The 44,125-nt window shown below is 70.6% G+C and carries 39 protein-coding genes and 5 tRNA genes; 32 read left to right on the forward strand and 12 right to left on the reverse strand.

The genetic code is table 11. From position 1 onward, the window contains the following. From AB0I18_RS37205 to AB0I18_RS37230, 6 genes are all read left to right on the forward strand, one after another. Positions 1-732 (forward strand): HAD family hydrolase (locus AB0I18_RS37205; protein ID WP_363110121.1); only part of this gene is annotated, 732 nt, incomplete at its 5' end. Positions 733-823: 91 nt separating this feature from the next. Next, positions 824-895: transfer RNA gene (locus AB0I18_RS37210), tRNA-Gln, on the forward strand. Positions 896-937: 42 nt separating this feature from the next. Beyond that, positions 938-1,010 (forward strand) — tRNA-Glu (locus AB0I18_RS37215). 62 nt (positions 1,011-1,072) lie between these two features. Then, a tRNA-Glu gene (locus tag AB0I18_RS37220) sits at positions 1,073-1,145 on the forward strand. Between the two features lie 23 nt (positions 1,146-1,168). After that, positions 1,169-1,240: transfer RNA gene (locus AB0I18_RS37225), tRNA-Gln, on the forward strand. A gap of 20 nt (positions 1,241-1,260) precedes the next feature. Further along, a tRNA-Glu gene (locus tag AB0I18_RS37230) sits at positions 1,261-1,333 on the forward strand. A 123-nt stretch (positions 1,334-1,456) separates the two neighbouring features. Here AB0I18_RS37230 and ndgR read toward each other — a convergent pair. Next, on the reverse strand, positions 1,457-2,173 hold the full coding sequence (ndgR, locus tag AB0I18_RS37235; RefSeq protein ID WP_363110122.1) for an IclR family transcriptional regulator NdgR: 717 nt from the start codon (positions 2,171-2,173) through the stop codon (positions 1,457-1,459). Positions 2,174-2,362: 189 nt separating this feature from the next. Here ndgR and leuC point away from each other — a divergent pair, with 189 nt between their 5' ends. The 4 genes from leuC (at position 2,363) to AB0I18_RS37255 (ending at position 5,687) form a co-directional block, all read left to right on the forward strand. Beyond that, a complete protein-coding gene (gene leuC / locus AB0I18_RS37240) occupies positions 2,363-3,793 on the forward strand; it encodes a 3-isopropylmalate dehydratase large subunit (RefSeq protein ID WP_363110123.1) in 1,431 nt (476 codons plus the stop codon). Positions 3,794-3,799: 6 nt separating this feature from the next. Further along, on the forward strand, positions 3,800-4,393 hold the full coding sequence (gene leuD / locus AB0I18_RS37245) for a 3-isopropylmalate dehydratase small subunit (protein WP_363110124.1): 594 nt from the start codon (positions 3,800-3,802) through the stop codon (positions 4,391-4,393). A 268-nt stretch (positions 4,394-4,661) separates the two neighbouring features. Continuing rightward, positions 4,662-4,892 (forward strand): hypothetical protein, encoded by a 231-nt coding sequence (locus AB0I18_RS37250; RefSeq protein WP_363110125.1) that lies wholly within the window; start codon positions 4,662-4,664, stop codon positions 4,890-4,892. A gap of 138 nt (positions 4,893-5,030) precedes the next feature. Further along, positions 5,031-5,687, forward strand: coding sequence for an HU family DNA-binding protein (locus AB0I18_RS37255; protein WP_363110126.1), 657 nt, complete (start codon positions 5,031-5,033; stop codon positions 5,685-5,687). Positions 5,688-5,837: 150 nt separating this feature from the next. Here the strand turns inward: AB0I18_RS37255 and AB0I18_RS37260 are convergent, their stop codons facing one another. Both AB0I18_RS37260 and cofC read right to left on the reverse strand, forming a co-directional pair. After that, positions 5,838-6,071, reverse strand: coding sequence for a hypothetical protein (locus AB0I18_RS37260; protein WP_363110127.1), 234 nt, complete (start codon positions 6,069-6,071; stop codon positions 5,838-5,840). Between the two features lie 149 nt (positions 6,072-6,220). After that, positions 6,221-6,853 carry a 2-phospho-L-lactate guanylyltransferase gene (gene cofC, locus AB0I18_RS37265; RefSeq protein ID WP_363110128.1) on the reverse strand — a complete coding sequence of 211 codons (633 nt, stop codon included), beginning with the start codon at positions 6,851-6,853 and terminating at the stop codon, positions 6,221-6,223. Positions 6,854-6,997: 144 nt separating this feature from the next. Between cofC and AB0I18_RS37270 the strand changes: the two genes are divergently transcribed. Genes AB0I18_RS37270 through AB0I18_RS37280 form a run of 3 tightly spaced genes read left to right on the forward strand, consistent with a single transcriptional unit; the run spans position 6,998 to position 10,099 of the window. After that, complete coding sequence (locus AB0I18_RS37270; protein WP_363110129.1) at positions 6,998-7,867, forward strand: lysophospholipid acyltransferase family protein; 870 nt, start codon at positions 6,998-7,000, stop codon at positions 7,865-7,867. Next, entirely contained in the window at positions 7,864-8,883 is a 1,020-nt protein-coding gene (locus AB0I18_RS37275) for an NAD(P)H-dependent glycerol-3-phosphate dehydrogenase (RefSeq protein ID WP_363110130.1), read from the forward strand. The genes AB0I18_RS37270 and AB0I18_RS37275 overlap by 4 nt, the downstream gene beginning before the upstream one ends. 58 nt (positions 8,884-8,941) lie before the next feature. Continuing rightward, positions 8,942-10,099 carry a D-alanine--D-alanine ligase family protein gene (locus tag AB0I18_RS37280; protein ID WP_363110131.1) on the forward strand — a complete coding sequence of 386 codons (1,158 nt, stop codon included), beginning with the start codon at positions 8,942-8,944 and terminating at the stop codon, positions 10,097-10,099. A 91-nt stretch (positions 10,100-10,190) separates the two neighbouring features. Here AB0I18_RS37280 and AB0I18_RS37285 read toward each other — a convergent pair whose 3' ends face one another. Next, positions 10,191-10,700 carry a DUF3515 domain-containing protein gene (locus AB0I18_RS37285; RefSeq protein ID WP_363110132.1) on the reverse strand — a complete coding sequence of 170 codons (510 nt, stop codon included), beginning with the start codon at positions 10,698-10,700 and terminating at the stop codon, positions 10,191-10,193. A 20-nt stretch (positions 10,701-10,720) separates the two neighbouring features. Beyond that, complete coding sequence (locus AB0I18_RS37290; RefSeq protein WP_363110133.1) at positions 10,721-10,954, reverse strand: Lrp/AsnC ligand binding domain-containing protein; 234 nt, start codon at positions 10,952-10,954, stop codon at positions 10,721-10,723. Between the two features lie 206 nt (positions 10,955-11,160). Between AB0I18_RS37290 and AB0I18_RS37295 the strand changes: the two genes are divergently transcribed. Both AB0I18_RS37295 and thiD read left to right on the forward strand, forming a co-directional pair. Then, positions 11,161-12,126, forward strand: a complete 966-nt coding sequence (locus AB0I18_RS37295; RefSeq protein ID WP_363110134.1) for a thiamine-phosphate kinase — start codon at positions 11,161-11,163, stop codon at positions 12,124-12,126. Then, positions 12,123-12,950 carry a bifunctional hydroxymethylpyrimidine kinase/phosphomethylpyrimidine kinase gene (gene thiD / locus AB0I18_RS37300; protein WP_363110135.1) on the forward strand — a complete coding sequence of 276 codons (828 nt, stop codon included), beginning with the start codon at positions 12,123-12,125 and terminating at the stop codon, positions 12,948-12,950. Before AB0I18_RS37295 ends, thiD begins: the two co-directional genes overlap by 4 nt. Positions 12,951-13,115: 165 nt before the next feature. Here thiD and rpmB read toward each other — a convergent pair whose 3' ends face one another. Further along, a complete protein-coding gene (gene rpmB / locus AB0I18_RS37305; protein WP_363110136.1) occupies positions 13,116-13,301 on the reverse strand; it encodes a 50S ribosomal protein L28 in 186 nt (61 codons plus the stop codon). A gap of 249 nt (positions 13,302-13,550) precedes the next feature. Between rpmB and AB0I18_RS37310 the strand changes: the two genes are divergently transcribed. Continuing rightward, positions 13,551-15,380, forward strand: a complete 1,830-nt coding sequence (locus AB0I18_RS37310) for a DAK2 domain-containing protein (protein ID WP_363110137.1) — start codon at positions 13,551-13,553, stop codon at positions 15,378-15,380. 46 nt (positions 15,381-15,426) lie between these two features. Here AB0I18_RS37310 and AB0I18_RS37315 read toward each other — a convergent pair whose 3' ends face one another. Both AB0I18_RS37315 and AB0I18_RS37320 read right to left on the reverse strand, forming a co-directional pair. Continuing rightward, positions 15,427-18,402: a tetratricopeptide repeat protein gene (locus tag AB0I18_RS37315; protein ID WP_363110138.1), complete on the reverse strand. Its 2,976-nt coding sequence runs from the start codon at positions 18,400-18,402 to the stop codon at positions 15,427-15,429. Positions 18,403-18,425: 23 nt separating this feature from the next. Beyond that, a complete protein-coding gene (locus tag AB0I18_RS37320) occupies positions 18,426-20,264 on the reverse strand; it encodes an HSP90 family protein (protein ID WP_363110139.1) in 1,839 nt (612 codons plus the stop codon). A gap of 162 nt (positions 20,265-20,426) precedes the next feature. On the opposite strand from AB0I18_RS37320, the gene recG reads away from it, so the two are divergent. The 8 genes from recG (at position 20,427) to mutM (ending at position 28,219) form a co-directional block, all read left to right on the forward strand. Further along, complete coding sequence (gene recG / locus AB0I18_RS37325; RefSeq protein ID WP_363110140.1) at positions 20,427-22,673, forward strand: ATP-dependent DNA helicase RecG; 2,247 nt, start codon at positions 20,427-20,429, stop codon at positions 22,671-22,673. A 105-nt stretch (positions 22,674-22,778) separates the two neighbouring features. Further along, on the forward strand, positions 22,779-23,399 hold the full coding sequence (gene rsmD, locus AB0I18_RS37330) for a 16S rRNA (guanine(966)-N(2))-methyltransferase RsmD (protein ID WP_363110157.1): 621 nt from the start codon (positions 22,779-22,781) through the stop codon (positions 23,397-23,399). Positions 23,400-23,425: 26 nt separating this feature from the next. Then, positions 23,426-23,905, forward strand: coding sequence for a pantetheine-phosphate adenylyltransferase (coaD, locus tag AB0I18_RS37335; protein WP_363110158.1), 480 nt, complete (start codon positions 23,426-23,428; stop codon positions 23,903-23,905). Positions 23,906-24,015: 110 nt separating this feature from the next. After that, positions 24,016-25,125 carry an ATP synthase F0 subunit B gene (locus tag AB0I18_RS37340; RefSeq protein WP_363110141.1) on the forward strand — a complete coding sequence of 370 codons (1,110 nt, stop codon included), beginning with the start codon at positions 24,016-24,018 and terminating at the stop codon, positions 25,123-25,125. A 141-nt stretch (positions 25,126-25,266) separates the two neighbouring features. Then, on the forward strand, positions 25,267-25,911 hold the full coding sequence (locus AB0I18_RS37345) for a YceD family protein (protein WP_363110142.1): 645 nt from the start codon (positions 25,267-25,269) through the stop codon (positions 25,909-25,911). A gap of 2 nt (positions 25,912-25,913) precedes the next feature. Next, positions 25,914-26,087: a 50S ribosomal protein L32 gene (gene rpmF / locus AB0I18_RS37350; protein ID WP_033321093.1), complete on the forward strand. Its 174-nt coding sequence runs from the start codon at positions 25,914-25,916 to the stop codon at positions 26,085-26,087. Positions 26,088-26,106: 19 nt separating this feature from the next. Next, positions 26,107-27,009, forward strand: a complete 903-nt coding sequence (gene rnc, locus AB0I18_RS37355; RefSeq protein ID WP_363110143.1) for a ribonuclease III — start codon at positions 26,107-26,109, stop codon at positions 27,007-27,009. Between the two features lie 187 nt (positions 27,010-27,196). Beyond that, positions 27,197-28,219 carry a bifunctional DNA-formamidopyrimidine glycosylase/DNA-(apurinic or apyrimidinic site) lyase gene (gene mutM, locus AB0I18_RS37360; protein ID WP_363110144.1) on the forward strand — a complete coding sequence of 341 codons (1,023 nt, stop codon included), beginning with the start codon at positions 27,197-27,199 and terminating at the stop codon, positions 28,217-28,219. Between the two features lie 20 nt (positions 28,220-28,239). Here mutM and AB0I18_RS37365 read toward each other — a convergent pair whose 3' ends face one another. After that, complete coding sequence (locus AB0I18_RS37365; RefSeq protein WP_363110145.1) at positions 28,240-28,626, reverse strand: helix-turn-helix domain-containing protein; 387 nt, start codon at positions 28,624-28,626, stop codon at positions 28,240-28,242. 83 nt (positions 28,627-28,709) lie between these two features. Next, positions 28,710-29,771 (reverse strand): CAP domain-containing protein, encoded by a 1,062-nt coding sequence (locus AB0I18_RS37370; protein ID WP_363110146.1) that lies wholly within the window; start codon positions 29,769-29,771, stop codon positions 28,710-28,712. Between the two features lie 131 nt (positions 29,772-29,902). Here AB0I18_RS37370 and AB0I18_RS37375 point away from each other — a divergent pair, with 131 nt between their 5' ends. From AB0I18_RS37375 to AB0I18_RS37390, 4 genes are all read left to right on the forward strand, one after another. Beyond that, positions 29,903-30,184, forward strand: coding sequence for an acylphosphatase (locus tag AB0I18_RS37375; protein WP_363110147.1), 282 nt, complete (start codon positions 29,903-29,905; stop codon positions 30,182-30,184). Between the two features lie 391 nt (positions 30,185-30,575). Then, positions 30,576-30,779: a hypothetical protein gene (locus AB0I18_RS37380; RefSeq protein WP_363110148.1), complete on the forward strand. Its 204-nt coding sequence runs from the start codon at positions 30,576-30,578 to the stop codon at positions 30,777-30,779. A 232-nt stretch (positions 30,780-31,011) separates the two neighbouring features. Then, entirely contained in the window at positions 31,012-35,157 is a 4,146-nt protein-coding gene (locus AB0I18_RS37385; protein ID WP_363110149.1) for an AAA family ATPase, read from the forward strand. Positions 35,158-35,397: 240 nt separating this feature from the next. Continuing rightward, the gene (locus AB0I18_RS37390; RefSeq protein ID WP_363110150.1) at positions 35,398-36,819 is read left to right on the forward strand and encodes a sugar porter family MFS transporter; all 1,422 of its coding nucleotides are present in this window, start codon (positions 35,398-35,400) and stop codon (positions 36,817-36,819) included. A 103-nt stretch (positions 36,820-36,922) separates the two neighbouring features. Here the strand turns inward: AB0I18_RS37390 and AB0I18_RS37395 are convergent, their stop codons facing one another. Continuing rightward, on the reverse strand, positions 36,923-37,897 hold the full coding sequence (locus AB0I18_RS37395) for an LLM class flavin-dependent oxidoreductase (RefSeq protein WP_363110151.1): 975 nt from the start codon (positions 37,895-37,897) through the stop codon (positions 36,923-36,925). Positions 37,898-38,118: 221 nt separating this feature from the next. Between AB0I18_RS37395 and ftsY the strand changes: the two genes are divergently transcribed. Beyond that, entirely contained in the window at positions 38,119-39,327 is a 1,209-nt protein-coding gene (ftsY, locus tag AB0I18_RS37400; RefSeq protein WP_363110152.1) for a signal recognition particle-docking protein FtsY, read from the forward strand. A gap of 93 nt (positions 39,328-39,420) precedes the next feature. Here ftsY and AB0I18_RS37405 read toward each other — a convergent pair whose 3' ends face one another. After that, positions 39,421-40,074, reverse strand: coding sequence for a bifunctional DNA primase/polymerase (locus AB0I18_RS37405; RefSeq protein WP_363110153.1), 654 nt, complete (start codon positions 40,072-40,074; stop codon positions 39,421-39,423). A gap of 438 nt (positions 40,075-40,512) precedes the next feature. Between AB0I18_RS37405 and AB0I18_RS37410 the strand changes: the two genes are divergently transcribed. From AB0I18_RS37410 to AB0I18_RS37420, 3 genes are all read left to right on the forward strand, one after another. Further along, the gene (locus AB0I18_RS37410) at positions 40,513-41,997 is read left to right on the forward strand and encodes a hypothetical protein (RefSeq protein WP_363110154.1); all 1,485 of its coding nucleotides are present in this window, start codon (positions 40,513-40,515) and stop codon (positions 41,995-41,997) included. 338 nt (positions 41,998-42,335) lie between these two features. Next, positions 42,336-43,676 carry an ammonium transporter gene (locus tag AB0I18_RS37415; protein ID WP_363110155.1) on the forward strand — a complete coding sequence of 447 codons (1,341 nt, stop codon included), beginning with the start codon at positions 42,336-42,338 and terminating at the stop codon, positions 43,674-43,676. Beyond that, complete coding sequence (locus AB0I18_RS37420) at positions 43,673-44,011, forward strand: P-II family nitrogen regulator (protein WP_363110156.1); 339 nt, start codon at positions 43,673-43,675, stop codon at positions 44,009-44,011. Before AB0I18_RS37415 ends, AB0I18_RS37420 begins: the two co-directional genes overlap by 4 nt. Positions 44,012-44,125 lie beyond the last annotated feature (114 nt).

Raw genomic sequence — 44,125 nt, forward strand, 5'->3', positions numbered from 1 at the left:
GGGCGCCGGCACGCGCCCCGACGCAGGGCCTTCGCCCTTCCCCGTCACCCCCGGCCAGCGCGGCTTCCTGCTCGCCGAAGCGCCGTCGAGCAGGCCCTCGCCCGCTGGCGGGAGATCACCGACCAGCAGTGGGCCAGATTCGCCGCGGGCGAGACGGACTGGATCGGGCAGCGCCGGGACCGGGTCAGGGTCTTCCTGGGGGAGACGCTGACGGACGCCGAGTCCGACGCCTGGTTCCACCGGTACATCGCCCACTACGAGACGGCCTGGGCGCTGTTCCCGGACGTGCTGCCCGCCCTGGACACGCTCGCGGCCAGCCACCGGCACGCCGTGCTGTCCAACTCCAGCCTCCAGGTCCAGGACCGCAAGCTCCGCGTCCTCGGCGTGCACGACCGCTTCGAGTCGGTGCTCTGCGCGGCCGAACTGGGCGTCTCCAAGCCCGCGGCCGAGGCGTTCCACGCGGCCTGCGAAGCGCTGGAACTGCCGCCCCACGAGGTCGCGTACGTAGGGGACCACCCGGAGATCGACGGGCAGGGCGCTGCCGACGCCGGGCTCTTCTCGGTCTGGATCGACCGCACGGGCGTGAGCGCGGTCACGGCCGAGGCCGGGGACACCGCGCCGGACCGGCCGACGGATCGGTTCGTCGGCCTGCGCCGCATCGTCTCGCTGGGCGAACTTCCCGCGATCCTCCGGCCCGATACCCGTTTTGGAGCGCCGTCCACCTTCAGGTAATGTTCTTCCTGCGCCGCCGGACAGCGGGCCGAAAGGCCGGACATCGGAGGCGCACACTAAAACAAGATCCCCGACGGGGGTTGTGTTTCAGTGGCCTATGGTGTAATTGGCAGCACGACGGTTTCTGGTTCCGTTAGTCTAGGTTCGAGTCCTGGTAGGCCAGCTCGCAGAGCTCATCTGCACATGCGGAGACCAGCTCCGTGAGGCCCCCGTTGTGTAGCGGCCTAGCACGCCGCCCTCTCAAGGCGGTAGCGCCGGTTCGAATCCGGTCGGGGGTACAGATCCTTCCCAGGGGGACAGTTCGGGTCGCACCCGCTGACCCTCATGCAGGATCGCTAGGGCCCCCGTTGTGTAGCGGCCTAGCACGCCGCCCTCTCAAGGCGGTAGCGCCGGTTCGAATCCGGTCGGGGGTACTCACGGTGGTATAGACCACCTTTGGGCTATGGTGTAATTGGCAACACGACGGTTTCTGGTTCCGTTGTTCTAGGTTCGAGTCCTGGTAGCCCAGCTGGACCACTTGTGGTCCGCGCCCCCGTTGTGTAGCGGCCTAGCACGCCGCCCTCTCAAGGCGGTAGCGCCGGTTCGAATCCGGTCGGGGGTACATGAACGAAGAAGCCCTCCCCAACAGGGGAGGGCTTTTCTGTGTCGAGCTGCGGGACAACGTCAACTGCCGCCGGTCGCTGCGGCGTTGAAGCGACCGGCAGGGTGAAGTCGGTGCCGCTGGTCAGCCCGTGCGGCGCAGCGCCTCCGAGAGGCGCGCGGCCGCGTCGATGACCGCCTGGGCGTGCATCCGGCCCGGGTGGCGGGAGAGGCGTTCGATCGGTCCGGAGACCGAGACGGCGGCCACCACGCGGTTCGAGGGTCCGCGCACCGGCGCGGAGACGGACGCGACACCCGGCTCGCGCTCGCCGATGGACTGGGCCCAGCCCCTGCGTCGTACGCCCGACAGGGCCGTCGCGGTGAAGCGGGCGCCCTGGAGTCCGCGGTGCAGGCGCTCCGGCTCCTCCCAGGCCATCAGGATCTGGGCCGAGGAGCCGGCTTTCATGGTGAGCGTCGAGCCGACCGGGACCGTGTCCCGCAGGCCGGACAGGCGCTCGGCCGCGGCGACGCAGATACGCATGTCGCCCTGGCGGCGGTAGAGCTGCGCGCTCTCGCCGGTGAGATCGCGGAGGTGGGTGAGCACCGGGCCCGCCGTCGCCAGCAGGCGGTCCTCGCCCGCGGCCGCGGCCAGCTCGGCCAGCCGAGGGCCGAGAATGAAACGGCCCTGCATGTCACGCGCCACCATCCGGTGGTGTTCAAGTGCCACGGCGAGGCGATGTGCCGTGGGCCGTGCCAGTCCGGTCGCCGCGACCAGGCCCGCGAGGGTGGCCGGACCGGACTCCAGAGCGCTCAGGACAAGGGCTGCCTTGTCCAGAACGCCGACGCCGCTACTGTTGTCCATGAAACGATACTCGCGTCTCACTCTGTGAAACGCAAGTTCAATTTTCGGTGGAACGCGCCACCCTGGTATACACAGCGGCCCGCGGACCAACGGGCCCGGCGGAAGGCGTCCGGTACATGGGGTATGGACGTGCCGCCTCGGAAATCTCTAGTTGGGCCGGCGCCACACAGGCCGGCCGGAGGGAAAGCGATGGGTAGGACACTCGCGGAGAAGGTCTGGGACGACCATGTCGTCCGGCGCGCGGAGGGCGAGCCCGACCTTCTCTTCATCGATCTGCACCTGCTGCACGAGGTGACCAGCCCCCAGGCCTTCGACGGCCTCCGCAAGGCGGGGCGCCCCGTGCGCCGTCTCGACCTCACCATCGCGACCGAGGATCACAACACCCCGACCCTCGACATCGACAAGCCCATCGCGGACCCGGTCTCCCGGGTCCAGCTGGAGACGCTGCGCAAGAACTGCGCCGACTTCGGCGTGCGCCTGCACTCGCTGGGCGATGTCGAGCAGGGCGTCGTCCACGTCGTGGGGCCGCAGCTGGGCCTGACCCAGCCCGGCGCCACCGTCGTGTGCGGTGACTCCCACACCTCCACGCACGGCGCCTTCGGCGCGCTGGCGTTCGGCATCGGCACCTCGCAGGTCGAGCACGTGCTGGCCACCCAGACGCTGCCGCTGGCCCGCCCCAAGACCATGGCCATCACCATCGACGGCGAACTTCCCGACGATGTCACGGCCAAGGACCTGATCCTCGCCATCATCACGAAGATCGGCACCGGCGGCGGCCAGGGCTACATCCTGGAGTACCGCGGCTCGGCCATCGAGAAACTCTCGATGGAGGCCCGGATGACCATCTGCAACATGTCCATCGAGGCCGGCGCCCGTGCGGGCATGATCGCCCCCGACGAGACCACCTTCGCCTACCTCAAGGGCCGCGCCCACGCCCCCGAGGGCGAGGACTGGGACGCCGCCGTCGCGTACTGGAAGACCCTGAAGTCGGACGAGGACGCGGAATTCGACGAGGAGGTCGTCATCGACGCCGCCTCCCTCGCGCCGTTCGTCACCTGGGGCACCAACCCCGGCCAGGGAGCGCCGCTTTCGGCGGCCGTCCCCGATCCTGCTTCGTACGAGGACGCTTCGGAGCGCCACGCCGCCGAAAAGGCCCTGGAATACATGGGGTTGACCGCCGGACAGCCGCTGCGCGACATCAAGGTCGACACCGTCTTCGTAGGTTCGTGCACCAACGGCCGTATCGAGGACCTGCGTGCCGCGGCCGCGATCGTCGGGGGCCGCAAAGTCGCCGACGGCGTACGGATGCTGGTGGTCCCCGGCTCCGCGCGGGTCGGTCTGCAGGCCGTCTCCGAGGGCCTGGACCTGGTCTTCAAGGAGGCCGGCGCCGAATGGCGGCACGCGGGCTGCTCGATGTGTCTGGGCATGAACCCCGACCAGCTGGCCCCCGGTGAGCGCTCCGCGTCCACCTCCAACCGCAACTTCGAGGGCAGGCAGGGCAAGGGCGGCCGTACGCACCTGGTCTCGCCGCAGGTCGCCGCCGCCACCGCCGTGCTGGGCCATCTGGCCTCCCCGGCGGACCTGTCCGACGCCGACGCCCGTACGCCCGCTGGAGTCTGATCAGTCATGGAAGCATTCACCACGCACACCGGCCGGGCCGTCCCGCTGCGCCGCAGCAACGTCGACACGGACCAGATCATCCCCGCCCACTGGCTCAAGAAGGTGACCAGGGACGGCTTCGAGGACGGGCTGTTCGAGGCCTGGCGCAAGGACCCCTCCTTCGTCCTCAACCGGCCCGAGCGCGAGGGCGCCACGGTCCTGGTCGCCGGTCCCGACTTCGGTACGGGCTCCTCTCGCGAGCACGCCGTGTGGGCCCTGCAGAACTACGGCTTCAAGGCCGTCATCTCGTCCCGCTTCGCCGACATCTTCCGCGGCAACTCGCTCAAGAACGGCCTGCTCACGGTGATTGTGGAGCAGAAGATCGTGGACGCGCTGTGGGAGCTCACCGAGAAGGACCCGGGGGCCGAGATCACGGTCGACCTGGAGGCCCGTGAGCTGCGCGCCGAGGGCATCACGGCCGCCTTCGAGCTCGACGAGAACGCCCGCTGGCGGCTGCTGAACGGGCTGGACGACATCTCCATCACCCTCCAGAACGAGGCGGACATCTCGGCGTACGAGGCCAAGCGGCCCTCGCACAAGCCGCGGACCGTCCAGGTCTGATCCGGCCCGCAGTCCGCAAGGCTGATTCCAGCCATCGCAACAGGCCTCTGTACCCCCAATCGTGGACGGTTGGGGGTACATCTGTGTGCGCCTTCGGAAGACCTGTTCAGGCCCTCGTGATTGGCCTCAACTGCCCTTGTTTCAAGGGGGCTTGATGGGGTAGCCGAGCAGCGGCAGAGCCTTGTGGGAAGGTGCGCGGGAGGCCCTCGGGAGGCGGTAGTTACCCCCTGCGCAGGCGACAACTCGCCCCAGATGGCACAATCTGTGCATGGAACACGACGGCCAACTCGAGCTCTATACGGCAGTCGCGTCCCAACTCAAGGAAGCGCACGCAAGGGTGCGCGCACTGCAAGTCCCGGAGGGCGTACGGATGGCGCTGACCCGGAAGCTGCTGGTCATTACGGCCGTGGCCAAACACGATCTCGCCGATGCGACAAGGCGTCTGGAGCGGTTCACCACGGACCTCGACGAGGGCCGATTCCCCGAAGAGGACCGCTGAGGAACTCAACACCAGCCCGAGTTCGTTGCGGCACAAGGGTGATTAGCCCGTTTCGTGTTTGATTTGCGGTATATATCTGCCTAACGTGCGAAAAAGCTTGAACACTTTCGTTCTGGCAATGTCTCCGAAGGGGAAGACGTGAACAAGGCGCAGCTCGTAGAAGCGATTGCGGACAAGGTCGGCGGGCGTCAGCAGGCCGCCGACGCGGTCGACGCAGTACTGGACGCCATCGTCCGTGCAACTGTGGCCGGAGAGCGAGTCTCGGTCACCGGCTTCGGTTCCTTCGAAAAGGTGGACCGTCCGGCCCGCTACGCGCGCAACCCGCAGACCGGGGAGCGCGTCCGGGTCAAGAAGACCTCCGTGCCGCGTTTCCGCGCGGGCCAGGGTTTCAAGGACCTGGTGAGCGGCTCGAAGAAGCTCCCGAAGAACGACGTCGCGGTCAAGAAGGCGCCCAAGGGCAGCCTGTCCGGCGGTGCTTCCGCCACGGTCAGGAAGGCCGCGGCCAAGAAGGTGACCACCGCCAAGAGGGCGACGGCGGCGAAGAAGGCCACGCCGGCGAAGAAGGCGCCCGCGAAGAAGACCACGGCGACCGCCAAGAAGACCACCGCCACGGCCAAGAAGACGACCGCCAAGAAGACCACGGCGACCGCCAAGAAGACCACGGCCAAGAAGACCACCGCCAAGAAGGCGGCGGCCAAGAAGACGCCGGCGAACAAGGCGGTGGCCAAGAAGGCCCCGGCCAAGAAGTCGACGGCTCGCAAGACCACCGCCAAGAAGACCACCGCCCGCCGGTAGTCACGGGCGCTGGGACACTCACGCGCCGGGCCGGGCTCCCTCTGGGGAGCCCGGCCCGCGGCGCGTTCGGAGGGGTCCGCGGCTTCGGAGGGCGCGCGACAGGGCTTACGGCAGAGGGCTGGCTGCGGCAGGGCCGCGGCAGCTTCGGCCTCAGAAGGTCTGCAGCGTGATGAGCGTGATGCGCCGGGCTTCGTTCCCGCCCTTGCTCTCGCCCTCGGCCTCACCTTCGCCCTCGACCTCGATCCGCACCCGCTGCCCCGGGCGCAGCAGCCGGAGCCCGCCCTTGTCGAACGCCGGGGCGTCGAAGGGCACCGGGGTGCCGTCGTCGAGCAGCACCTGGCCGCTGCGGGTCTCGGGGTCGTACGTGTACGCGGTCGCCTGCATGGCGCAAGCGTAGGCGCTCCGCTCGGGGCGGTACGGACTCAGGGGTGCCCCGTAAGGGGCGCGGGGAACTGCGCGACCAGCCCCCACCGGGCCGCGCCCGCGGCGGAGCCGCACGTAGATACAGCAGCAGCGTCCTTCCAGCGGAGCGCTCAGGCCGCCTTCAGGCGCTCCACCGCCGCCGCCGTACGCGGGCCCACGCCCAGGGAGAGGGCCGCTCGCAGGTCGGCGCCGGTGTCCACGTCCTGGCGTACGGAATCCACCGAGGCCAAGAGGAGTTCGGTGGCTCCGGACGCGCGATGGCGGGCTCGGGAACCGGTGCCGAATGCGGGGAGCAATTCACGGTCGGCGGAGGCGGCCAGAAGAGTTGTGCCGATTCCGGCGGCGTCCGGGAGGAAAGCGCGGGGGAATTCGGCGGCCGTGTCGAGGACGCGGGCCAATTCCAGGGGGCGCAGCGCGGGCAGATCGGCGTTCAGGGCCGCCAGCGGGCTTTGGGGGCTTCTGGCGCGTACCACCGTCGCCGCATGCGCCAGAGCGGCGTTCAGGCCGCCTTCCGGCTCGTCCGGGACGATCCGGGCGCCCAGCGCGGCCAGCTCCCGCCCGGCCAGTACGTCGCCCGTGACGACCGCCACATCCCCGACCGCGGGGCAGGCCAGCGCGGCGGCCACGGTGTCCTGCGCGAAGGCGAGGGCGAGGCCGGGGCGCAGACCGTCGGCCGCCGTGTCCGCGAGCCTGCTCTTCGCCCGCGACAGGGCTTTCAGGGGTATGACCAAGGTCCACTGCACGAGCGCTCCGTCCCTCCCTTGTCGCGCCCATTGTGACCTGGGCACCGGAGTGGGCATGTCGTCGGGGCGTACGGTGTTCTCGACAGACAGTCGGCCCGGGGCGACACTTGTGCGGCACCCCAGGCCCTGGAGGAAGGTGTCCGCGTGTCCCGCCGCAGAATCGGCTTCTGGTACCGCTTCTCAGCGGTCCTGTGCAAACCGCCGCTGGTGGTTCTGATCAAGCGGGACTGGCGTGGAATGGAGAACATTCCGGCCGAGGGCGGATTTATCACCGCGGTGAACCACAATTCTCACGTGGACCCGTTCGCGTACGGACACTTTCAGTACAACACCGGCCGGGTTCCGCGATTCCTCGCCAAGAGCGGGCTTTTCAGCAAGGGTTTCGTGGGGGCGGCGATGCGTGGGACCGGCCAGATCCCGGTGTACCGCGAGAGCACCGACGCCCTGAGCGCCTACCGGGCGGCGATCGACGCCGTGGAGCGCGGGGAATGCGTCGCGTTCTATCCCGAGGCCACCCTCACCCGCGATCCCGACCAGTGGCCGATGACCGGCAAGACGGGTGCCGCACGGGTCGCCCTGCAGACCAAGTGCCCGGTGATTCCGGTGGCTCAGTGGGGCGCCAACCTGCTGCTGCCCCCGTACGCCACGAAGCCCGACATCTTTCCGCGCAAGACGCACCACGTGCTCGCGGGCCCGCCCGTGGACCTCTCGCGCTTCTACGACAAGGAGATGACCCCCGAACTCCTGAAGGAGGCCACCGAGGTCATCATGGCCGCGATCACCGAGCAGCTGGAGGTGATCCGCGGCGAGAAGGCGCCCACGACGCGGTACGACCCGCGCCAGGTACGCGTCGAACAGCGGCGCATGACGCGGTCCCAGGAAAAGCGGGCGAGGGCGGAGCGGGAGAACGCGGCGCGGGAAATCGCGACGCGGGAGAAAGTGGCGCGGGAAACGGTGGCGCGGGAAACAGTGGCACTGGAAAAGGCAGAGCAGGAAGAGGGGCACGGCAAGTGACGACATCCGGCAAGCCTGTCAAGGCGGCCGTCTTCGGGACCGGGTCGTGGGGCACGGCCTTCGGCATGGTGCTCGCCGACGCCGGGTGCGACGTGACGCTGTGGGGACGGCGGGCCGAACTCGCCGAAGCGGTCAACTCGACGCGTACCAACCCCGATTACCTGCCGGGCATCGAGCTGCCGGTGAACGTACGGGCCACCACGGACGCCGCCGAGGCCGCGCGCGACGCCGACTTCACGGTGCTCGCCGTGCCCTCGCAGACCCTGCGCGGCAACCTCGCCGAATGGACCCCGCTGCTCGCCCCGGACACCGTTCTCGTCTCCCTCATGAAGGGCGTCGAGCTCGGCTCCGCGATGCGGATGAGCGAGGTCGTCGAGGACGTCGCGAAGGTCGGTGCCGACCGGATCGCCGTGGTCACAGGACCCAACCTGGCCCGTGAGATCGCGGCCCGGATGCCGGCCGCCGCCGTGGTCGCGTGCAGCGACGAAGCGGTGGCCCGGCGCCTCCAGGCCGCCTGCCACACGCCGTACTTCCGCCCGTACACCAACACCGACGTGGTGGGCTGCGAACTCGGCGGCGCCGTCAAGAACGTCATCGGTCTCGCCGTCGGCATCGCGGACGGCATGGGACTCGGCGACAACGCCAAGGGGTCCCTGATCACACGGGGGTTGGCGGAGACGACCCGGCTCGGGCTCGTGATGGGCGCCGACCCGCTGACCTTCGCCGGGCTCGCGGGCCTGGGCGACCTGGTGGCGACCTGCTCCTCGCCGCTCTCCCGCAACCACACCTTCGGCACCAACCTGGGCAAGGGCATGACCCTCCAGGAGACCATCGCGGTCACCAGGCAGACCGCCGAGGGCGTCAAGTCCTGTGAGTCCGTACTGGACTTGGCGCGCCGGCACGGTGTCGACATGCCCATCACCGAGACGGTCGTCGGCATCGTCCACGAGGGCAAGCCGCCGGTCGTCGCCCTCAAGGAGCTGATGTCGCGCAGCGCCAAGCCCGAACGGCACTGAGTGACCCCGCCGGGGGCCGCTGTATCAGGGCACTACCAACGGGTACTCTCAACGCGATATGAGCACTGAGAACCTTCCCCAGAGCCCTGAGCAGCCGCCTCGCAAGCCGCGCGTGGCCGTCGTCTTCGGCGGGCGCAGCTCCGAACACGGGATCTCCATGGTCACCGCCGGAGCGGTCCTGCGGGCCATCGACCGGACCAAGTACGACGTCCTGCCGATCGGAATCACCCGGGAAGGCCGCTGGGTGCTCACCGCCGACGACCCGGAGCGGATGGCGATCACCGAGCGCCGTACGCCCGATGTCGAGGAACTCGTGGAGTCGGACGCGGGCGGCGTGATCATGTCCGTCGACCCCGCCAACCGCGAAGTCGTCTACAGCGAGCCCGGTTCGGTCCCCAAGGCGCTCGGCGAGGTCGACGTCGTCTTCCCGATGCTGCACGGCCCGTACGGCGAGGACGGCACCCTCCAGGGCCTCTTGGAGCTCTCCGGTGTCCCGTACGTCGGTTCCGGTGTGCTCGCCTCGGCCGTCGGCCAGGACAAGGAGTACATGAAGCGGGTGTTCACCTCCTTCGGGCTGCCCGTCGGCCCGTACGTGGTGATCCGCCCCCGCGAATGGGAGCTCGACGAGTCCGCGGCCCGCAAGAAGATCATCGACTTCGCGGGCGAGCACGGCTGGCCGCTCTTCGTGAAGCCCGCGCGCGCGGGGTCGTCGATCGGCATCACCAAGGTCGACGACCTGGGCGGCCTCGACGAGGCGATCGCGGCGGCCCAGCACCACGACCCGAAGATCCTCGTGGAGGCGCTGCTGCGGGGCCGCGAGATCGAGTGCGGGGTCCTGGAGTTCGAGGACGGGCCGCGGGCCTCCGTGCCGGCCGAGATCCCGCCGGTGCAGTCGCACGCGTACTACGACTTCGAGGCGAAGTACATCGACTCGACCCCCGGCCTCGTCCCCGCCCCGCTGACGCCCGAGCAGACCGCCGAGGTCCGGCGGCTCGCCGTCGAGGCCTTCGACGCCGCGTCCTGCGAGGGTCTGGTCCGCGCGGACTTCTTCCTCACCGAGGACGGCGAGTTCGTGATCAACGAGATCAACACGATGCCCGGCTTCACCCCCATCTCCATGTACCCGAAGATGTGGGAGGCGACCGGCGTCCCGTACCCGGAACTGGTCGACCGCCTGATCCAGGCGGCACTGCGCAGGCCGACGGGGTTGCGCTAAAACGCGCCCTTGTGGGGGCGCCCCGTAGGGGCGCGAGGAACTGCGCGACCAGCCACAACGAACCCGCAGCCAACGACCAACCGCAGTCTTCTCAGTCGGCGATCCCCTCGGGGATCGCCGACTTGATGGCCCCGGCCAGGTCGACCAGAACGGTGGACGTGTCCGGCCCCTTGTCCACGGTCACCTCGACGTACGCAAGACGCGACGCACTGGTGAACCGATACGCCCCACCGCCCCGCTCCTCCATCAGCCAGTCGACACCGTTCACCCCACCGGCGACCGCATCCGCGTCACCGCCCTCGGCGACCTTCGGGTCGATCATCTTCGGCGGCCGCTCGACACCGCAGCGCAGTATGATCGCCGGGCTTCCCCAGCCCGCGGTCAGTGTCGACCGGGGCTCGGGATCCTTCCGGTCGAGGCCGTCCACTTCTCGCGGCAGCCGCTTGTCCAGGTTCTGGCACAGCTCGGTGACCTTCGTGTCCGGACTGGGAACCGCGGTCGATGTGGTGTCGTCTGCCGAGGAGCAGCCCGTGGCCGCGATCAGTAGGACGAGGGCGGGCAGCCCGACGTAGGAGGAGTGCCGGTGACGGGAGAAGTTCACCGGCCAAGGGTAGACGGGGGCTACAGGTGCACGACCGGGCAGGTCAGGGTACGCGTGATGCCGTCCACTTGCTGGACCTTCGCGACCACCATGCGGCCGAGGTCGTCCACCGTGTCGGCTTGGGCCCGCACGATCACGTCGTATGGTCCTGTCACGTCCTCGGCCTGGATCACCCCAGCAATCTTGCTGATCGTCTCGGCGACGGTCGACGCTTTGCCGACCTCCGTCTGGATCAGGATGTACGCCTGTACCACGGAACCTCCAGGTCGGCCACGAGGATCATGTGGGGAAAAGGAACGCCACGGTATCGCGTCGCCGCTCGCCGCGGGGAGACCCGGGGGGCCTGGGGCTTGCGCGCCGGGGTGCATGGACCGCACAAGTTGACGGTCGACTCGACCGTACCCAGGTCGGGGGCGGCTCGCGACCGGGCAGATGTAGGAACAGAAGGGGACGTACGACGATGAAGGGCACCGTGGGCGAGTTGGGGGAGTTCGGGCTCATCAAGGAGCTCACCTCACGGCTCACCACCACCCCGGCGGTTCGCGTCGGGCCGGGCGACGACGCCGCCGTGGTGGCCGCGCCCGACCGCAGGGTCGTGGCGAGCACCGACATCCTCCTGGAGGGGCGGCACTTCCGCCGGGACTGGTCCACGGCGTACGACGTGGGGCGCAAGGCGGCCGCGCAGAACCTCGCGGACATCGCCGCCATGGGCGCCGTACCGACCGCGTTGCTGCTCGGCCTGGTCGTGCCGGCCGAGCTGCCCGCGACCTGGCCGTCCGAGCTGATGGACGGCATCCGGGACGAGTGCCAGGTCGCCGGCGCGGCCGTGGTGGGCGGCGATGTCGTACGCGGCGACACGATCACCGTGGCGATCACCGCGCTCGGCGATCTGCGCAACCACGAGCCGGTGGTCAGGTCCGGTGCCCAGCCCGGCGATGTCGTCGCCGTGACGGGCTGGCTGGGCTGGTCCGCGGCAGGGCACGCCGTGCTCTCCCGCGGCTTCCGCTCGCCGCGCGCCTTCGTCGAGGCCCACCGGCGCCCGGAACCGCCGTACCACGCGGGCCCCGCGGCCGCCGGGCTCGGCGCGACCTCGATGACGGACGTCAGCGACGGACTGATCGCCGACCTCGGGCACATCGCCGAGGCCAGCAAGGTGCGGATCGACATCCGCTCCGGCGCCGTCGACATCCCCACGCAGATGAACGACATCGGGCAGGCCGTCGGCGTCGACCCGATCCAGTGGGTGCTCACCGGCGGCGAGGACCACGCGATCGTCGCGACCTTCCCGCCGGACGTGAAGCTGCCCGCCCGCTGGAAGGTGATCGGAGAGGTCCTCAACCCGTCGGCGCTGCCGCAGGTCACGGTCGACGGGGCGCCGTGGACCAGCAAGGGCGGCTGGGACCACTTCGCGGACATCGAGTCATGAGTGGCGGGAGCGGCAGGAGCGCCGGGAGTGCTCCGCCCCGGGTGCTGACGGTGGCCGGCTCCGACTCCGGGGGCGGTGCCGGTGTCCAGGCCGATCTGAAGACGATGCTCGCGCTCGGTGTGCACGGCATGAGCGTGCTCACCGCCGTCACCGCGCAGAACTCCCTGGGCGTGCAAGGCGCCTGGGAACTGCCGGTGGAGGCGGTGCGCGCCCAGTACCGCAGCGTGGTCGACGACATCGGAGTGGACGCGGTCAAGACCGGCATGCTCGCCTCGGCCGAACTCGTCGAGGCCGTCGCCGAGTTGATCGGCGCCACGGACGCGCCCGCCGTCGTCGACCCGGTCGGCGTCTCGAAGCACGGCGACTCGCTGCTGGCCGCGTCCGCGCTGGATTCCGTACGGACGAAACTGCTGCCCGTCGCGACCGTGGCCACCCCGAACCTGGACGAGGTCGCCCAGCTCACGGGGGTGCGCGTCGAGTCCGAGGACGGGATGCGGCGGGCGGCGGCGGCCATGCTGGCGTACGGCCCGACGTGGGTGCTGATCAAGGGCGGCCATCTCCGTGGTGACGCCGTCGACTACCTGACGGACGGCTCCGCCGAGCACTGGCTGCGCGCACCCCGGCTCGACAACCGGCACACGCACGGCACGGGGTGCACCCTCGCGAGCGCGATCGCCTCGGGACTCGCGCGGGGGGCGACGGTGCCGGACGCGACCGCGGCGGCGAAGGAGTACGTCACCGGGGCGATCGCGGGCGGCTTCGCGCTCGGGGGCGGGATCGGGCCGGTGGATCACGGGTGGCGCTTCGGGACGAGTGACGCGTAAGCGATTGCGTAAGCGCTTACGCATGACATGCGTGCCCTGTATCCAGTGCCCTACGTCCAGTGCTCTACATACCGTGCCCCGCGCCCGCGCACAGCAAAAAGCCGGTCCACCGAGGTGGACCGGCTTTGAGCAGCGAACCAGCAGTGGCCGCGCGTCGGCTGAGCGTCAGCGCGAAACCTTGCCGGCCTTGATGCACGAGGTGCAAGCGTTCACGCGCTTCGGTGTCCCGCCCATCACGGTACGGACGCGCTGGATGTTCGGGTTCCAGCGACGGGACGTACGGCGGTGAGAGTGCGAGATGCTGTTGCCGAAGCTCGGCCCCTTGCCACAGACGTCGCAGTTGGCAGCCACGGGTCACTCCAAAGACTTCAGATGCTCTTACGGTGGATCCCGGCATGCCGGGATCAAGATCTAGGATCTGAGTGGCGGTGCCAGGGAGAAGGCCCGATCGGATCGGGCAACCGGAGCAGCATACAACGACTGCGTCCGTACAACGAAACTACCATGGTCGGCCGGGGTCCCCGCCCCGGCCCTCTTCCGGCGGGAACCCGACCGGGGTCTACGCTGCGTCCCACGTTCCGGCTGCTCAAGGAGGCGCAGGTGCCGCAGGTGCCGCACACGTTGGACGCTCTCGCGGTGCGCGCCTGGTGCGAACTCGCGCTGGAGGCCCTCGGCCGTGCGCGCGAGGAGATCGACGCGATCAACGTCTATCCCGTGGCGGACGGCGACACCGGCACCAATCTGTACCTGACCGTGGAGTCGGCGGCCGCGGCGGTCGAGGCGGTCTTCGCGGGGCATGCCGCCGTCTCCGGTGGGTCGACAGCCGTCAGCGGGCCGACGGCATCTGTCGGGCAGGGAGCTTCCGGTGGGCAGGCGGCCGAGCGGCCCGTGCTCGCCGACGCGATGCGCGCGATGGCGCACGGCGCGCTCATCGGGGCCCGTGGGAACTCCGGGACGATCCTGGCGCAGCTCCTGAGGGGCATGGCCCAGGTGCTCGCCGCCGACAGCGACACCACGCACGCCGACGGGCAGGGCCTGCGGCTCGCCCTGCGGCACGCCGCGGACGCGGCCCGGCAGGCCGTCGCGCACCCGGTCGAAGGCACGGTCCTCACGGTGGCCTCGGCCGCCGCCGACGCGGCCTCCGGCGCCGAGGGCGACTGCGGGGTGGTCGCGCGGGCGGCGTACGAGGGGGCGCGGGCGGCGCTCGCGGCGACTCCGGGGCAGCTGGCGGTCCTGGAGCGGGCCGGTGTGGTCGACGCGGGCGGACGCGGACTCGTGGCCGTACTGGCGGCGCTGGTGGAGACGTTCACGGGCGAGGCACCCGCCGCCGGGGCGGTGCCGGTTCTCGCGGGGCACGCGCGCGTGGGGGCGTATTCGGACGCCAAGGCACCGCACGCGCGCGTGGACGCCGGTGTGACGGAGTTGCCCGGTGACCTGAGTGGCACAGGCGGTTCGGCGGACGTGGGGGAGTGTGCGGACGATGTCCCGGCTCCGGAAGAGGGTGGGCCCGCCTTCGAGGTGATCTACCTCCTGGAGGCGCCGGACGCGGCCGTGGCGCGGCTGCGGGACCGGCTCGACGCGCTCGGTGACTCGCTCGTCGTGGTCGGCGGGGACGGGCTGTGGAACGTCCATGTGCACGTCGACGACGCCGGCGCCGCCGTGGAGGCGGGTGTCGAGGCCGGGCGGCCGTACCGGATCCGGATCACGCACTTCGGGCTGGGCGACGCACACACGGCGGGCGCCGCCGGACGCCAGGTCCGGGAGCGGGTGGAGCGCGCGGTCGTGGCCGTGGTCCCCGGAGAGGGCCTGGCGGGCCTGTACGCCGAGGCCGGGGCCACCATCGTCCTCGCACGTCCCGGGGAGCCGCCCGCGAGCGGAGAGCTCGTCGAGGCGGTCCGGCGTGCGCACGCGCGCGAGGTGGTGCTGCTGCCCAACGACGCCGAGCTGCGCCACACCGCGGCCGCGGCGGCCGAGCAGGCCCGCGTCGAGGGGGTCAGGGTCGCGCTGATCCCCACGCGCTCCGCGGTCCAGGGGATCGCCGCGCTCGCCGTGCACGAACCCGACCGGCGTTTCGACGAGGACGTCGTCGCGATGACCTCGGCCGCCGGAGCGACCCGGTACGCCGAACTCGTGGTCGCGGAACGCCAGTCCTGGACCATGGCCGGCATCTGCCAGGCCGGCGACATCCTCGGTCTCATCGAGGGCGACGTGGCCGTGATCGGCTCCGATGTCACGGCCACGGCCGAAACGGTTCTGAATCGCATGCTCGCGGCGGGCGGCGAGATGGTCACCCTGGTCCTGGGCGACGACGCCCCCGACACGATCGCCGGCCACCTGGAATCCCGGGTCCGCGAGTCGTACCTGGCCGTGGACACGGTGGTGTACCGGGGCGGACGCCAGGGGGCTCTGCTGCTGATCGGCGTGGAGTGAGGTGGAGTGAGCGGGACAGGAGCCGCCTCCCATCCCGCCCGGGGCGCTACTCCCCGCCTCCGGTGACCCGCGCCAGCCGCTCCGCCTCCGCCCGCCGAGCCACCACCGTCTCGTCGGTCTCGTTGGCGTCCTCGGGCTCGGCGTAGGCGGCGAGCACCACGCGCGCGCGTGCCGCGGCCGCCTCGGGTCGCTCCAGGTCCGCTTCCAGCCAGCCGGCGGCGAGCTCGGCGCCCGTACGGCTGTGGAGACCGCTCCCGCCGAGGGACGCGAAGACCGCGGCGGCCTGTGCGATCTGGGCGAGCGCCTCCTCGAAGACGGCGCGTATCGAGGCGTCGTCGGCGTCGTCGGCCACGGAGCGGGCGATCAGATCACCGAACTGCCGGTGCGTCTGGCCGAGTTCGGAGACGAGCTGCTCCCGTTCGTCGTCGTCCTCCGGCATCGCGGTCTCGCACTCGTGAAGCGCCGCCGCCATCAACTCCCGGGCCGCGTCGAGCCCGGCGCCCTCGTCGCGCACCGCGACCCACGCACGGGCCCGTAGAGCGCGGATCAGCCCATGGGCGTTGCCGAGGGAGCGCCACAGGTCACCGGCGCGCTCGTAGGCCTGCTCCGCCTCGGCGAGCAGTCCCGCGTTGCCGAGGGCCTCCGCGGCGAGATGGGCGAGCATCGCGTGGTCGCGCTGGTCGGGCCAGTGCCGGGCGATCTCGGCGGCCTGGAGCCAGCGTCCGGCGGCCTCCCGGTGCTCCCCGAGCTCGGTGAGGCAGTCGCCGAGCCACCACTGGGTCTGCACGAGCGCACCGTCGCCGTGCGTCTGTGCGCTCAGCTCCGGCAGGGCCGATTCCAGGACCTCCGCGGCCTCCGCCCAGCGCCCCTGACGCAGCAGGAAGCCGCCGAGCTGATGCCGTGCCCAGGCACCGAGCGTGGGCCCCTCGCCACCTTCGTCGGCCCAGTGGGCCGCCTCCAGGGCGTGGTCCGCCGCGGGCCCGAACCGCCCAGTGGCGCCCAGGATTTCGGCCAGCTGAAGGTGCAGCTGGGCATGGCCGGCCGCCTCCAGGAAGGGTGCGCCGTGCTCCAGCGCGGCCCGGGCCGCCCGCTCGGCCGCCTCGGCGTCGCCCAGGTGGCGTGCGATCCCGGTGAGCCGGGCCTCGTACTCCACCGCGAACCACGGCAGCCCGGCCGCGACGAACGCCTCCGCGGCCCGGGCGAGCAGCCCCGCGGCCGTCTCCGCGTCTCCGGAGTGTGCCGCGACCTCCCCGAGCATGGCCTGCGCCTCCGCGGCCCTGGAGGCCACCAGGAGGTCGTCCGAGGCGTCCGGCGCGGTGCGGGGCGCAGTGAGGGCCAGCAGCTCCCGCGCGGCGCTCTCCGCGGCGGCGAGGGCCTCGGAGCCGGTTCCCGCCCCGCCTCCTGAAGAGTCGGCTTGGCCCTCCGCCGCCTCACGCACCCGCTGCAACAGAATCCGTGCCCGTCCCACCAGCACGGAAGCCGTCTGCTGAACCCCGGTCCCGCCTTCGGCGAAGAGGGCGAGCACCTGGTCGTACGGCTCCGCGACCGCGGCGAGCGCCTCGTCGGTCCGGCCGGAGAGGGCCAGTACGTACGCTCCACGCGCGCGTGCCGCCAGGGCTTCTCCCGGGTCGCCCGCCTCGGCGTACAACTCGGCGGCGCGCGCGAACAGTTCCACGCCCTCCGGTCCGCGGCCCATCGCCTCGTGGTCGGCCATCTCCGCGCGGTCGCGCACGGCCAGTTCCCCGTCCCCGGCCGCCCGGGCGACCGCGGCCCACGCCGCCACGGACTCCGGATGCAGGGAGTCCGAGAGCCGGTGCGCCTCGGCGAGCAGCGCGGCCAGGTCCGGCTCGGCGGCGGCAGACGCCGCGGAGGCGGGTGGCGTGGGCGGGGGCTTCACGGGAGCGGTCACGGTCCGTGCGGCCCGTACGCCCAGCGGCAGCCGCTCCACCAGGGGCCGCTGGTCCATGCGCTGCCGGACGCGCCCGCTCACGTACGCCGTGCCGTTGCGCTCGTCGAAGCGCGCGGCCAGCGAAAGGGCCTCCACGCGCGCGTGGGCGGCGAGTCCGTCCGCCGTCCAGGTGCCGCCGGCCGGTCCTGGCACCGGCTGCGAGCCGAGGCCGAGCGTGGTCAGCCGGTCCATCAGCAGGGCGACCACGGCCAGGAAGTCCATCCGGCTGCGCGGCTCCCCGGCGTCCGTGAAGTACGCGGGGCGCTCCGCCAGCAGCTCGAGGGCGCGCGCCTCGTTGCCGGTGAGCGCGCAGAACTCCACGTGGTCCGCGTACGCGCCGCGCATGCTCTCCATGGGGCGTACGAGCCGGAAACCGCGCAGATGGTGGGCGCGGGCCTCGTCCAGGCGCCCGAGGCGCAACAAGGGCAGCAGCGAGGACGCGAGGGCCGCGTGCGGCTCGTGGGCGCACGTGTACTCGCCCTCCAGGACGGGCCGCCACACCTCCAGCGCCTCGGTGTCCGCCCGCCGCTCGGCCTGCCACCAGCCCTGGTCGTGCAGCTCGCAGGCGTGGCAGTCGGCCATGCTGTCCCGGTCCGCGGCGAGCCACGCGGCGTACGCGCGCTCGGCCCGCTCCAGGTCCCCGATGTGCCGGGCCACGGTGAACTCGGCGCTGCGCACGGCCCGTTCGGAGTGCCCGGCGAGCCGGTAGCGGTGCTCCATCTCGCCGAGCCACTTCTCGATGGAGGCGAGCGGGATGTGCGGCTGGCCGAGCATGCCCGAGGACATCCACTTGAAGACCCAGTGCAGGGAATGGGTCTCGTACTCGTCGAAGTCCTCGGGGCGTTCGTCCCACATGCGCAGCAGGCGCGCGAAGGGGACGAACATCTTGTCCTTCTCGGAGCTGTAGTTGTAGACCTTCAGCTGGTGGCCGAGAGCTTCGATCACGGCGAGTGGGATGTTCAGCTTTTCGGCCTCGGCGAGCAGCTGCTCCGCGCGCGCGTTGCGGGCGGGGCCCTCCGGCTGCTCGTAGTTCTCCTGCATCGCCCGGCGCAGCGCCTCGAAGTCCATGTCCATATCCCTATCCATGGGGGAGGGGCTCATCGGTGGCCCTCCCCCGGGGAGTCGCTGTGGGTGGCCCACTCCAGGAGGCCGATGAACGCGCGGTTCAGGAGCGCCGAGTCCGCGGGCCGCAGCGGCCGCTGCGCCATCAGCAGGGCCTGCCCGTAGAGGGACTCCGTGGCCGTCCCGATCAGCTCCCGGTCGTCGAGTGAACTGATCCTGCGGATCAGCGGGTTGAGGTGGTTGAGCACCAGCCGCGCGCGGGGGGCGCTGCCGCGCAGCGAGCCGAGGATGCCCGCCCACAGGTCGTCGGCCTGCTCTTCGGCGTCCGCACGGGCCTGCTCGTGGCGTGCCGACCGGTCGTCCAGGTGCAGCGCCGGCACGGAGAGGGGATGGAAGGCGCGCAGGACGACATCGCATCCCAGGGGGTCGAGTTTGGCCCGAGCCGCTCCCAGGAAGGCCGACAGCGCCAGCTCCTCCGCCGGGTCGACGGAGTCCAGGTGCGCGGTCACGGTGTCGGCGTCCAGCTCCGCCACGACCGTACCCGGCCGTACCGAGGGCAGCGCCTCGACCAGCTCGCTGTCGTACGTGTAACCGCCGTTGATCACGCCGACGCCCTGCGCGGACGCGATCGGCGCGACCTGCCGGTACTCCTCCACGGTCCGCGTGAAGTGCACCACCGGGTGCCGCTGGGCGAACTCCTCCAGGGACAGCCGCCCGTCGGTCGTCTCGAAGGGCAGCCACGGCAGCATCGTGCGCAGCATCTCGCTGTCGTGCCGTGCGAGGGACTTCACCCCCAGGTGGTGCACCGACAGGAAGGCGGCCAGCCGCTCGGGATCACCGGCCGCGAGTCCGGTCAGCCAGGCCCGGATCCGCTCGCCCAGCGCCTCCCGTACGCCTGCCAGGGTCTCGTCCTCGTACAGCGACTCCCGTGACGCGGTGGGCCGCAGGCTGTCGGTGTCGAGGACACAGCGGACGAAGAACGCCCAGTCCGGCAGCAGCTGTTCGGCCCGCTCGGTGAGCAGCATGCCCTTCAGGTGCACACGATGACCGGCACGCTGGGCGGGGCTGACCGCGGACGGCAGCACGTACGCCACACCACGGATGCCGGCGAGCGGCACGTCCAGCTCGATCGAGTCCAGCGGCGTGAAGCCGAACAGGTCGTGGCAGTGCCGCGCCAGGGCCACCCTCCGGGTGCCCGGACTCGGGTACGAGCGGTCCCAGGGCGCCGGGAGGTCCGTGACCGCCTCGTCGCCCACCCGTACGTCGTACGGCAGCAGCGATCCGAAGTCCCGGGCCAGCGACAGCACCCGGTCCGCGGCCAGCCAGTCGGCGGCGCCCGCGCGGGCCACCAGGTGCACGGTCGTGCCCGGCTCGGTACGGGCCTCATGAGGCAGCGTCCGCACGGTGTACGAGCCGTCGTCCGTCGCCGTCCACTCCACGGGCGCCGCGTCGGGCGTACGCGCGCTGCGGCTGACGACCCGGATGCGCTCGGCGACGACGAAACACGCCAGCAACCCGATGCCGAACTGCCCGAGGAAGTCCGAACGCGCCGATTCCAGACCCTCGTCCCGCTTGGAACTGCGGCCGATGGTCGCCAGGAGGCTGTGCACGTCCGTCTCGGTGAGCCCGATCCCGGAGTCCTCCACGCGCAGGGTGCCGCCCTCCGCGAACAGCCGCACCAGGGCAGGCGCGTCGGGCTGCTCGGCGCGCCGGGCGGTGATCGCGTCCACGGCGTTCTGCAGCAGCTCGCGCAGATAGACCTTGGGACTGGAGTAGAGGTGATGGGAGAGCAGGTCCACCAGACCGCGCAGGTCGACCTGGAACGTATGGGGTGACTGGGATGCCTGTGCTGGCTGTGAGGTCTGGGAGTCCATCGTCGCAGCGCCGGTGGGGGGACGGACGACGGCGCGGGGTCGGGCGGTCCCGCGAGAGGGTGACCGCGAAGAGGGCCGGGCGCGCCATCCTAGGCCCCGAACGAGCCGCCTGACCAGCGGATTTCCGAGACGTATACGGCATTGTCAGTGCTGTGGTGTGCAATGGATCTCGTGCCCGCGCTCGAAGAACCACTGAAGAAGGTGCTCGGACCCGCCACCGCGAAGGTGATGGCCGAGCACCTCGGCCTGCACACGGTCGGCGATCTGCTGCACCACTATCCGCGCAGGTACGAGGAGCGTGGGCAGCTCACCCACCTCGCCGACCTGCCCATGGACGAGCACGTCACGGTGGTCGCCCAGGTCGCCGACGCCCGCCTGCTCACGTTCGCCTCGTCCAAGGCGCCCCGCGGCAAGGGCCAGCGCCTCGAAGTGACCATCACGGACGGCAGCGGCCAGCTCAAGCTGGTCTTCTTCGGCAACGGCGTGCACAAACCCCACAAGGAGCTCCTGCCCGGCACGCGCGCGCTGTTCGCCGGCAAGGTCTCCGTCTTCAACCGCCGCCTCCAGCTGGCCCATCCGGCGTACGAGCTGCTGCGCGGCGACGCGGAGGAGGCCTCCGAGGAGACCATCGACACCTGGGCGGGGGCCCTCATCCCGCTCTACCCCGCCACCGCCAAGCTGGAGTCCTGGAAGATCGCCAAAGCGGTCCAGACGGTACTGCCGAGCGCCCAGGAGGCCGCGGATCCGCTGCCGGACTCCCTCCGGGCCGGCCGCGGCCTGGTCCCCCTCCCCGAGGCCCTGCTGAAGATCCACCGCCCGCACACCAAGGCGGACATCGAGGACGCCCGCTCCCGCCTCAAATGGGACGAGGCATTCGTCCTCCAGGTCGCTCTGGCCCGCCGCCGTCACGCGGACGCCCAACTCCCGGCCGTGGCCCGCAGACCGACCCCGGACGGCCTGCTCACCGCCTTCGACGCCAAGCTGCCCTTCACCCTCACCGACGGCCAGCTGAAGGTCACCAAGGAGATCTTCGACGACCTCGCCACGGAGCATCCGATGCACCGGCTGCTGCAGGGGGAGGTGGGCAGCGGCAAGACGATGGTGGCCCTGCGCGCCATGCTCGCCGTCGTCGACGCCGGCGGGCAGGCCGCCATGCTCGCGCCCACCGAAGTGCTCGCCCAGCAGCACCACCGGTCGATCACGGAAATGATGGGGGAGCTGGCCGAGGGCGGCATGCTCGGCGGGGCCGAGCACTCCACCAAGGTGGTGCTGCTCACCGGCTCCATGGGCGCGGCCGGCCGCCGCCAGGCGCTGCTCGACCTCGTCACGGGCGAGGCGGGGATCGTCATCGGCACGCATGCGCTGATCGAGGACAAGGTGCAGTTCCACGACCTGGGTCTGGTCGTGGTGGACGAGCAGCACCGGTTCGGGGTCGAGCAGCGCGACGCCCTGCGCGGCAAGGGCAAGCAGCCGCCGCACCTCCTCGTGATGACCGCCACGCCGATTCCCCGCACCGTCGCCATGACCGTCTTCGGCGACCTGGAGACGTCCGTCCTGGACCAGCTCCCGGCCGGCCGCTCACCCATCGCCAGCCACGTCGTCCCGGCCGCCGACAAACCCCACTTCCTCTCGCGCGCGTGGGAGCGCGTGCGAGAGGAAGTGTCCAACGGACATCAGGCGTACGTCGTCTGCCCCCGTATCGGAGACGACGTCGACGAGGGGGACGACCCCAAGAAGTCCAAGAAGAAGTCGTCACCCGAAGACGGGGCCGGGGTCGGGCCCGAGGCCGAGAAGCGCCCGCCCCTCGCCGTCCTCGACATCGCCGACCAGCTCGCGAACGGCCCGCTCCAGGGCCTCAGGGTCGAAGTCCTGCACGGCCGGATGGCGCCGGACGACAAGGACACCGTGATGCGCCGCTTCGCCGCCGGCGACACGGACGTCCTGGTCGCCACGACGGTCATCGAGGTCGGTGTGAACGTGCCGAACGCCACGGCGATGGTGATCATGGACGCCGACCGGTTCGGCGTCTCACAGCTCCACCAGCTGCGCGGTCGCGTCGGCCGGGGCTCCGCCGCCGGCCTCTGCCTCCTGGTCAGCGAGATGCCGGAGGCGAGCGCGGCCCGCCAGCGCCTGAACGCGGTGGCGTCCACCCTCGACGGCTTCAAGCTCTCCCGCATCGACCTCGAACAACGCCGCGAGGGCGACGTCCTGGGCCAGGCCCAGTCGGGCGTGCGCTCCTCGCTGCGCGTGCTCACGGTCATCGACGACGAGGAGATCATCGCCGAGGCCAGGGAGGAGGCGACCACGGTGGTCGCGACCGACCCGGACCTCACCGGCCTCCCGGGCCTGCGCACAGCTCTCCAGGCCCTGCTGGACGAGGAGAGAGAGCAGTACCTGGAAAAGGGCTGAACACCGGGCGCCCCGATAGGGGCGCGGGGAACTGCGCGACCAGCCCCCACGAACCCGCAGCCGCCCACAACGCAAAGCACCCCCCACCCCCGCCTGCCAAACTGAATACGTGACCACCCCCTCGAACAAGGACCCGAGATGACCCGCGTGATCGCCGGCCAGGCCGGCGGACGCCGCCTGGCCGTCCCGCCGGGCACCGGCACCCGCCCCACCTCCGACCGCGCACGCGAGGGCCTCTTCTCGACCTGGCGATCCCTCCTCGGCGGCCCCCTGGAAGGCGACCGCGTCCTCGACCTGTACGCGGGCTCGGGCGCCGTGGGCCTGGAGGCCCTGAGCCGCGGCGCCGGACACGCCCTGCTCGTCGAGGCCGACGCCCGCGCGGCCCGCACCATCCGGGAGAACGTGAAGGCGCTCGGCCTCCCCGGCGCCGAGGTCAGAGCGGGCAAAGCGGAGCAGATCGTCCGCACCGGGGCGCCGGAAGCCCCGTACGACCTCGTGTTCCTGGACCCGCCGTACGCCGTCACGGACGACGATCTTCGCGAGATCCTGCTCACACTCCGCGTCCAGGGGTGGCTCACGGGCGAAGCGCTCGTCACCGTTGAGCGCAGTACAAGAGGTGGCGAATTCCGGTGGCCCGACGGCTTCGAAGCACTGCGCTCCCGTCGCTACGGCGAGGGAACGTTTTGGTACGGTCGCGCCGCCTCAACGTGCGAAGACGCACGATGACCGGACCGGAGAGCGAGGGATCTCAGTTGCGCCGCGCCGTCTGTCCCGGGTCGTTCGACCCGATCACCAACGGACACCTAGACATCATCGCCCGAGCCTCCAAGCTCTACGACGTCGTGCACGTCGCGGTGATGATCAACAAGTCCAAGAAGGGCCTCTTCGAGATCGACGAGCGGATCGAGCTGATCCGCCAGGTCACCGCGGACTTCGGCAACGTCGAGGTGGAGGCCTTCCACGGGCTCCTCGTCGACTTCTGCAAGGAGCGCGACATCCCGGCCATCGTCAAGGGCCTGCGCGCGGTCAGCGACTTCGACTACGAGTTGCAGATGGCCCAGATGAACAACGGCCTCTCGGGCGTCGAGACCCTCTTCGTGCCGACCAACCCCACCTACAGCTTCCTCTCCTCCTCGCTGGTCAAGGAGGTCGCGACCTGGGGCGGCGACGTCTCCCACCTGGTGCCGCCGCTGGTCCTCGACGCGCTCCGTGAGCGCCTCAGGAACGACTGAGCGGCCCCCGGGGAACTGACAGCCCGTCACCCGGTGTCCGGCGGGGCAGGAGTGGTCGTACAGTCGATCCGTCCGTCTCCATCACAGTTGTAGAGAGTGGCGAGCACACGGTGGACGTGCAGAAGAAGCTCGATGAGATCGTCTCGGCGGTGGGCAGCGCCCGCTCCATGCCCATGTCGGCTTCGTGCGTGGTCAACCGCGCCGATCTCCTCTCCCTGCTCGAAGAGGTGCGCCAGGCGCTGCCCGGTTCCCTCGCCCAGGCCCAGGAGCTGATCGGCGGCCGTGAGCAGCTGGTCGAGCAGGCCCGCCTGGAGGCCGAGCGGATCATCGAGTCCGCGCACGCCGAGCGCGGTTCGCTGATCTCCGACACCGAGGTCGCCCGCCGCTCCCAGAACGAGGCCGAGCGCATCCTCGCCGAAGCCCGCCAGGAGGCCGAGGAGGTCCGCGCCGAGGCCGACGACTACGTCGACTCCAAGCTCGCCAACTTCGAGGTCGTCCTCACCAAGACCCTCGGCTCCGTCGGCCGCGGCCGCGAGAAGCTCCTCGGCACCGGACCCGGCACCGACGAGCAGGGGTACGAGGACGAGGACGCCCCCGAGCGCAGCCACGACCCGGAGACGCTGCGCCGCAACGCCGACGAATACGTCGACGTCAAGCTCGGCGCCTTCGAGGCCGTCCTCGCCAAGACGCTGGACGCCGTCGGCCGCGGCCGCCAGAAGCTGCACGGCCGGATCGCCAGCGACGACCTGGGCGATCTGGGCGGCTTCGCGGACGACGGCACGCCCGCGCAGCACACCACCGACGCCGAGTACCTGGACGGCCTCGCCGACCTCGGCAACACCCCCGGACAGCCCGTCCAGGCCGCCGGACAGCCGCCCATGCAGCCCCCGGGGCCGCCCATGCAGGCACCCGAGGTGCCGGTCCAGCCGTCCTACGGGCAGCAGGACGCCTATGCGTACCAGCAGCAGCCCGATCCGTACGGCTACCAGCAGCAGTACGCCCAGCAGGACGCGTACGGCTACCAGCAGGCCGACCCGTACGCCGCCTACCCGCCGCAGCAGGGCTACGACCAGCAGGGTGCGTACGACCAGGGGCAGCAGGGGCAGCAGGTCCAGCCCGAACCGCAGGCGCAGGCACTGGACGAGACCAGTCTCTTCGACACCGGCATGATCAGCGCGGAGCAGCTGCGGGCGTACGAACAGGGGCGCGGCGGTCACTGAGGAGCGCGGGCGTACACCCGATTGGGCCGAGAGCGAATGGTCCAGTATCCTGGCTCTTCGGTCGCGTGTACGTCCGCGATCAGCGCTGCCCGGGAAACATCAGGGGCAGCGTCCCTTTGAGCTACAAGATCGAAAGCAGGAATGGCCCTGAACGCCCGCCTCGACCACCGCAATCCTCTCGTGTTCGACACACACGAGCTGGGGCGGCGTCCTGGCGCGCTGCAGCGCCTGAAGCCCACGATCGACGCTCCCAGGGATCTGAGTCTCCAGGGGGTCGTCGGAGTGCCGGAAGGCGCCCCGGTCGAGCTCCGGCTCCGGCTTGAGTCGGTCATGGAAGGTGTGCTTGTCACAGGCACCGCCCGTGCGACGGCCAAGGGGGAGTGCGTAAGGTGTCTGGAGCCGCTTGAGCAGCAGCTCGAAGCGGAGTTCCAGGAGATGTTCTCGTACCCTGACGCCGACGACCGGGGCCGCGTGAAAGCGGAGCCGGCCGACGACGCCGAGGACGACGAGGACAGGCTCTTCATCGAGGACGGTTTGTTCGACCTCGAAACCGTGCTGCGTGATGCGGTGGTGCTCGCACTGCCGATGCAGCCGGTGTGCCAGGACGACTGCCCCGGCCTGTGCTCCGAGTGCGGAGCCCGGCTCGCGGACGACCCGGACCACCACCATGACGCCGTCGACATCCGTTGGGCGGCACTGCAGGGACTCGCCGGTTCACTCGAAGATGGCGAGAAGGACGAGATCAGCGGCGCCGAAGCAGGCGTCGACGAGAAGCAGGAGAAGTAGCCGTGGCTGTTCCGAAGCGGAAGATGTCGCGCAGCAACACGCGCCACCGCCGGTCGCAGTGGAAGGCTGCGGTCCCCAACCTGGTTGCGTGTGAGCGCTGCCACGAGCCCAAGCTGCAGCACATCGCGTGCCCCGCTTGCGGCACCTATAACAAGCGCCAGGTCCTCGAGGTCTGAGCGGCTGGTGAGAGGCTTCATGTCTGACGCCAAGGCGGACGCAAACGCCAAGAACAAGGCGGACACAGCCTCGTCCCACACGCTTCTGGAAGGGCGGCTCGGGTACAAGCTCGAGTCCGCCCTTCTGGTGCGTGCACTGACCCACCGTTCCTACGCGTACGAGAACGGCGGTCTGCCGACCAACGAGCGCCTGGAGTTCCTTGGGGACTCCGTGCTGGGCCTCGTGGTCACGGACACGCTGTACCGCACCCACCCCGACCTGCCCGAAGGCCAGCTGGCCAAGTTGCGGGCCGCGGTGGTCAACTCGCGTGCGCTGGCGGAGGTGGGCCGTGGGCTCGAACTCGGCTCCTTCATCCGGCTCGGCCGGGGCGAAGAGGGCACGGGCGGCCGGGACAAGGCGTCCATCCTCGCCGACACCCTTGAAGCGGTGATCGGCGCTGTCTATCTCGACCAGGGTCTGGACGTGGCGGGCGAACTCGTCCACCGGCTCTTCGACCCGCTGATCGAGAAATCCTCCAACCTGGGCGCGGGCCTGGACTGGAAGACCAGTCTCCAGGAGCTCACGGCGACCGAGGGGCTCGGCGTGCCCGAGTACCTGGTCACCGAGACCGGCCCGGACCACGAGAAGACCTTTACTGCTGCTGCCCGCGTCGGAGGCGTCTCGTACGGCACCGGCACCGGCCGCAGCAAGAAGGAGGCGGAGCAGCAGGCCGCGGAATCCGCGTGGCGTGGGATCCGCTCCGCCGCGGACGAGCGGGCGAAGGCGGCGCAGGCCGCCGCGGAGGCAGAGCTGTCGGCAGAGGCAGAGCTGTCCGCGGAAGCCGAACTGCCCGAGGAGAGCGAGCTGCCCGGGGAGGGTGAACGGTCCGAGGGGACCGTCGACACGCCCTCGACGGCGACGTCCGACTCCGCTTCCGCCTGACACACAACGCACGACGCGTAACGCACGACGTACGACGAACAACCCACGGCCCCGGCCGTCACCGGTCGCCCGCCCCTGGTCACCAGGGGCGGGCGACCGCGTTCGGCGGCGCCGGCGGTACGCTGCGGGCGTGCGGCCCCGGACCGGGGCGCCCGAGTCGACGGCCCATGCCTGCCGGAGGAGAGACGTGCCCGAGCTGCCTGAGGTCGAGGTCGTACGGCGTGGACTGGAACGCTGGGTGAGCGGGCGGATCGTCGCCGACGTACAGGTGCTGCACCCGCGAGCCGTACGCCGGCACATCGCGGGCGGCGAGGACTTCGGAGCCCGGCTCAAGGGCCATCGGATCGGACTCGCCCAGCGCCGCGGCAAGTACCTCTGGCTGCCGCTGAGCGACCTCGGAGAAGCGGGACACGTCCCCGCACCGCCCGGCACGGCACCTCGCCCCGTTGTCGCAGCACCCGAGTACGTCCAGTACGAGGGCGCTGCTCCGTCTCACGACGCACCGCACGGGCCGACGCGGGAGCGCACCCCACTTCGCCGAGGCCGCTCAGCCGACTCCCCGAGCGCGGTTCTCGCGCACCTCGGGATGAGCGGACAGCTTCTCGTCCAGCCGCAGGACGCGCCCGACGAGAAGCATCTGCGCATCCGCGTCCGGTTCTCGGACGCCCTGAACACCGAGCTCCGCTTCGTCGACCAACGCACCTTCGGCGGGCTCTCGTTGCACGAGATGTCCCCCGACGGACTGCCCGACGTCATCGCCCACATCGCCCGCGATCCCCTGGACCCGCTGTTCGACGACGACGCTTTCCACGAGGCGCTGCGGCGACGGCGTACGACCGTCAAACGCGCCCTGCTCGACCAGTCGTTGATCAGCGGCGTCGGCAACATCTACGCGGACGAGGCACTTTGGCGCGCGCGGCTGCACTACGAGCGCCCGACCACCGGGTTCACCCGCCCGCGCACGGCCGAACTCCTGGGCCACGTACGGGATGTGATGAACGCGGCGCTCGCCGTCGGCGGCACGAGCTTCGACAGCCTGTACGTGAATGTGAACGGGGAGTCGGGCTACTTCGACCGGTCGCTCGACGCGTACGGCCGTGAGGGTGAGCCGTGTCGGCGCTGCGGCACCCTGATGCGGCGGCGGCCCTGGATGAACCGGTCCAGCTACTTCTGCCCGCGCTGTCAGCGGCCGCCGCGCGTCACGTCCTGAGGCTCACGCGCGACGTCCCGCTAACGCTCACGTGCCACGTCGTAACGCTCACGTGCCACGAGCACGTCGCCCATGCGGCTCTCCATGAAATGGATGAGGGACAGCAGGCGCTCGGCGACCTCGCGGCCGAGTGGTGTCAGCTCGTAGTCCACCCGCGGCGGGTTCGTGGGCTGCGCCTCGCGGTGCACAAGACCGTCCCGCTCCAGTGCGTGCAGCGTCTGCGACAGCATCTTCTCGCTCACGCCGTCGACGCGCCGACGCAGCTCGTTGAATCGGAACGAGCCCTCGTGCAGCGCCCCGAGCGTGAGCGCGCCCCAGCGACCCGTGACGTGCTCCAGGGTGCCGCGGGACGGGCACGCCCTGGAGAACACGTCGAAGGCGAGGTCGGGCTGCTCCGTGAGGTCCATACCTCAAGCTTACCCGGCACAGCGCATACCACAGGTGTGCGCTAACTTTTCGTTAGCGTTCCGGGATGTGGCTCCCGGTCCGGCTAGTAGCCGAAGTCCTGCGTCCACCAGGGGCCGCCCGACGCGAAGTGCGCGCCGACGCCCAGGGTCTTGAAGTCGCAGTTCAGGATGTTCGCGCGGTGGCCCGGGCTGTTCATCCAGGCCTCCATCACCGCGGCGGCGTCCGCCTGGCCCCGGGCGATGTTCTCGCCGCCGAGGTTCGATACGCCGGCCTCCTCCGCCCGGTCCCACGGGGTGGCCCCGCTCGGGTCCGTGTGGTCGAAGAAGTCCCGCGCGGCCATGTCCTTGCTGAAGGCCTCGGCGAGCGCCGCCAGCGAGTTGGACGCGGACACCGGACTGCAGCCGGCCTTGGCCCGCTCCGCGTTGACCAGCGAAAGCACCTCGGCCTCGGCGGTGGACGCCCCTGACGCCGCCTGCGGAGGTGTCGTCTTGGGGGCCTTCGTGGCCGGGGCCTTGGTGGTCGGCTTGGTCTCCGGTGCGGCCGGGGCCTTGGTGGTCGGCTTCGCGGCGGGCTTCTCGGCCGCCTTCTCCGGGGCCTTCGTGGGCGACACCGAAGGCGAGGGCGAGCGCTCCAGGTCACGGCTGGTGCCCGCGTCGGCGTCCTCGCGGTCGTCCGCGGCGCCGTTCGAGCCGCCCTGGGTCTCGATGTCGCTCGGGGTGTCGGCGGCCCGCACCTTGTCGGCGTTGCCGCCGATCGAGTAGTTGTCGCTGCCCGGCAGCAGCCCGGAGGCGACTGCCACGGCGCCCATCGCGACGGCGGCCGAGACACCGAGCAGACCGGTGCGTACCGGCGTCACGGCCTTCTTGCGGCGTCGGCGGCTGCGCTGGCCGCCGGGCGCGTAGCCCGTCGTGGCGTGGGCGGCGTCGCTCGCGGCGAAGAGGTAGGCGTCGCTCCTCGCGTAGAGGTCGCCCGTCTCGTGGATGCCGCCCGGCGAGTCATAGAGGCCCGCGGTCGCGTACTCACCCGCGTAGTCACCCGCGTCTGCCGTCGCGTGGCCGCCCGTATATGTTTCGTACGTTTGCGTGACCCCCGGGGCGCGGCCTGTGGCGGCGCGGCCGGCGTCGGAGCGTCGGTGGCGTCCCATCTCCTGGCCTTCCTCATCCTTGCGGTCAACGTTCCTCACCCGAACGAGTGAGGCTCATTGGGTCGGGACGGTACCCCATGGCGCAAGGGGAGGAAGTGCTCCGAGTGCAATTGGCCAGTTAGCGTTCCCCCATGAACGAGGATGTACGCCTGGTCGCCTGGGTGCGAGGACGCGTCCAGGGTGTGGGTTTCCGCTGGTACACACGGGCCAAGGCGCTGGAGCTCGGCGGCCTGAGTGGTTTTGCTCTCAATCTGGAGGACGGACGGGTCCAGGTGGTCGCGGAAGGCCCCCGAGCCGGCTGCGAAGGGCTGCTCGACTGGCTGCGCGGAGACGACACGCCGGGCCGCGTGGACGGTGTCACTGAGATTTGGGACACTCCGCGCGGCGGCTACGAGGGCTTCGTCACCCGATGAGCTCCACGCGGTACGCCGCTCGCAGGACCCCGGGTGAGGGGCGCGGGGCGTGCGCCGAGCATCCGCCCGAGGTGGAAAGTGCCTGGTGATTGCCAAGAACCCCTTGTCGTGGCAGGCTCCGCGAGGAAGGATGATCTCCACGCCCCCAGGGCCCCGAAGCAGAGGCAGCGCCGCCCGTTTTTCGGCCGCGCGCCCCGGGTTGCCCCCCAATACGGGGCGTGATCGTGTTGACCGTCAAACTTTTTGGTGAGACGCTGAAAGTCCCCGCGCACCTTAGCTGTTTGGCATGTAAGAGGGGCAGCAAGAACTCGACATGCCAGGCATCGCGGGTGCGATTCCCTCACGACCCACACCGCTTCGGTCGGTCACTCAGTGTGGAGGACCATCCATCATGGCAAAGGCGCTTCTCGGTTACGTCGGCGGTTCCGACCCGCGACTCATTGCCGAGATGCGACGGCTCCAGCAGCGCGTCCAGGACCTGGAATCCGAGCTCGTACGGATCCAGGCCGAAAACGACGAGCTCGCGGCTGCCGCTTCTCACGACTCGCTTCTCGAAAGCATCGACGTACCCCAGGCGGAGCCTGCGCTCACCTGATCACTGAACCGCAGCGACGCCGTCAGTGAACAGGCTGTCCGTGTCAGCCGCTTGAACCAGAGTTGCAAGGGACGCTTCGGCGTCCCTTCTTTCTTGTGCCCCCGCCTGTTACTCCGTCTTGTGTTCCCACGCACTCTTTCACTGTCTTTAACGTCTGGTGTGCCCTGCACGTTCATGGGTGAAACCGCGCGTTCATGGAGTGAGACCGAGCCGGACGGTAGAGTCCGGCTGCGTGCACCTCAAGGCCCTGACCCTGCGCGGGTTCAAATCCTTCGCCTCGGCGACCACGCTGCGGTTCGAGCCGGGCATCACGTGTGTCGTGGGCCCCAACGGCTCGGGCAAGTCCAACGTCGTGGACGCGCTCAGCTGGGTCATGGGCGAGCAGGGCGCCAAGTCGCTGCGCGGCGGCAAGATGGAGGACGTCATCTTCGCCGGCACCACCGGGCGCCCGCCGCTCGGTCGCGCCGAGGTGTCCCTCACCATCGACAACTCCGATGGCGCGCTGCCCATCGAATACGCCGAAGTGACCATCACGCGGATCATGTTCCGCAACGGCGGCAGCGAGTACCAGATCAACGGCGACACCTGCCGGCTCCTCGACATCCAGGAACTCCTCTCCGACTCCGGCATCGGCCGCGAGATGCACGTCATCGTCGGACAGGGCCAGCTCGACTCCGTCCTGCACGCCGATCCGATGGGCCGCCGGGCCTTCATCGAAGAGGCCGCGGGCGTGCTGAAACACCGCAAGCGCAAGGAGAAGGCGCTGCGGAAGCTGGACGCGATGAAGGCGAACCTCGCGCGCGTGCAGGACCTCACGGACGAGCTGCGGCGGCAGCTGAAGCCGCTCGGCCGGCAGGCCGCCGTCGCCCGCCGGGCCGCCGTCATCCAGGCCGATCTCCGGGACGCCCGGCTGCGGCTGCTCGCCGACGATCTCGTACGGCTCCGGGGCGCGCTCCAGGCCGAGATCGCCGACGAGGCCGCGCTCAAGGAACGCAAGGACGCCGCCGAGGCCGAGCTGAAGAAGGCGCTCCAGCGCGAGGCGCTCCTCGAAGACGAGGTACGACGCCTCACGCCACGGCTCCAGCGGGCCCAGCAGACCTGGTACGAGCTGTCGCAGCTGGCCGAGCGGGTGCGCGGCACGGTCTCCCTGGCGGACGCGCGGGTCAAGAGCGCCACCGCCCAGCCGCCCGAGGAGCGGCGCGGGCGCGACCCCGAGGACATGGAGCGCGAGGCCGCCCGGGTCCGTGAGCAGGAGGCCGAGCTCGAAGCGGCCCTGGAGGCGGCCGAGCACGCCCTGGAGGACACGGTCGCGCACCGGGCCGACCTGGAGCGCGAGCTGGCGGTGGAGGAGCGGCGCCTGAAGGACGTGGCCCGCGCCATCGCCGACCGCCGCGAAGGGCTCGCCCGGCTGAACGGCCAGGTCAACGCGGCCCGGTCGCGTGCCGCCTCCGCCCAGGCCGAGATCGACCGCCTCGCCGCCGCCCGTGACGAGGCCCAGGAGCGGGCGGTCGCCGCCCAGGAGGAGTACGAGCAGCTCAAGGCCGAGGTGGACGGTCTGGACGCGGGCGACGAGGAACTCGCCGAGCGGCACGAGGCGGCCAAGCAGGCCCTCGCCGACGCCGAGTCCGCCCTGACCGCGGCGCGCGAGGCGACCACCGCGGCCGAACGCAGACGCGCGGCCACCCAGGCCCGCCACGAGGCGCTGGCCATGGGCCTGCGCCGCAAGGACGGCACGGGGGCGCTGCTCGCGGCGAAGGACCGGCTGTCGGGCCTGCTGGGTCCGGCGGCAGAACTGCTGTCGGTCACGCCCGGCTTCGAGGTCGCGGTCGCGGCCGCCTTCGGCGTCGCGGCGGACGCGATCGCGGTGACCACCCCCGCCTCGGCGGCGGACGCCATCCGCCTGCTGCGCAAGCAGGACGCGGGACGCGCGGCGCTGCTGCTGGCGGGGGCACCGGAGGAGATGGACGCCGGCGCGGACGGTCCGGGCGGCGTGGGGGAGAGCCGCCGGGGTGACCGTCGAGGGCCGCGAGCCACCGGCGCCGAGTACGCCGCGAACGGCACCGACAAGCTGGGATCGCTCGACGCGGCCGGGCAAGAAGACGACGGACGCCGCCACCAGGACGACCGTCGAGAAGACCGTCACGGCCCCGACGGCAGCCCCGCCGCTCCGGGTTCCCCGGGTGACAGCGCCCGGCACCCTGGGGATTCGCGGGGGACGGGCGGCGGTGTCGCGGAGTCGGGGCGCCCGGGAGCTTACGGTCCGGAGGGGTCGGGAGACGTGGACGCCGTTGCTCCGCAGGACGGACCCGCTGGAAGCCACCACGGCGACGGTTCCGCCGATGCCCGGCGCCCGGGGGATTCGCGGGGGACGGGTGGTGGTGTCGCGGAGTCGGGGCGTCCGGGAGCTTACGGTCCGGAGGGGTCGGGAGACGTGGACGCCGTTGCTCCGCAGGACGGACCCGCTGGAAGCCACCACGGCGATGGCTCCGCCGATGCCCGGCGCCCGGGGGCCGGGCGGACACCGGCCGCGCTCACGGCGCGCGGTGCCTCCGACGGCGTACTTCGAGAATCCGGCGGCCCGCCGTTCGCCGCCGATCTCGTGCGCGGCCCCTCCGATCTCATGCCTGCCGTACGGCGGCTGCTCCGCGGCATCGTCGTGGTCGGCACGCTTGAGGATGCCGAGGAACTCGTCTACGCACGGCCTGGGTTGACTGCGGTGACCGCCGAAGGGGACCTGCTCGGGGCGCACTTCGCGCAGGGCGGCTCGGCCGGGGCGCCGAGTCTGCTCGAAGTGCAGGCCTCCGTCGACGAGGCGGCGGCCGAGCTGGAGGAACTGGGCGTGCTGTGCGAGGAGTTGACCGAGCGGCAGCACCGGACCGCTGAGGCTCGTAAGGAACGGGTCGCCCTGGTGGAGGAGTTGGGGGAGCGGCGGCGAGCCGTCGAGCGGGAGAAGTCAGGGGTCGCGCAGCAGCTCGGGCGGCTGGCCGGGCAGGCGCGGGGTGCCGCCGGAGAGGCCGAGCGGAGCACCGCCGCGGCCGCCCGGGCGCAGGAGGCCCTCGACCGGGCCGTACTGGAGGCGGAGGAGCTGGCCGAACGGCTCGCCGTCGTCGAGGAGATGCCGGTCGAGGAGGAGCCCGACACCTCCGTACGGGACCGGCTCGCGGCCGACGGGGCCAACGCGCGGCAGACCGAGATGGAGGCCCGGCTCCAGGCGCGTACGCACGAGGAGCGGGTCAAGGGCCTTGCCGGGCGGGCCGATTCGCTCGACCGGGCGGCACGCACCGAACGCGAGGCACGCGCGCGTGCCGAGCAGCGCAGGGCGCGGCTGCGGCACGAGGCCGCCGTCGCCGAGGCCGTCGCCTCGGGTGCCCGGCAGCTGCTCGCGCACGTCGAGGTCTCGCTCGGCCGGGCGGACGAGGAGCGGACGGCCGCGGAGAGCGCCAAGGCGCGGCGGGAGCAGGACCTCGTCGGCGCACGCACCGAAGGCCGTGACCTCAAGGCCGAGCTCGACAAGCTCACGGACTCGGTGCACCGCGGTGAGGTGCTCGGCGCCGAGAAGCGCATGCGGATCGAGCAGCTGGAGGCCAAGGCGCTGGAGGAGCTGGGCGTCGAACCGGCCGGGCTCGTCGCGGACTACGGCCCCGACCAGCTCGTGCCGCCCTCGCTCCCCGCCGAGGGCGAGGAACTGCCCGAGGACCCCGAGCACCCGCGCAATCTGCCCCGCCGGTTCCACCGCGCCGAGCAGGAGAAGCGGCTCAAGTCGGCCGAACGGGCCTACCAGCAGCTCGGAAAGGTCAACCCGCTGGCCCTGGAGGAGTTCGCCGCGCTGGAGGAACGCCACAAGTTCCTCAGCGAGCAGCTGGAGGACCTGAAGAAGACGCGTACCGATCTCCTGCAGGTGGTGAAGGAGGTCGACGAGCGCGTCGAGCAGGTCTTCACCGAGGCGTTCCGGGACACCGCCCGGGAGTTCGAGGGGGTCTTCAGCCGGCTCTTCCCGGGAGGCGAAGGACGGCTGGTCCTGACCGATCCCGACAACATGCTCACCACGGGCCTGGACGTGGAGGCCCGGCCCCCGGGCAAGAAGGTCAAGCGCCTCAGCCTGCTCTCCGGTGGCGAGCGCTCGCTGACCGCCGTCGCCCTGCTCGTGTCGATCTTCAAGGCGCGGCCCAGCCCGTTCTACGTGATGGACGAGGTCGAGGCGGCGCTCGACGACACCAACCTGCAGCGGCTCATCGGGATCATGCAGGAGCTGCAGGAGGCCTCGCAGTTGATCGTGATCACCCATCAGAAGCGCACGATGGAAGTCGCCGACGCGCTGTACGGCGTCTCCATGCAGGGGGACGGGGTGTCGAAGGTGATCAGCCAGCGGCTTCGCTGACGGGGCCGGCGCGGAGCAACCGCACTACTCCTTTCCTTCAAGGCTTGAACATAATTCTCTTACCTGAGCCTTGCCTGGTTCACATCTGCCTGTCTTGACTTCGAAACATGAAGGCATAAGCTCGGAAGCATCGTTTTTACCTTCAGGTGATCGGTGGTGTGCTGGCATGCCATTGGTAGGACCATCTGGAAGGGCTCATTTTCATACCGGCAGCGTTGCCGGTGGCCCGAGGAGTTACACGTGACCAGCACTGCTGCGCAGGCATCCAAGTCAGGAGCCCCACAGGCTCACCCCGAACATCTCGGGCACGTCATCTTCATCGCGGCGGCGGCGGCGATGGGCGGCTTCCTCTTCGGCTACGACAGCTCCGTGATCAACGGAGCCGTCGAGGCCATCAGGGACCGCTACGACATCGGCTCCGCGGCCCTGGCCCAGGTCATCGCCATCGCGCTGGTGGGCTGTGCGATCGGTGCCGCCACCGCGGGCCGGATCGCCGACCGCATCGGCCGCATCCGCTGTATGCAGATCTCCGCCGTGCTGTTCACGATCAGCGCCGTCGGATCCGCCCTGCCGTTCTCCCTCTACGACCTGGCCTTCTGGCGGGTCATCGGCGGCTTCGCCATCGGCATGGCCTCCGTCATCGGCCCGGCCTACATCGCCGAGGTCGCCCCGGCCGCGTACCGCGGACGGCTCGGCGCCTTCCAGCAGGCCGCGATCGTCATCGGCATCGCCCTCTCGCAGCTGGTCAACTGGGGCCTGCTGAACGCCGCCGGCGGCGACCAGCGCGGCCAACTGCTGGGCGTGGAGGCCTGGCAGGTCATGCTCGGCGTGATGGTCGTCCCGGCCGTCCTCTACGGTCTGCTCTCCTTCGCGATCCCCGAGTCGCCGCGCTTCCTGATCTCCGCGGGCCGGGACGCGCGCGCCCGTGAGGTGCTGCGCGAGGTCGAGGGCGACAAGATCGACCTGGACGCCCGGGTCGCCGAGATCGAGCAGGCCATGAAGAGCGAGCACAAGTCGGTCTTCAAGGACCTGCTCGGTGGCAACTTCTTCTTCAAGCCGATCGTCTGGATCGGCATCGGCCTTTCGGTCTTCCAGCAGTTCGTCGGCATCAACGTCGCGTTCTACTACTCCTCGACGCTGTGGCAGTCGGTCGGCGTCGACCCGACGGACTCGTTCTTCTACTCGTTCACCACGTCGATCATCAACATCGTCGGCACCGTGATCGCCATGATCTTCGTCGACCGGATCGGCCGCCGCCCGCTCGCGCTCATCGGTTCCGTGGGCATGGTCGTCGGTCTCGCCCTGGAGGCCTGGGCCTTCTCCTTCGACCTCGTCGACGGCAAGCTGCCGACCACCCAGGGCTGGGTCGCCCTGGTCGCCGCCCATGTGTTCGTCCTCTTCTTCGCCCTCTCGTGGGGTGTGGTCGTCTGGGTCTTCCTCGGCGAGATGTTCCCGAACCGGATCCGCGCCGCCGCACTCGGCGTCGCCGCCTCCGCGCAGTGGATCGCCAACTGGGCCATCACCGCGAGCTTCCCGTCGCTGGCCGACTGGAACCTCTCCATGACCTACGTGATCTACACGGTCTTCGCCGCGCTCTCGATCCCCTTCGTGCTCAAGTTCGTGACGGAGACCAAGGGCAAGACCCTGGAGGAGATGGGCTGACGCCCCACCTGAACGCGAGGAGAAGGGCCAAGTCCCCGCTGCCCCTCTCCTCGTACCCGTAAGGGCGTACTGCCCCGGCTCGGCCTTCGAGGACCCTGACGTCCTAGAGGCCCTTGAGCCGGGGCAGTACGTTCTCGCAGAACAGGTGCATGCTCCGCCAGCCCTCGTCGACCGGCATCCCACCGGACAGCGGATGCAGTACGTAGTGGTCGAGGCCCTGTGCCAGGCACTCCTCCGGCGTCACGATCCGGTAGACGCCCTCGGCGCGCAGTTCCTCGACCGTCGTGGCCCCCGACTTCACCGCCGAGCGGATGTCGGCGGACTGCCAGGAGGCGTAGGTGCGCGCCTCGTGCAGGAAGTGCTCGCCGTGCTCGGCCCAGGCGCGGTCCGGGTCCTCGGCGAGGTGCAGGAGCGGGGTGACCGCCGGGGGCATCATGGTCCAGCCCTCCGTGCCGTACTCCACGAGCAGCTCCTTGTAGTACGCCTCCAGCTCCGGCAGATGCGCGCTCGGGAAGAGCGGCAGTCCGAGCCGGGCGGCACGACGGGCCGCCGCCTTCGAGGAGCCGCCGACCAGCAGCAGGGGGTGCGGATCCGAGAAGGGGCGCGGGGTCACCCGTACCGTACGGCCGCGGTACTCGAACTCCTCGCCGGTCCACGCCTTCAGCAGCGTCTCCAGGAGCTCGTCCTGGAGCTTGCCGCGCCGCTTCCACTCCACGTCGAAGAGCGCGTACTCCTCGGGCCGGTAACCGATCCCCGCGACCGTGACGAGCCGGCCGCCGCTGAGCAGGTCCAGTACGGCGATGTCCTCGGCCAGCCGCAGCGGATCGTGCAGCGGCCCGATGATCGCCGAAACCGTGACCGCGATGCGCCGGGTCGCGCCGAAGACCGCGCCCGCGAAGGCGAAGGGCGAGGGCAGCCAGTTGTTGGCGGCGCCGTGGTGCTCCTCGGTCTGCACGGTGGTCATGCCGCGGTCGTCGGCGTAGGCGGCCATCTCCAGCGCGGCCTGGTAGCGGGCGCTGAGCGAGGTGGGTGTGGCGTCGGGCTCAACGAGGTTGAAACGTACGACCGTTACGGGCATGGGAAAGTCCCCCTTCGCCGAGCGGGTGGGGTGCCGGTGAGGGAGGACGTTAGCTGACGGTTCGTCAGACGGCCAGAGTCGCGGGACGTCTCGGATGCGTGCCGAGGGTGGCGCCGGAGTGATGGATGCCGGTCCGACTGATCCGCTTATGGCGCTTATGTCGCTTGGAGGAACGTACAAGCAGTGGCCCTCGGAGGTCCATGGCCGATACTGAGTGGGTTATGGAAATCGTCATCCTTGCTGTAGTCATCGCCGTGGTCGTGATCGGCGCGCTCGGCGGGCTCGTCATCGGCAGTCGCAAGCGGAAGCAGCTGCCCCCGCCGCCCACCGCCGCCCCCGACATCACCGCCCCGCCGGCCGAACCGCATATCGGCGACGAGGCCGAGACGCCGCGCGACGAACCGCGCCGCACGATAGAGGAGGTGGACCTCCCGGACGCCTCGGCGACCGCTCCGGTCGTCGTCGAGGAGCCGCCGGTCGCCGAAGCTCCCGCGATCGAGGTCCCTGAACCGACCGCCGGCCGCCTGGTGCGGCTGCGCGCCCGGCTCTCCCGCTCGCAGAGCGCGCTCGGCCAGGGGCTGCTCACGCTCCTGTCGCGCGAGCACCTCGACGAGGACACCTGGGAGGAGATCGAGGACACGCTGCTCACCGCCGACGTCGGCGTGCAGCCCACCCAGGAGCTGGTCGAACGGCTGCGCGAGCGCGTGCGGGTGCTCGGCACGCGCACGCCCGAGGAGCTGCGCGGTCTGCTGCGCGAGGAACTGCTCACCCTCCTCGTGCCCGACTTCGACCGCACCGTGCACACCGAGTCCGGCCTGGACACCCCGGGCATCGTGATGGTCGTCGGGGTCAACGGCACCGGCAAGACCACCACCACCGGCAAGCTCGCACGGGTGCTCGTCGCCGACGGCAAGCATGTGCTGCTCGGCGCGGCCGACACCTTCCGGGCCGCCGCCGCCGATCAGCTGCAGACCTGGGGCGAGCGCGTCGGCGCCCGTACGGTACGCGGTCCCGAGGGCGGTGACCCCGCGTCCATCGCCTTCGACGCCGTCAAGGAGGGCATCGCGGAGAGCGCCGACGTCGTCCTCATCGACACCGCCGGGCGGCTGCACACCAAGACCGGCCTCATGGACGAGCTGGGCAAGGTCAAGCGCGTCGTCGAGAAGCACGCCCCGCTCGACGAGATCCTGCTGGTCCTGGACGCCACCACCGGTCAGAACGGGCTGGTCCAGGCCCGCGTCTTCGCCGAGGTCGTCGACATCACCGGCATCGTGCTCACCAAGCTCGACGGCACCGCCAAGGGCGGCATCGTCATCGCCGTCCAGCGCGAACTGGGTGTGCCCGTCAAGCTCGTCGGTCTCGGCGAGGGCGCGGACGACCTGGCGCCGTTCGAGCCGGAGGCGTTCGTTGACGCCCTTATCGGGGAGTGAGTACCCACCTACCAAAACTGGTACGTGCTTCCACCAGAAGAAGCGCCCGTTCCCAAGGTGCAGTTGGGGACGGGCGCTTCGCTGTGTGGGCCGCTATGCGCGCGAGCGATGGGCCACGTAAGCCAAGGTGCCCAGCAGCAGCCGCGCCGCAGGCGGCTTCGTGGCCGAGTCGAGGGCGGGGGAGCGGAGCCAGCGGACCGGGCCGAGGCCGCCGCGGTCCGAGGGCGGGGCCGTGACGTACGCCCCGGCGCCCAGGCCGTGCAGGTCGAGCGTGGCGTCGTCCCAGCCCATGCGGTAGAGCAGCTCGGGCAGGGTGTCCGCCGCGCCGGGGGCGACGAAGAAGTGGGCGCGGCCGTCCGGGGTGACGGTCACGGGGCCCAGCGGGAGCCCCATGCGTTCGAGGCGGAGCAGTGCCCGGCGGCCGGCCGGCTCGGCCACCTCGATGACGTCGAAGGCGCGCCCTACCGGAAGCATCACGGCCGCGCCGGGGAACTCGCCCCAGGCCTCGGTCGCCTCGTCGAGCGTGGCGCCGGCCGGGACCACCGGGGCGAAGTCCAGCGGATGCGCGCCGGGTGCCGGGCAGTCGGCCCGGCCGCACGAGCAGGCCCCCGCGGCCGCCCGGGCACCGGGCACCACGTCCCAGCCCCAGAGCCCGGTGAACTCGGCCACGACGGTGCACTCTGACGAGCGGCCGCGGCGACGCGAGCCGGACCGGATTTCGCGGATGCCGCCGATCGTGAAGCCCATGCCCCCTCCAACGGGTACAGCGCGCCCGTGGTTACGTGCTGGAATCGGAACGTAACCCTGCGTTCCCATCGCCGCGTGGTCCATGCAGCGCCCGGTTGTGTCACAGGTAGTGCGCCCGGTCTCGTGCGCCCCGGTGTGCACCGCTCCACCCACTCCCGGCTGTCTTATGTCAAGTGAATCGTGTGCGGGCGACTGGGAGTTCATTCGAAGGGGTGGCGAATGGTGGCGTTTCCGGGATCGCCATGGCCGGAGGCGTGATCGTAGGATTACTGTGAGTGCACGAGTCCTGGGGACGCACGCACTTGCGGGTATGCCGGAGGCAACCCGGCTTCCCGTTCGAGGGGTGAGAACCGCCGGACGGGCGACCACATGCACCGGCATTCTGGTAGGGCTTGGCGCACACAGCGCACAAGTGGGTTCAGGGATGGGGGCGTTCCAGTGGGCGGCAACGGCGGAAGCGGGACGACCGCGACTGGCACGGACAAGCGCCCCAATGAGCTGCTGAGTTCGTGGTTCGTGCGCAGCGGCTGGTCCAAGGGCGAGCTGGCACGCCAAGTGAACCGCAGAGCGCGCCAGTTGGGGGCCAACCACATCTCGACGGACACCTCGCGGGTCCGCCGCTGGCTGGACGGGGAGAATCCGCGCGAGCCGATCCCGCGCATCCTGTCCGAGCTGTTCTCCGAGCGCTTCGGCTGCGTCGTCGCCGTCGAGGACCTCGGCCTGCGCGCCGCGCACCAGTCACCATCCGTGTCCGGGGTCGACCTGCCGTGGACAGGCCCCCAGACCGTCGCCCTGATCAGTGAGTTCTCGCGCAGCGACCTGATGCTCGCGCGCCGCGGCTTCCTCGGTACGTCGCTGGTCCTCTCCGCGGGACCGACACTCATCGAACCCATGCAGCGCTGGCTGGTGCCCAGCCCCGCCGCCCCCCGCCAGGAGCCCGAGTCACCGGCCGCCGCGCGCCGCCCCGGCCGGCTCTCCCAGCCCGAGCTGGACCTCCTGGAGTCCACCACCGTGATGTTCCGGCAGTGGGACGCCCAGTGCGGCGGCGGCCTGCGCCGCAAGGCCGTCGTCGGCCAGCTGCACGAGGTGACCGACCTGCTCCAGGAGCCCCAGCCGGAGGCCACCACCAAGCGCCTGTTCAAGGTCGCCGCCGAGCTGGCCGAGCTGGCGGGCTGGATGAGCTACGACGTCGGACTCCAGCCCACCGCGCAGAAGTACTTCGTCCTCGCCCTGCACGCCGCCAAGGAGGCCGCCGACCGGCCGCTCGGCTCGTACGTGCTGTCCAGCATGAGCCGCCAGATGATCCACCTCGGGCGGCCCGACGACGCACTGGAACTGATCCACCTCGCGCAGTACGGAAGCCGCGACTGCGCGAGCCCGCGCACCCAGTCCATGCTGTATGCGATGGAGGCCCGCGCCTACGCCAATATGGGGCAGCCCGGCAAGTGCAAGCGTGCCGTCCGGATGGCCGAGGACACCTTCGAGGACGCCGTCGAGTTCGACGACCCCGAGCCCGACTGGATCCGCTTCTTCTCCGAGGCCGAGCTGCACGGCGAGAACTCCCACTCCTACCGCGACCTCGCCTACGTCGCGGGCCGCAGCCCCACGTACGCCTCGCTGGCCGAGCCCGTGATGCAGCGGGCCGTCGACCTCTTCGAGAAGGACGCAGAGCACCAGCGTTCGTACGCACTCAACCTGGTGGGGATGGGCACGGTGCACCTGCTCCGGCGGGAGCCCGAGCAGAGCGCGGTCCTGGTGCGCGAGGCCCTCAAGATTGCCAAGAAGGTGCGCTCCGAACGGGTCAACACCCGTATCCGAAAAACCGTCGACACGGCTGTACGCGATTTCGGGGATCTCGCCGAGGTCGTGGACCTCACCGAGCAGCTCGCCGTCGACCTGCCAGAGACCGCCGAGGCGGTCTGACCCGGTACCCCGGCCACGGCCACCGTCCCGAACAGCCCGACTCGGCTCCCCCGTGCCAGGTCACCGGACGGCGGCCGTGGCCGGGCTGTTTGTCACCGCTGAGCGATGGTTGCGGTTACCACCAAGCGAAGGTTGCGCCACGATAACGATCGACGACGCCACTATCCGGCGGTTCATCGAGGCGTAACACAGAAGGCCTCTTCGTCACTTCGGTGAAACATTCAGGGGTGCCGGTCGAAACGGCGCTACGCCAATCTCTGGCCCATAACCGGCCCACCCCTCATACACCGCTCATGGCTTCGCCCGCACGGGGCCGTACTTACGACGAGGAGACGCCGATGGCACCAGCCATCACGATTGCCGCAGAGACAGAGCTCTCCGCCGCCAACACCGGGTTCATGCTCATCTGTTCCGCCCTGGTGCTGATCATGACGCCCGGTCTCGCCTTCTTCTACGGAGGCATGGTCCGGGTCAAGAGCACCCTGAACATGTTGATGATGAGCTTCATCAGCATGGGGATCGTCACGATCCTGTGGGTCCTCTATGGCTTCTCGCTCGCCTTCGGCACCGACAAGGGCAGCATCATCGGCTGGACCTCGGACTTCGCCGGTCTGAGCGGCGTCGAGACGGGCGACCTCTGGGGTACGTACAACATCCCGGTCCTCGCCTTCCTGGTCTTCCAGCTCATGTTCGCGATCATCACCCCGGCCCTGATCAGCGGTGCCCTCGCGGACCGCGTCAAGTTCACGGCATGGGCGCTCTTCGTCGCCCTGTGGGCCACGATCGTGTACTTCCCGGTCGCCCACTGGGTCTGGGGCGAGGGCGGCTGGGCCTTCGACCTGGGCGTCATCGACTTCGCCGGTGGTACGGCGGTCCACATCAACGCGGGTGCCGCGGCACTCGGCGTGATCCTGGTCATCGGCAAGCGCGTCGGTTTCAAGAAGGACCCGATGCGCCCGCACAGCCTCCCGCTGGTCATGCTCGGCGCAGGCCTGCTGTGGTTCGGCTGGTTCGGATTCAACGCCGGCTCGTGGCTCGGCAACGACGACGGCGTCGGCTCGCTGATGTTCGTCAACACGCAGATCGCCACCGCCTCCGCCATGCTGGCCTGGCTCATCTACGAGAAGATCCGCCACGGCGCGTTCACCACGCTGGGCGCCGCGTCCGGCGCGGTCGCCGGTCTGGTCGCCATCACCCCGTCCGGCGGTGCGGTCTCCCCGATCGGCGCGATCGCCGTCGGCGCCATCGCCGGTGTGCTCTGCGCCATGGCCGTGGGCCTGAAGTACAAGTTCGGCTACGACGACTCGCTCGACGTCGTCGGAGTCCACCTCGTCGGCGGTGTCGTCGGCTCGCTGCTCATCGGCTTCTTCGCCAGCGGCAAGGGCCAGTCCGAGGTCGAGGGCCTCTTCTACGGCGGCGGCATGGAGCAGATGTGGAAGCAGCTCGCCGGTGTCGGCGCGGTGCTCGCCTACTCCCTGGTCGCCTCGGCCATCCTCGCCTTCCTGATCGACAAGACGATCGGTATGCGCGTCTCCGAGGACGATGAGGTCGCGGGTATCGACCAGGCGGAGCACGCCGAGACCGCATACGACTTCAGCGGCGCCGGCGGCGGTTCGGCCTTCAGCTCCGCACCCCCCGCCCCGGCTCAGGACGCCTCGGCCAAGAAGGTGGACGCATGAAGCTCATCACCGCCGTCGTGAAGCCGCACCGGCTCGACGAGATCAAGGAAGCCCTGCAGGCCTTCGGCGTGCACGGCCTGACGGTCACCGAGGCCAGCGGCTACGGTCGGCAGCGGGGACACACCGAGGTCTACCGCGGCGCCGAGTACACGGTCGACCTGGTCCCCAAGATCCGTATCGAGGTACTGACCGACGACGACGACGCCGAGCAGGTGCTCGACGTCATCGTCAAGGCGGCCCGTACCGGCAAGATCGGTGACGGCAAGGTCTGGTCCGTCCCGGTCGAGACGGCCGTCCGGGTCCGGACCGGCGAGCGCGGACCCGACGCGCTCTAGACAGAAGAAGAACAGGAGCTACTGGGTGACGAGTACGGACGTGCGAACGGATGCAGAGGACTCGGGACCCAGCGGCTATGCGGCGGCCCGGCTGCGCCTCCTCCAGGAGGAGGC

Origin of the sequence: Streptomyces sp. NPDC050704, assembly GCF_040654355.1 — a bacterium.
In the GTDB taxonomy this organism is placed as follows: Bacteria; Actinomycetota; Actinomycetes; order Streptomycetales; family Streptomycetaceae; genus Streptomyces.

What these genes read in the sequence shown, in the direction of transcription:
- ndgR (WP_363110122.1), bottom strand. Translation starts at nt 2,173, where the DNA reads ATGGACAACAGTAGCGGCGTCGGCGTTCTGGACAAGGCAGCCCTTGTC.
- leuC (WP_363110123.1), top strand. Translation starts at nt 2,363, where the DNA reads ATGGGTAGGACACTCGCGGAGAAGGTCTGGGACGACCATGTCGTCCGG.
- leuD (WP_363110124.1), top strand. Translation starts at nt 3,800, where the DNA reads ATGGAAGCATTCACCACGCACACCGGCCGGGCCGTCCCGCTGCGCCGC.
- AB0I18_RS37250 (WP_363110125.1), top strand. Translation starts at nt 4,662, where the DNA reads ATGGAACACGACGGCCAACTCGAGCTCTATACGGCAGTCGCGTCCCAA.
- AB0I18_RS37260 (WP_363110127.1), bottom strand. Translation starts at nt 6,071, where the DNA reads ATGCAGGCGACCGCGTACACGTACGACCCCGAGACCCGCAGCGGCCAG.
- AB0I18_RS37280 (WP_363110131.1), top strand. Translation starts at nt 8,942, where the DNA reads ATGAGCACTGAGAACCTTCCCCAGAGCCCTGAGCAGCCGCCTCGCAAG.
- AB0I18_RS37295 (WP_363110134.1), top strand. Translation starts at nt 11,161, where the DNA reads ATGAAGGGCACCGTGGGCGAGTTGGGGGAGTTCGGGCTCATCAAGGAG.
- thiD (WP_363110135.1), top strand. Translation starts at nt 12,123, where the DNA reads ATGAGTGGCGGGAGCGGCAGGAGCGCCGGGAGTGCTCCGCCCCGGGTG.
- AB0I18_RS37315 (WP_363110138.1), bottom strand. Translation starts at nt 18,402, where the DNA reads ATGGACATGGACTTCGAGGCGCTGCGCCGGGCGATGCAGGAGAACTAC.
- AB0I18_RS37320 (WP_363110139.1), bottom strand. Translation starts at nt 20,264, where the DNA reads ATGGACTCCCAGACCTCACAGCCAGCACAGGCATCCCAGTCACCCCAT.
- recG (WP_363110140.1), top strand. Translation starts at nt 20,427, where the DNA reads ATGGATCTCGTGCCCGCGCTCGAAGAACCACTGAAGAAGGTGCTCGGA.
- AB0I18_RS37345 (WP_363110142.1), top strand. Translation starts at nt 25,267, where the DNA reads ATGGCCCTGAACGCCCGCCTCGACCACCGCAATCCTCTCGTGTTCGAC.
- rnc (WP_363110143.1), top strand. Translation starts at nt 26,107, where the DNA reads ATGTCTGACGCCAAGGCGGACGCAAACGCCAAGAACAAGGCGGACACA.
- AB0I18_RS37365 (WP_363110145.1), bottom strand. Translation starts at nt 28,626, where the DNA reads ATGGACCTCACGGAGCAGCCCGACCTCGCCTTCGACGTGTTCTCCAGG.
- AB0I18_RS37370 (WP_363110146.1), bottom strand. Translation starts at nt 29,771, where the DNA reads ATGGGACGCCACCGACGCTCCGACGCCGGCCGCGCCGCCACAGGCCGC.
- AB0I18_RS37375 (WP_363110147.1), top strand. Translation starts at nt 29,903, where the DNA reads ATGAACGAGGATGTACGCCTGGTCGCCTGGGTGCGAGGACGCGTCCAG.
- AB0I18_RS37380 (WP_363110148.1), top strand. Translation starts at nt 30,576, where the DNA reads ATGGCAAAGGCGCTTCTCGGTTACGTCGGCGGTTCCGACCCGCGACTC.
- AB0I18_RS37395 (WP_363110151.1), bottom strand. Translation starts at nt 37,897, where the DNA reads ATGCCCGTAACGGTCGTACGTTTCAACCTCGTTGAGCCCGACGCCACA.
- ftsY (WP_363110152.1), top strand. Translation starts at nt 38,119, where the DNA reads ATGGAAATCGTCATCCTTGCTGTAGTCATCGCCGTGGTCGTGATCGGC.
- AB0I18_RS37405 (WP_363110153.1), bottom strand. Translation starts at nt 40,074, where the DNA reads ATGGGCTTCACGATCGGCGGCATCCGCGAAATCCGGTCCGGCTCGCGT.
- AB0I18_RS37415 (WP_363110155.1), top strand. Translation starts at nt 42,336, where the DNA reads ATGGCACCAGCCATCACGATTGCCGCAGAGACAGAGCTCTCCGCCGCC.
- AB0I18_RS37420 (WP_363110156.1), top strand. Translation starts at nt 43,673, where the DNA reads ATGAAGCTCATCACCGCCGTCGTGAAGCCGCACCGGCTCGACGAGATC.